Source organism: Bradyrhizobium sp. SZCCHNR1098 (genome assembly GCF_032489375.1).
Classification (GTDB): domain Bacteria; phylum Pseudomonadota; class Alphaproteobacteria; order Rhizobiales; family Xanthobacteraceae; genus Bradyrhizobium.
This window is the reverse complement of sequence record NZ_JAUEXY010000021.1, coordinates 1-57,139: the sequence shown is the minus strand read 5'-3', so window position 1 is coordinate 57,139 and position 57,139 is coordinate 1. Positions and strand designations below refer to the sequence as shown.

52 protein-coding genes, 4 pseudogenes and 1 other annotated feature (1 of these 57 cut by a window edge) are annotated in these 57,139 nt (G+C 63.6%); of the genes and pseudogenes, 38 read left to right on the top strand and 18 right to left on the bottom strand.

Features of this window, described 5'->3' with window-relative positions:
- The 3 genes from QX135_RS31450 to QX135_RS31440 form a co-directional block, all read right to left on the bottom strand.
- Positions 1–856 (bottom strand): IS630 family transposase gene (locus QX135_RS31450; protein ID WP_315744963.1). Its coding sequence is split into 2 segments (ribosomal slippage): positions 1–519 and positions 521–856, totalling 942 coding nucleotides (it extends 87 nt beyond the left edge of the window); the frame shifts between segments, so codons are not numbered across the junction.
- Positions 857–1,165: 309 nt separating this feature from the next.
- The gene (locus QX135_RS31445) at positions 1,166–1,666 is read right to left on the bottom strand and encodes a DNA starvation/stationary phase protection protein (protein WP_315744961.1); all 501 of its coding nucleotides are present in this window, start codon (positions 1,664–1,666) and stop codon (positions 1,166–1,168) included.
- 317 nt (positions 1,667–1,983) lie between these two features.
- On the bottom strand, positions 1,984–3,000 hold the full coding sequence (locus QX135_RS31440) for an aldo/keto reductase (RefSeq protein WP_315744959.1): 1,017 nt from the start codon (positions 2,998–3,000) through the stop codon (positions 1,984–1,986).
- A 310-nt stretch (positions 3,001–3,310) separates the two neighbouring features.
- Here QX135_RS31440 and QX135_RS31435 point away from each other — a divergent pair, with 310 nt between their 5' ends.
- The 7 genes from QX135_RS31435 (at position 3,311) to QX135_RS31405 (ending at position 8,972) form a co-directional block, all read left to right on the top strand.
- Positions 3,311–3,751, top strand: coding sequence for a hypothetical protein (locus QX135_RS31435; protein WP_316196506.1), 441 nt, complete (start codon positions 3,311–3,313; stop codon positions 3,749–3,751).
- Positions 3,752–3,858: 107 nt separating this feature from the next.
- Positions 3,859–4,125, top strand: a complete 267-nt coding sequence (locus QX135_RS31430; RefSeq protein WP_315744957.1) for a hypothetical protein — start codon at positions 3,859–3,861, stop codon at positions 4,123–4,125.
- A 51-nt stretch (positions 4,126–4,176) separates the two neighbouring features.
- Positions 4,177–4,476: a putative quinol monooxygenase gene (locus QX135_RS31425; protein WP_316196505.1), complete on the top strand. Its 300-nt coding sequence runs from the start codon at positions 4,177–4,179 to the stop codon at positions 4,474–4,476.
- Between the two features lie 63 nt (positions 4,477–4,539).
- Positions 4,540–5,004: a (2Fe-2S)-binding protein gene (locus QX135_RS31420; protein ID WP_315744954.1), complete on the top strand. Its 465-nt coding sequence runs from the start codon at positions 4,540–4,542 to the stop codon at positions 5,002–5,004.
- An 8-nt stretch (positions 5,005–5,012) separates the two neighbouring features.
- Positions 5,013–7,184 (top strand): xanthine dehydrogenase family protein molybdopterin-binding subunit, encoded by a 2,172-nt coding sequence (locus QX135_RS31415; protein WP_315747834.1) that lies wholly within the window; start codon positions 5,013–5,015, stop codon positions 7,182–7,184.
- Entirely contained in the window at positions 7,175–8,521 is a 1,347-nt protein-coding gene (locus tag QX135_RS31410) for a cytochrome c (protein ID WP_315744950.1), read from the top strand. The genes QX135_RS31415 and QX135_RS31410 overlap by 10 nt, the downstream gene beginning before the upstream one ends.
- Before the next feature lie 73 nt (positions 8,522–8,594).
- The gene (locus QX135_RS31405; protein ID WP_409997830.1) at positions 8,595–8,972 is read left to right on the top strand and encodes a GlcG/HbpS family heme-binding protein; all 378 of its coding nucleotides are present in this window, start codon (positions 8,595–8,597) and stop codon (positions 8,970–8,972) included.
- A gap of 373 nt (positions 8,973–9,345) precedes the next feature.
- Here QX135_RS31405 and QX135_RS31400 read toward each other — a convergent pair whose 3' ends face one another.
- Positions 9,346–9,984, bottom strand: a complete 639-nt coding sequence (locus QX135_RS31400) for a hypothetical protein (protein ID WP_409997828.1) — start codon at positions 9,982–9,984, stop codon at positions 9,346–9,348.
- Between QX135_RS31400 and QX135_RS31395 the strand changes: the two genes are divergently transcribed.
- Positions 9,952–10,587, top strand: coding sequence for a LysR substrate-binding domain-containing protein (locus QX135_RS31395; protein WP_315744949.1), 636 nt, complete (start codon positions 9,952–9,954; stop codon positions 10,585–10,587). The two genes, QX135_RS31400 and QX135_RS31395, sit on opposite strands and share 33 nt — an antisense overlap.
- Positions 10,588–10,904: 317 nt before the next feature.
- Here the strand turns inward: QX135_RS31395 and QX135_RS31390 are convergent, their stop codons facing one another.
- The 9 genes from QX135_RS31390 to QX135_RS31350 all read right to left on the bottom strand — a co-directional run bounded on the left by QX135_RS31390 (position 10,905) and on the right by QX135_RS31350 (position 22,113).
- On the bottom strand, positions 10,905–11,381 hold the full coding sequence (locus QX135_RS31390; RefSeq protein WP_315739191.1) for a DUF488 domain-containing protein: 477 nt from the start codon (positions 11,379–11,381) through the stop codon (positions 10,905–10,907).
- Entirely contained in the window at positions 11,338–11,979 is a 642-nt protein-coding gene (locus tag QX135_RS31385; protein ID WP_315739192.1) for a DUF488 domain-containing protein, read from the bottom strand. The genes QX135_RS31390 and QX135_RS31385 overlap by 44 nt, the downstream gene beginning before the upstream one ends.
- 100 nt (positions 11,980–12,079) lie before the next feature.
- On the bottom strand, positions 12,080–12,787 hold the full coding sequence (locus QX135_RS31380) for a dual OB domain-containing protein (RefSeq protein ID WP_315739193.1): 708 nt from the start codon (positions 12,785–12,787) through the stop codon (positions 12,080–12,082).
- 152 nt (positions 12,788–12,939) lie between these two features.
- On the bottom strand, positions 12,940–13,074 hold the full coding sequence (locus QX135_RS31375) for a DUF4174 domain-containing protein (RefSeq protein ID WP_315739194.1): 135 nt from the start codon (positions 13,072–13,074) through the stop codon (positions 12,940–12,942).
- A 401-nt stretch (positions 13,075–13,475) separates the two neighbouring features.
- A complete protein-coding gene (locus QX135_RS31370) occupies positions 13,476–15,476 on the bottom strand; it encodes a DEAD/DEAH box helicase (RefSeq protein WP_315739196.1) in 2,001 nt (666 codons plus the stop codon).
- A 956-nt stretch (positions 15,477–16,432) separates the two neighbouring features.
- Positions 16,433–17,632, bottom strand: a complete 1,200-nt coding sequence (locus QX135_RS31365) for a 2Fe-2S iron-sulfur cluster-binding protein (protein WP_409999180.1) — start codon at positions 17,630–17,632, stop codon at positions 16,433–16,435.
- Positions 17,629–18,459: an FAD binding domain-containing protein gene (locus tag QX135_RS31360; RefSeq protein ID WP_316180457.1), complete on the bottom strand. Its 831-nt coding sequence runs from the start codon at positions 18,457–18,459 to the stop codon at positions 17,629–17,631. The genes QX135_RS31365 and QX135_RS31360 overlap by 4 nt, the downstream gene beginning before the upstream one ends.
- Positions 18,456–20,834 carry a xanthine dehydrogenase family protein molybdopterin-binding subunit gene (locus QX135_RS31355; protein ID WP_316180455.1) on the bottom strand — a complete coding sequence of 793 codons (2,379 nt, stop codon included), beginning with the start codon at positions 20,832–20,834 and terminating at the stop codon, positions 18,456–18,458. The genes QX135_RS31360 and QX135_RS31355 overlap by 4 nt, the downstream gene beginning before the upstream one ends.
- A 1-nt stretch (position 20,835) precedes the next feature.
- Positions 20,836–22,113 (bottom strand): amidohydrolase/deacetylase family metallohydrolase, encoded by a 1,278-nt coding sequence (locus QX135_RS31350; RefSeq protein ID WP_316180453.1) that lies wholly within the window; start codon positions 22,111–22,113, stop codon positions 20,836–20,838.
- A gap of 174 nt (positions 22,114–22,287) precedes the next feature.
- Here QX135_RS31350 and QX135_RS31345 point away from each other — a divergent pair, with 174 nt between their 5' ends.
- The 10 genes from QX135_RS31345 to QX135_RS31300 all read left to right on the top strand — a co-directional run bounded on the left by QX135_RS31345 (position 22,288) and on the right by QX135_RS31300 (position 29,610).
- On the top strand, positions 22,288–22,773 hold the full coding sequence (locus QX135_RS31345; protein ID WP_315776820.1) for a MarR family winged helix-turn-helix transcriptional regulator: 486 nt from the start codon (positions 22,288–22,290) through the stop codon (positions 22,771–22,773).
- Positions 22,774–23,199: 426 nt separating this feature from the next.
- A complete protein-coding gene (locus QX135_RS31340; protein ID WP_316234471.1) occupies positions 23,200–24,033 on the top strand; it encodes a nitroreductase family protein in 834 nt (277 codons plus the stop codon).
- Positions 24,034–24,057: 24 nt separating this feature from the next.
- A complete protein-coding gene (locus QX135_RS31335) occupies positions 24,058–24,912 on the top strand; it encodes a transporter substrate-binding domain-containing protein (protein ID WP_316234470.1) in 855 nt (284 codons plus the stop codon).
- A gap of 138 nt (positions 24,913–25,050) precedes the next feature.
- On the top strand, positions 25,051–25,695 hold the full coding sequence (locus QX135_RS31330) for an amino acid ABC transporter permease (RefSeq protein WP_316234469.1): 645 nt from the start codon (positions 25,051–25,053) through the stop codon (positions 25,693–25,695).
- A complete protein-coding gene (locus tag QX135_RS31325) occupies positions 25,692–26,348 on the top strand; it encodes an amino acid ABC transporter permease (RefSeq protein WP_316234468.1) in 657 nt (218 codons plus the stop codon). The genes QX135_RS31330 and QX135_RS31325 overlap by 4 nt, the downstream gene beginning before the upstream one ends.
- Positions 26,349–26,361: 13 nt before the next feature.
- Complete coding sequence (locus QX135_RS31320; protein ID WP_316234467.1) at positions 26,362–27,129, top strand: amino acid ABC transporter ATP-binding protein; 768 nt, start codon at positions 26,362–26,364, stop codon at positions 27,127–27,129.
- Positions 27,130–27,156: 27 nt separating this feature from the next.
- Positions 27,157–27,549 (top strand): RidA family protein, encoded by a 393-nt coding sequence (locus tag QX135_RS31315; protein WP_315744929.1) that lies wholly within the window; start codon positions 27,157–27,159, stop codon positions 27,547–27,549.
- Positions 27,550–27,560: 11 nt separating this feature from the next.
- Complete coding sequence (locus QX135_RS31310) at positions 27,561–28,163, top strand: urea carboxylase-associated family protein (protein WP_316234466.1); 603 nt, start codon at positions 27,561–27,563, stop codon at positions 28,161–28,163.
- Positions 28,160–28,969, top strand: coding sequence for an urea amidolyase associated protein UAAP1 (locus QX135_RS31305; RefSeq protein WP_316234465.1), 810 nt, complete (start codon positions 28,160–28,162; stop codon positions 28,967–28,969). The genes QX135_RS31310 and QX135_RS31305 overlap by 4 nt, the downstream gene beginning before the upstream one ends.
- An 11-nt stretch (positions 28,970–28,980) precedes the next feature.
- Entirely contained in the window at positions 28,981–29,610 is a 630-nt protein-coding gene (locus QX135_RS31300; protein ID WP_315786467.1) for an urea amidolyase associated protein UAAP2, read from the top strand.
- Between the two features lie 54 nt (positions 29,611–29,664).
- Here the strand turns inward: QX135_RS31300 and QX135_RS31295 are convergent.
- Positions 29,665–30,300 (bottom strand): annotated as a pseudogene (locus tag QX135_RS31295) (NAD(P)/FAD-dependent oxidoreductase); the annotation flags it as partial.
- A 223-nt stretch (positions 30,301–30,523) separates the two neighbouring features.
- Positions 30,524–31,459, bottom strand: coding sequence for a LysR family transcriptional regulator (locus tag QX135_RS31290; protein ID WP_316234464.1), 936 nt, complete (start codon positions 31,457–31,459; stop codon positions 30,524–30,526).
- 121 nt (positions 31,460–31,580) lie between these two features.
- Between QX135_RS31290 and QX135_RS31285 the strand changes: the two genes are divergently transcribed.
- The 9 genes and pseudogenes from QX135_RS31285 (at position 31,581) to QX135_RS31245 (ending at position 41,261) form a co-directional block, all read left to right on the top strand.
- Positions 31,581–32,891 carry a cation:dicarboxylate symporter family transporter gene (locus QX135_RS31285; RefSeq protein WP_316234463.1) on the top strand — a complete coding sequence of 437 codons (1,311 nt, stop codon included), beginning with the start codon at positions 31,581–31,583 and terminating at the stop codon, positions 32,889–32,891.
- Between the two features lie 5 nt (positions 32,892–32,896).
- Positions 32,897–33,928 (top strand): PdxA family protein, encoded by a 1,032-nt coding sequence (locus QX135_RS31280; protein WP_316234462.1) that lies wholly within the window; start codon positions 32,897–32,899, stop codon positions 33,926–33,928.
- Positions 33,918–35,375, top strand: a complete 1,458-nt coding sequence (locus QX135_RS31275; protein ID WP_316234461.1) for an MmgE/PrpD family protein — start codon at positions 33,918–33,920, stop codon at positions 35,373–35,375. The genes QX135_RS31280 and QX135_RS31275 overlap by 11 nt, the downstream gene beginning before the upstream one ends.
- Positions 35,376–35,392: 17 nt before the next feature.
- Entirely contained in the window at positions 35,393–36,829 is a 1,437-nt protein-coding gene (locus QX135_RS31270) for an MmgE/PrpD family protein (RefSeq protein WP_410053237.1), read from the top strand.
- 9 nt (positions 36,830–36,838) lie between these two features.
- The gene (locus tag QX135_RS31265) at positions 36,839–37,000 is read left to right on the top strand and encodes a hypothetical protein (protein ID WP_315776807.1); all 162 of its coding nucleotides are present in this window, start codon (positions 36,839–36,841) and stop codon (positions 36,998–37,000) included.
- A gap of 159 nt (positions 37,001–37,159) precedes the next feature.
- A pseudogene (locus QX135_RS31260) lies at positions 37,160–38,157 on the top strand (MBL fold metallo-hydrolase).
- 56 nt (positions 38,158–38,213) lie between these two features.
- Positions 38,214–39,023, top strand: a complete 810-nt coding sequence (locus tag QX135_RS31255; RefSeq protein WP_316180425.1) for a transporter substrate-binding domain-containing protein — start codon at positions 38,214–38,216, stop codon at positions 39,021–39,023.
- Positions 39,024–39,288: 265 nt separating this feature from the next.
- Positions 39,289–40,587 (top strand): MFS transporter, encoded by a 1,299-nt coding sequence (locus QX135_RS31250; protein ID WP_316180423.1) that lies wholly within the window; start codon positions 39,289–39,291, stop codon positions 40,585–40,587.
- Positions 40,584–41,261 carry a GlcG/HbpS family heme-binding protein gene (locus QX135_RS31245; protein ID WP_316180421.1) on the top strand — a complete coding sequence of 226 codons (678 nt, stop codon included), beginning with the start codon at positions 40,584–40,586 and terminating at the stop codon, positions 41,259–41,261. The genes QX135_RS31250 and QX135_RS31245 overlap by 4 nt, the downstream gene beginning before the upstream one ends.
- Before the next feature lie 67 nt (positions 41,262–41,328).
- Here QX135_RS31245 and QX135_RS31240 read toward each other — a convergent pair whose 3' ends face one another.
- Positions 41,329–42,300: a LysR substrate-binding domain-containing protein gene (locus tag QX135_RS31240; RefSeq protein WP_315799231.1), complete on the bottom strand. Its 972-nt coding sequence runs from the start codon at positions 42,298–42,300 to the stop codon at positions 41,329–41,331.
- Between the two features lie 156 nt (positions 42,301–42,456).
- On the opposite strand from QX135_RS31240, the gene QX135_RS31235 reads away from it, so the two are divergent.
- The 9 genes from QX135_RS31235 to QX135_RS31195 all read left to right on the top strand — a co-directional run bounded on the left by QX135_RS31235 (position 42,457) and on the right by QX135_RS31195 (position 54,408).
- The gene (locus QX135_RS31235) at positions 42,457–43,911 is read left to right on the top strand and encodes an aldehyde dehydrogenase family protein (protein ID WP_316180419.1); all 1,455 of its coding nucleotides are present in this window, start codon (positions 42,457–42,459) and stop codon (positions 43,909–43,911) included.
- A gap of 30 nt (positions 43,912–43,941) precedes the next feature.
- Positions 43,942–45,732: a thiamine pyrophosphate-binding protein gene (locus tag QX135_RS31230; protein WP_316231279.1), complete on the top strand. Its 1,791-nt coding sequence runs from the start codon at positions 43,942–43,944 to the stop codon at positions 45,730–45,732.
- A gap of 42 nt (positions 45,733–45,774) precedes the next feature.
- Positions 45,775–47,013 carry an ABC transporter substrate-binding protein gene (locus QX135_RS31225; RefSeq protein ID WP_316234459.1) on the top strand — a complete coding sequence of 413 codons (1,239 nt, stop codon included), beginning with the start codon at positions 45,775–45,777 and terminating at the stop codon, positions 47,011–47,013.
- A 46-nt stretch (positions 47,014–47,059) separates the two neighbouring features.
- Entirely contained in the window at positions 47,060–47,929 is an 870-nt protein-coding gene (locus QX135_RS31220) for a branched-chain amino acid ABC transporter permease (protein ID WP_315739227.1), read from the top strand.
- The gene (locus tag QX135_RS31215; protein WP_316234458.1) at positions 47,926–50,505 is read left to right on the top strand and encodes a branched-chain amino acid ABC transporter ATP-binding protein/permease; all 2,580 of its coding nucleotides are present in this window, start codon (positions 47,926–47,928) and stop codon (positions 50,503–50,505) included. Before QX135_RS31220 ends, QX135_RS31215 begins: the two co-directional genes overlap by 4 nt.
- A 70-nt stretch (positions 50,506–50,575) precedes the next feature.
- Positions 50,576–50,998 (top strand): cupin domain-containing protein, encoded by a 423-nt coding sequence (locus QX135_RS31210; protein WP_315744910.1) that lies wholly within the window; start codon positions 50,576–50,578, stop codon positions 50,996–50,998.
- 10 nt (positions 50,999–51,008) lie between these two features.
- A complete protein-coding gene (locus tag QX135_RS31205; RefSeq protein ID WP_316180409.1) occupies positions 51,009–51,998 on the top strand; it encodes an NAD(P)-dependent oxidoreductase in 990 nt (329 codons plus the stop codon).
- Positions 51,995–52,708, top strand: coding sequence for an SDR family oxidoreductase (locus QX135_RS31200; protein ID WP_315776797.1), 714 nt, complete (start codon positions 51,995–51,997; stop codon positions 52,706–52,708). The genes QX135_RS31205 and QX135_RS31200 overlap by 4 nt, the downstream gene beginning before the upstream one ends.
- A gap of 2 nt (positions 52,709–52,710) precedes the next feature.
- Positions 52,711–54,408 carry an FAD-dependent oxidoreductase gene (locus tag QX135_RS31195; RefSeq protein WP_316180597.1) on the top strand — a complete coding sequence of 566 codons (1,698 nt, stop codon included), beginning with the start codon at positions 52,711–52,713 and terminating at the stop codon, positions 54,406–54,408.
- A 731-nt stretch (positions 54,409–55,139) separates the two neighbouring features.
- On the opposite strand, the gene QX135_RS31190 is transcribed toward QX135_RS31195, so the two are convergent.
- Positions 55,140–55,520, bottom strand: a complete 381-nt coding sequence (locus tag QX135_RS31190; protein ID WP_315739233.1) for an avidin/streptavidin family protein — start codon at positions 55,518–55,520, stop codon at positions 55,140–55,142.
- 101 nt (positions 55,521–55,621) lie between these two features.
- Here QX135_RS31190 and QX135_RS31185 point away from each other — a divergent pair.
- Positions 55,622–55,787, top strand: a pseudogene (locus QX135_RS31185) (GMP synthase (glutamine-hydrolyzing)); the annotation flags it as partial.
- Between the two features lie 248 nt (positions 55,788–56,035).
- Here the strand turns inward: QX135_RS31185 and QX135_RS31180 are convergent.
- Positions 56,036–56,331: pseudogene (locus QX135_RS31180) on the bottom strand (IS3 family transposase); the annotation flags it as partial.
- Positions 56,132–56,248: a sequence feature (AL1L pseudoknot), on the bottom strand. (Overlaps the previous pseudogene by 117 nt.)
- Before the next feature lie 235 nt (positions 56,332–56,566).
- Here QX135_RS31180 and QX135_RS31175 point away from each other — a divergent pair.
- Positions 56,567–56,935 carry a hypothetical protein gene (locus tag QX135_RS31175; RefSeq protein WP_315739234.1) on the top strand — a complete coding sequence of 123 codons (369 nt, stop codon included), beginning with the start codon at positions 56,567–56,569 and terminating at the stop codon, positions 56,933–56,935.
- Positions 56,936–57,139 lie beyond the last annotated feature (204 nt).

Here is a 57,139-nt window from a genome sequence, read left to right as displayed (position 1 = left end):
AGTTTCCTCGATAGTGCGCGGTTCTGCAGCTCGCATGAGGTGCTTGAGCTTGGCGAAGACCTGCTCGATCGGATTGAGGTCGGGGCTATAGGGCGGCAGGAAGAGCAGATGCGCTCCTCTGGCGCGGATGATTTCGCGAGCTCGCTTTCCTTTGTGACTTCCGAGATTGTCGAGAATCACGATGTCTCCCTTGGCTAAGGTCGGAGCCAATTCATTCTCAACATAGAGTGTGAAGAGTTCGCCATTGATGGGACAGTCAATGACCCACGGCGCCGTGATCCGATCATGGCGCAGGGCCGCGATGAAGGTCATGGTCTTCCAGTGGCCGAAGGGAACGGACGCCTCCAGACGTTGTCCGCGTGGCCCCCAGCCGCGGAGCGGCGCCATGTTGGTCTTGATCCAAGTCTCGTCGATAAAGACCAATCGGGAGACGTCAATCTTGTCCTGGTGAGCTTTCCGGCGCGTCCGCTTACGAGCGACGTCTGGACGATCCTGTTCGGCTGCGCGGGTCGTTTTTTTTAAAGCTCAGCCCTTCAGCATGTACGAAGGTCCACACCGCGCGAACATCTGTTTTTATCCCGCGGGCCGCCAGCTCCTTTGTCAATTGACGCAGCGTGAAAGGCCCCGAGCGGATGCGTTGACGCAACCAATCGGCGTTGTCTCCAGATAGAACTGGCTTCTTGTGACCGCCGATCTTGCCAGGTGTGATATCGCCGGTCTCCTGCCTCAGCTTCTTCCATTTCGGGATGCAGGACGGGCTGATCTGGAGACTGGCTGCAATCGAGCGCACGCTCTCGCCGGCATCTGCCCGCGCCAGAGCAACCTCACGGATATCCTCCGAATACGGTCGCGTCATCCATGCTGGCCTCCGCACCCCAGCATGAAGCTTGAATCAGAGATTGCCTCCCTTGGGAATCCGATTCTGGAGAGAAACAACGCGCTCTAGACCGAGACGTGTCGGTCGGCGAGCCGCGGGACCAAATCAAGCCGCCTTCAGGCGGCTTTTCGTTTGGGTTCTCCGAGATTGACTACGAATATCCGTGTGCACGGAGATGTCGTGTGGCGGCACAAATCAACCTGCCGATTTGACCATCAAAGCCGCGCAATAACGGCGCGTGCTTTTCGGGGTGTGCCTAATCAATCTACACCCCGATTGCTGCCAGCATCAGGCAGTTCTTGAGGCTTCGAAGAGAAACCACGCTCGCCGCTCTGCCTGGTCAGTCCAGCCGTCCAGCAGTCCCGAAGTACCGTTGTCCCTGGCTTCATCGACGAGCACTTTCGCCTCCCGAAACGCACGAACCAGCGCGAAATTGTCTTCGCGGAGTTCGGCGAGCATGTCGGCTGCCGGTACGAATTCGGCGTCATTGTCCTTGATCGTCTGCCGGCGAGCGATGTCTCCAATCGACCGCAGGGTGGTATTTCCCGTCTTGCGAAGCCGCTCGGCGATGTCGTCGACGACCGAGAAGATTTCCGTCGCCTGCTCGTCAAGCAGCAGATGATAGTCGCGAAAGTGCGGGCCGGCCATGTGCCAATGAAAATTCTTGGTTTTGAAGTAGAGCGCGAGCATGTCCGCCAGGATTGTGTTGAGCGCGTCGGCGGCTGAGGTAGTATTTCGCAGTGCCAGGGCTGATGCGGAATCGGATGTTGGTATGCGGGCTGGAATCATTGTCGTCTCCAAACGTTCACGCGGCGAGCCGCGACGGAATGTGAGAAAAATGACGATCGGGGCGCCCCAAGGGGAGGAGCTCGGGCGGCTTGCGCCCCGACCTACGCATGGCGCGCCGCCATCCGCAGAGCATTTGGCTTTGAAAGGACGCGCGCTTGGGGGGCCGGACTTTCTGAAAGCCAAAGTCGTCAAGATTTCTGAACTGATAGCGAGGGTAGAACCACAAATCCTCAGCATCAATTAAATCGGTGTGACATCGTGTAAAACTTGCATCCGCCGGATTTACAGGTGTGGAGCGCGGCCGCCGACGTCGAGGCTTATCGATCGATCGGCAGAGGCGCCTCCGCAGAAACCAGGCCTCTCTTTCGAAGTTCACGCCAGAATTCGGCAGGGACTCTGGTCTTCAGCGCCGCGTGGTCTTCGAAGATACGCCCGGGCTTGCTGGCCCCGGGGATGACCGCGGCCGACGCCGGGTGCGCCAAAGAGAAGTGGAGCGCCGCCGCTTTGATGGGTATGTCGTATTCCGCGCAGAGCGCGGAGACTTTCTCGACCTTGTTCGCGATCGCAGGCGGCACCGCACCGTATTCGAAGTGACGGCCGCCAGCGAGCACGCCGGAGCTGTAGGGACCACCGATCACGATGTCGACCTTCCTGCGCTGCGCCGTGGGCATCAGCCGCTGCAGCGCCAGCTCGTGGTCGAGAAGAGTGTAGCGGCCGGCCAGCAGGGTGGCATCCGGCTCAGCCTCGGCGAGCCCGAGCAGGAGCTCCACAGGCTCCACTTTGTTCACGCCAAGACCCCAGCCCTTGATAACGCCTTCGTCGCGCAGCCTGGAAAGAGCCCGGAAGGCGCCCGTTCGGGCGGTTTCAAACATCGCAAGCCATCCGTCGCCGTAGAAATCCTGGGCGATATCGTGAACCCAGACGAAATCCATATGACCGATATTCATGCGCCCGAGGCTGTCCTCGATTGACCTCATCGTGCCGTCGTACGAGTAATCGGGAACGACCTTGTTGAGACGGCCGTGTTTAAAAATGTCGCCCTTTTCGCCGTAATCCCGCTCGCTCGGATCTTCGACCCCGTCGAGGATCAGCCGCCCGACCTTCGAGCTGAGAACGTAGTCGCTGCGGGGTCGTTTGGAGAGCGCTTTGCCGAGGCGGATCTCCGCCAGTCCCGCTCCGTAGAATGGTGCGGTATCGAAGAAGCGGGTGCCTGCGTCCCAGGCTGCATCCACCGTCGCGAGCGCCTCATCCTCCGGAATGGCCCGATACATGTTGCCGAGCGGAGCGGTGCCGAATCCTAGCGGCCCCGCCTGAAGTGCTTCCCTGATTCGCATATGAACCTCCGGTGTTGATGGTGCCGGCGCGACACCGTCTTGGCGCCTCGCCAATTTGCAAACGCGGTTCATCGACTGTATGTCGCCGAGCCCCCACGGGCGAATAGCGATTTGTAAATCGAGAAAAATCGATCGCCGAAAAATACGGGCTCCGAGTCGGAAGGCGAATTGTCTGCGCGGCGCCTTCGCTGCCGACGTTTTACATCTCTTTACGGGCGCCTGTTGCCGCTTCCGATTATGTGTGACCACGGCAATGGTGCTCGACTTGGGCCGCTGCGGCAAATTCAAGAACGAACGGAAGGGCGGTACCATGAGCAAGACGAAGGTGCTTGTCGTCGGATCCAATGCGACCCAGATCGAAGTCCAGGGCGGCAAATGGGGGCCGACCGGAAACTATCTGAACGAGACCGTCGTTCCGAGCATGGCCCTGCAGGGCGCCGGTTATGATATTCAGCTCGCCACACCGGACGGCACCAAACCTCACATGGACAAGGCCTCGGACTCCGGCGCGCATTTGGGCGGCGATGCTGCCGCTTATGCCCGCGCCAGGGCGTTCTGGATGAATGATCCTGCGATGAACCAGATCCAGCCCCCTGGGTGCCGTGATCGAGAAGGGACGGGACGGCTATGCGGGCGTCTTCGTGCCGGGCGACCAGGCGCCGGTGGTCGACCTGATGCAGGACTCCCAGATGGGCGAGGTACTTCGACATTTCCACGATTGTTCGAAACCGACGGCGCTTCTCTGCCATGATCCGATTGCGCTCGTCTCGGCGATGTCGCGTCCGGTAGAACTTCGCGCAGCCCTGATGGAAGGTGACAATATAGACGCGCAGGAGCTGGCCCTACGCCGGATACCTGATGACGATCTTTTCCGCTTCCGAGGAGACATGGGTGGAAAGGGAAATCCTGCACGGCAAGATGTATTTCACGATGCCCCAGGCGCCAAGCGCAGCGGGAGGTGACGTGATTATGACGAACGTCGATTTCGAGCCGCACGTGATCGTCGATCGTGAACTCATCACCGGCCAGAATCTGCGCTCCGATCATGGGGTCGGTGAGATGCTGGTCAAGGCGCTCGACAAGGCAACGGCCCGGCACAGGTCCGGCGTAGCCGCATCCGCCTGACTGAACGGCGGATTGCCGCCGCGAGACAAGGCCAGCCGACAGGAGGGATCAGTGGCCTCTCACATGAAAACGACGGCGCTATTGAAGGCTAAGCCTGGCAGGGCGAGCGAACTGATCGCTCTGCTGCGGGGGCTGGCGAACCATAGCCGGTCGGAGCCGGGCAATCTTCGATGGGATCTCTGGCAGGATCAGAGCGACAAGACCAATTTCATCATCGACGAGCTCTACAAGGATGCTGCTTCGGTAGAGGCCCATCGGGCAACTCCCCACTTTCGGGAGTATGCATCAAGAATCGACGAGCTCGCGACGAGAACCGCCGTCACGTCGCATCCTTTGGACGTGGTCTCATAAAGCGACAAAGCCCGGCGCGTCTTTATCGCGCCAAACTCGCCTCAGAAAACGGCAGGAGCTCACATGGCAACCACGCTGAACATCAACGGTGAGGACAGGTCCTTCGAAGCGCCACCCGAAATGCCCCTGCTGTGGGTGTTGCGCGACATACTCGGCATCACGGGTACTAAATTCGGATGCGGCATGGCGCAATGCGGCGCCTGCACGGTGCATGTCGACGGAAAGCCGGTGCGCTCTTGCGTGCTGCCCGTCGGCAATGTTCAAGGCCGAACGATAACCACCATCGAGGGCATCGGCTCAACGCTTATAGGTGCCAGGGTCCAGAAGGCCTGGCTCGACCTTGAGGTGGTGCAGTGCGGCTACTGCCAGTCCGGCCAGATCATGTCGGCGGCGGCGCTCCTGCTGTCGACGCCGGATCCGGACGATTCCGATATCGACGCTGCCATGGCCGGCAACATCTGTCGCTGCGGCACTTATGTGCGCATCCGTGCCGCCATCAAGCAGGCGGCGGCCGCTCAGAAGGCTTAGGTGACCTCATGACCGGATCCATCGAACTGTCTGACATCTCGCGTCGTCACGTTCTTGGTGGCGCATTGGCTTCGGCCTTCGTCTTCGCCTTCCATCTCCCGGTCCGGGCCGCCGGGCCCGTGCAGAAGGGACCGGACGGCGCAGCGTTCGCCCCGAACGCCTATATCCGGATCGACGGGACCGGCCAGGTGACGCTGATGATGCCGCAAGTCGAAATGGGTCAAGGCATATACACGGCCGTTGCCACAATCCTTGCGGAGGAACTCGATGCGAACCTGTCCCAGGTCGCATTGGAGCATGCTCCTCCGGACGAGAAGCTCTATACCAATCCATTGCTCGGGCTCCAAGCGACAGGCGGATCGACCTCGGTCCGCGCGTTCTGGACGCCTCTCCGGAAAGCCGGCGCCGCCACACGGGCCATTCTTGTCAGGGCAGCCGCCGACCAGTGGCACGTCGCAGCGGAGAGCTGCAGCACGATCAACGGAGCGGTCGTTCACAAGGAAAGCGGTCGACAAACGGGATATGGCGACCTCCTCGATGCCGCGAAAAAGATTGCGGTACCCGGCGACGTTGCGCTCAAGGACCCCAAGGACTTCGTCCTGATCGGCAAGCCACTGAAGCGCCTCGACACCACGGACAAGGTCAATGGCAAGACGATCTACAGCATCGACACCATGATGCCCGGCTTGAAATTCGCGACCTTGGCGCAGTGCCCGGTCTTCGGCGGCAAGGTGGTGAAGGTCGAGGACGAGGGCGCGAGGAAGATCGCTGGTGTACAGCAAATCATTGCGTTGGACGATCTCGTCGCCGTCGTCGGAGATCATATGTGGGCCGCCAAACGAGGGCTCGAAGCTCTGGACATCACATGGGACGAAGGCACGAACGCCAACGTCAGCTCCAAGGACATATGGGAGCATCTCCGTGCAGCGAGCGAGGGCGAGGGCGTCGTCGCAAAATCCGTCGGAGACGTCACCAAGGTGCTCTATTTGGGCGAGACGTACGATGCCTCGTACGAAATGCCGTTCCTTGCGCACGCGACGATGGAGCCTCTCAACTGCACGGTCCACGTCACGCCGACGTCGTGCGATATCTGGGTGGGAACGCAGATCATTGCCCGAGCCCGGTCCGTGGCGGCGAAAGCGACCGGACTTCCGGAAGAGATGGTAACGATCCACCAGCATCTGCTCGGCGGCGGATTCGGGCGCAGGCTCGAAGTTGACATGATCGCCGTCGCGGTGCGGATCGGCGGCGAGGTCGATGGACCCGTCAAGATCGTGTGGACCCGCGAAGAGGACGTGCAACACGACATCTACCGTCCCGTCTACCGCGACAGCATTTCAGCGCGAATGTCAGGCGAAAAGGTCATCGCGCTGAAGTACCGCGTCGCCGGTTCGTCGGTGATTGCGCGCTTCCTGCCGCCGGCCTTCAATCAGGGCATTGACATCGATGCCGTCGACAGCGCGGTCGATACGCCCTACGACATTCCGAATGTTCAGGTGGAGTACGTCCGCGTTGAACCAGCCGCCGTGCCGACCGGCTTTTGGCGCGGGGTGGGGCCGAACAACAACGTGTTCGCGATCGAATGCTTCATGGACGAATTGGCGCGGAAGGCGAATAAGGACCCGGTCGCGTTCCGGCGCGACATGCTAGGGAAGACGCCGCGAATCCGGCACGTGCTGGATCTCGCGGCGGAAAAGTCGCTCTGGGGCCAGCCTTTGCCGCCGCGCGTCGGCCGCGGCGTCAGCGTACAACCCACCTTCAATACGTCGATCGCGACCGTCGTCGAGGCCGAAGTGGATACCGGCGGGGACGTCTACATTCGCCGGGTGACCCTCGCAGTGGATTGCGGCCTCGCCGTCAATCCGGACACGGTCGTTGCGCAGGTCGAGGGGGGCATGATCTTCGGCCTGACCGCCGCTCTGTATGGCGAAATCACTCTGGAGAAGGGCAGGGTCCAGCAGTCGAATTTCCATGACTATCGAATGCTCCGCATCGACCAGGCCCCGAAAATCGACGTCCACCTGGTAAAAAGCGGAGAGGCGCCGGGCGGGATCGGTGAGGCCGCTGTCGTCGGAGGGCCTCCCGCGCTGCGTAACGCGATCTATGCGGCGACGGGTGTCGCATTGCGCCGTCTTCCGATCGACCGGGCTTTGATCGCGGAGAAGAAATCATGGTTGTAAAAGCCGGACTCTTGAAATGGGCAGCCGGCGTTGTCGTTGTGGGCGCCGTCGTTGCGCTCGGCGCCGTCTGGTACGTACGCGGGCCCGGTCCGCTGGCCTTCAGCGGCGGCAAGAACGTCCTAGTGGTTGACTATGAGCACGGCGATCCGACGGGCGTGCCTGCCGAGTTGAGGCAGGCCAGCCTCATAGAGCGCGGCAAATATCTCACTGAGGCAGCGGACTGCGTAGTCTGTCATACTGCGCCGGGCGGCAAGAAATATGCTGGCGGCTTCGCGTTCAAGCTTCCGTTCGGCACCATGTACTCGACCAACATCACGCCGGATCCGGAGACGGGCATCGGCAAGTACACCGATCAGGAGTTCCTCGACGCGATGCATCGCGGCGTACGCCGCGACGGCGCGCGACTTTACCCGGCCATGCCGTACACGGCTTACACTCTGGTCACGGACGCAGACGCGCTTGCGATCAAGGCCTATCTCTTCAGCCTGCCGTCGGTGCGCTCGGTGCCGCCGGAGAACACGTTGCTGTTTCCGTTCAGCCAGCGTTGGGCCATGACTTTCTGGTCGTTGGTGTTCAATCGCGACGAGCGCTTCCGGCCCGACGTGTCGCAGACCCTGAAATGGAATCGGGGCGCCTACCTGGCCGAAGCGCTGGCCCATTGCGGCGAATGCCACACGCCGCGCAACATCGGGTTTGCGCTCGATAACCGGAAGAAGTTCGCCGGGGCGCCGGTCGCAGGCTGGCAGGCCACGGATATATCTTCCGACAAGTCAACCGGCCTCGGCGGCTGGAGCGACGACGAAATCGCTTCCTATCTCGGTGTCGGACACGTCTCCGGACGCGGCACCGCATCGGGTCCGATGGGCGAGGCCGTCGATCACTCTTTCAGCAAGATGGCCAAGGCCGACATCGAGGCGGTGGTCACGTTCCTGCGGAGCGTTCCGCCGGCGACCTCGTCGAGTCCCTCGCCGAAGCCCGTACCTGCTCCGGCATCTCACAAGGATGGCGTCACCGCGAGCCTCCTCGGCAAGAAGATCTTCGAAGGCGCCTGCGCGAGCTGCCACGGTTGGAGTGGCGAGAGCGCAGTCTCGAAGTTCGCGACGTTGACCGGGAGTGCCGCCGTCAACGACCCGAACGCTACGAACGTGGCTCAGATCGTTATCAGCGGAACAAGGCGCCTGACTCCCGTCGATAGCGCGCTCTCGATGCCGTCATTCGGGCGTGCGTTCTCCGACGATGAGATCGCCGCGGTGGCCAACTACGTGACCGGCCGCTTCGGCGCGAAGGGTTCGTCGCTGACCGCAAGGGACATTGCCGAGTTGCGGGCGCAGAACTAGGGCCGCGTACCGTGGGCGGCCGGCGAAGACCGGGCGTAAGCCATCGAAGCTGCTCCAGCATGTGAGATCTGTCATGCCGTGCTCATACGACTGCCTGACGTATTCGAGACGCGAAGCAAATGCTGTCGGCTGCCGAGGCCGAGCCGAGAGCCTTGGTACTTTCTACAACATGGCCGTCGTTGATGCTGATGGCCATCTCCTGGCATTCACGCGCCAGGACGGCGCGCTGGGCGGAAGCATCGATCTTGCGATCAACAAGGCCGTCACGGCGCGGCTTTTCGACAAGCCGAAGTCCGAACGGGCGCATCTTGCCCAGCCGGGAAAGCCGCCGTTCGGCATCCAGGCGAGCAACGCCGGCAAGATCGTTATCTCCGGCGGAGGCATTCCGGCCGTCTTCGATGGTCGAATATCCGGAGAAGTGCAAAAAGGGAGCCATCTTCTCCTCAAGTAGCACGGCATCTATGTTCAGCCGATCAATTACCCGACCATCCCCCGCGGCACGGAAAGGCTCTGCATCTTGCATCGCTGATCGGGACCGGCATGTTGCCAAATAGCTCGGAGGGGGTGGCGCAGGTTGAGTGCCGTCGCGGGTGAGCGAGTCGATCATCGCCTGCACATCCTCGCTGACGAGGCTGATCACGGTGTCGACGTTGAATCGTCCGGACATGTGACCGACGAAGTAGATCAGACTGGCGACGAGAGAAACGCGAGCACGATGCTGATGGTGCTCGCGGTCACGTACCGCCTTACTCGGCCGGAGCTGACGCCTCCGGGCATTCACGGGCGAATGGCTTCACGTCTCTCGGCTGGCCCATCAGCACGGGCTAAAACAACACCGCGGCCATCATGGTACACAGGAGCGAGAGAGCCATCAGCTTACCCATGCTCGACATTCCCGGATATTCGGAGGCCCACATGCTGCCGAAGGCAACCGCATTTGTCAGCGCGCTGAACACGACGGCCTGGGCCAACGCCGATTGGAGCAGGTGCGTATTTCCCGCCCGCCAGGCCATGATGTAGTAGATCTTGAAGGCAACGCCGACTCCGAGAAGAAGCGGCAGCGCTACAATGTTTGCAAAGTTGGTTGGAAGCCCCCAGATCACCACGATTTCGAGTGCAAGCAGACCGGCGACGAGCAGCGGAATGAGCGTGAGCAGCACGTCGCCGATCCGCCGCAAGGCGATATAGAGCAGAGCTGCGATCGCAAGCAGTGCCAGGGTTCCGGTTTCGGCGAAGGCGCCGGTGACGATGCGGCTGGATTCATAGTAGTTGATCGCGGCGCCGCTGGCCGCAGGAGCAGCGGCCAGCACGGCGCGAGCGAAGCCGCGCAGCACGTCGGGGTCATTGGCATTGCCTCTAGGCGAAATCTGCACCCGAGTGAGCGGCGAGCGGCGAGTGGCGAGTATCGCGAACCGCGCGGCGAGTTGCTGGTGACGGCGCCGAACAAGTTCGGCAAGCTTCATGTCGCGCCGCTCGTCCATGCGTTCCTCGCCGCCTATCCGTCGGTCAGCGTGCGGCTGATCCTGTCGGACCACGTCATCGACATCGTCGACGCGCATGTCGACGTCGCGGTCCGCATCGGCCGCATGCCCGACAGCCAACTGATCAGCCGTCAGGTCGGGCATGTGCGCTGGATACTCATCGCCAGCCCGGACTACCTCGTCCGCCGCGGCGAGCCCGAAGACCTCGAGGCTCTGCGTGATCATGACTGCATCGCCTTCGAAGGCCTGCAGACCTATATGCGCTGGACGTTCGGCGTTGGCGCCGACGAGCGCACGTTGCCGATCAAGCCACGCTTTTCGGTCAACACGGCCGACGCCGTGGTGGAGGCAGCAGCAGCCGGCCTCGGCGTCGCGTGTCTGATGTCCTACCAGGTCGCTCCGGCGATCGCCGACGGCCGGCTGGTGCAGATCCTGTACCGTCAAGACGATCGTCCGACGCCAGTCAATCTCGTGCACCAGCCGCAGCCGGTCCAACTGCTCCTGCGCCGCGCCTTTCTGGATTATGTTGCTCCAAGGCTGAGCTGTGCGCTGGAGAAGATCGAAGAATCTCTTGGGAAGGCATGAGCAGAACAAGGCGCTGAGATGCGCGGGTCTGTATGGAACTAACAAACGACTTGTTGCTGTGCCGGCAAAAGCAGCCGATAGTTGACGAAGAGAAGCTCGGCATGATCCCGCAAAATATTCCTGTGGAATCAAGACCAAAGGAATTCGTCGGTCTCGCCATCGGCACCCCGATGTGGCATGTCGGTAAAAGCATTACAGATCAATGCTTTAGTGCCACGCAAGATAATCGAGTGGGAGTGAGGGGAAGCTAGCGGATCTACGGTGTCGGAACGTGCCATGAGCTATAGATTTGGCAGATATCTACATCCGTAGCCGAGCTAAAGGTGCTTCACTTTAAGTGCACTGTCCCACTTCGCGTTCAGGTAATCGCACACTAGGCGTCGGTGACAATGATGTGGCTTGTCTTCCGAGCAAAGTAGGCAGGCTCTTCGGAACATTTCGGGCTTAAGTTTATGCTCGATTCGTCTGTTCTCCATAAGCTTCATGAATGAAGCTTCGTAAATGGCCCAATCGCCTTTATCCCGCTTATATGCCTTAAGGATATCGTCAGTTGGTGCAAGAAGTGGCTGGTGAACGTAGTCCGCGGAGCAAATTGTCTTCAAGAAATACGCCAGGTCTTCCGCCTTCGCAAAGCCCGCGAGCTGAGACGTATTGTGTAGTCGTACATCGATCACTCGGGTCACGCCCGCCTTCTTCAATCTCTCGAAGAAGTCTGAGGCAGTGGTCTTCGTGAATCCTATAGTTGCAATATCAACCGGTTCCAACTGAACGGCTCCGCATGGCTTTTCGCTCATCGTGTCGTTGGTGCTCAGTAAATGCCACTTTCCTCGCGCGATTGCGGTAGGCTGCCGCAAGTCGTTTTTCTGGTACGTCGAACAAGTCCGCTCCACCCAATTGCGACATTTCAATCAACTGTGCTTCGATTTTTTCGTGGTCAGCAATCAGGCCGCTGCCAAGGATATGTCTAACGTTCATACCTTTTTCGTGCAGCGCCCGCCCGACTAGCAGGCAGCGATGACAATCGAGAGGGTCGTGCTCCGAGCACATCATAGCGATTCGGTACTTCCTGGAGCCTTCGACAATGCGAGCAAGCCCTTGAGCGAACTCTGCGGTTGCCGCCATCTTTTCATAGTCGGCTATTCCATCGCAAAAGAACCGCTTATCGGTCGGACGACCGCCCAGTTGTCCTCCAAGAAATACGTACGCAATCCCGTCCATACGCAGTTCTCCGCACAGTGTATCTTTGTTGAAGTGGGCGAAATGCCTTGAATACGGCACCGTCCTCACATCGGCGACCGCTGTGATTGACGCTTGGCGCAACAGGGCGACAAAGCTCTCGTAAGATAGCGTCGAATGCCCTATCGTCAGGATTTCGAGAGACTGTTCTGACAATACTGGCCTCCTTGCCTGGACATTAGCGCTGACTTATCAGGTATTCAGGGGCCCAATATAGCGTTCATTTTATCGGCCCTCTCCCGCCTAATCATTTATATCACAAGAAAAGGAGGCCGTTTACCTGTGCATAGCAGGAATCTGGCATTTGGGCGAATGGCCGACTCAGCCCCAGCCGGACATGGATAATTGTGCTAGCTTGGGCGGCTGCCGCTAGCGCTTCTACTCCCCCTGCAAGGAACTGAGCGGCAGCTGCATCGGCTGGGACCGATAAATCGTACTCTATTCCGTCCTGAACAATCTCAGCTCGCAGCTTGCGCTTGCCGTTGGAACTGTCCTCGTAAAATGAAATTGCGTTTGGCTGAATCTGTACGGCGTCGAGTGAAACAGTTCGTTCGCCAGCCCGAACGTAAGCCTTCCCCGAATACGCTCGTTGAAGGGCTCCGCTGAATGCACGATCAATCGATGGAGACATTCCGGGCGCTACGCTACTTGCAATTTCTGCAGGTGTGATTTTTTTCAGAACGGCAGTCTCTTTCCCATCCACGAATATCCGATCTTCTGTAGCGTGAGGATATGGCGAATTGGCTGGAGCCGGCGCGGTTTCAAAGCGAACAACATTGCCAATGTCAAAGAATTTTCCAGGACCGGCGTTCTGATCGCCCCAAAATCGAGACGCTTCGACGGCCGGATTCATCGTCGGCGGTTCTGGACGCACCATTCTGCCTTCCTGCAAATCCCATCCCGCAACGCAAAAGAGTGTGCCGTATCGAGTAACATCGGTTACTATTAGATTGTGCATTGACATCGTCTCCCTCCCAAATTGCGTAAATCTGGGATTGAGCGAGTTGATTTGCAAGCGTCTATGGTAGTGAGATCGCCGACAAAACTATGGAGAGCATTCAACCGCTGTATGCCTTATGCCGAACCTATCATCCGGCGCCGCCCTGGACTGCACAATCAGTCTTGGCTAACCGACCCCATCCGTCGCATCTCGTCCTGCCGCATCGGCATTGCATCGACGCGTCTGAACAGGCCCTCGGCCGAGATCGGCTTTTCCGGGGCCAGCGTATTGTTGCCGTCCTCGCCGATCATAACGCGGCGGCCGTCGGTGCCAAGTGTCGCGCGGAGCTGGCGGTGTCGTCGCCGGCCTGGAGCAGGATGATAGCGCGCTTGGACATGACGGGGACTATGGTGACGGTGCACGGGGCGGATTCCAATTTGAAGTGCAGCGTCACCGAATTTCCGTGGCCAGTCACGGCTGAGCCTGCAGGACGACCTCGATCGCCAATAGGTCACTTTTCGTCTTTTCCACGATCTCCTTTGTGCAAGCGACGCAGAAGATCGGGTGGGCGGTAAAGCCGCTCTTCTGCTTGGGAATCTGAAAACACGTCGCCGCTGTCGCAATTCGCTCTTTGCAGCGGTCGCAATTCGTGGCCTTGCCACAGGTGTGCAAGACTGGCGATCCTGTCGACATTGAGAGAAGCGAAGGTGTTTTACCCTTTGGCTTTGGCACCTAAAATCCCCTTATATCTTTTAGTCAGCAGGTTCAGAATTTCCTCAAGGCTCTTAATCGAACCTTCGAACTCCTCAGTTGACCAGTCCTTGCGTTCTTTAGGATTGTTTTTCTTCAGCTCTTTGTTGATGAGCGTGACGCAGGCAACGAAATTGTTTGTTGCCGGAATGCCGCTATTGATGATCTCACGGCCGGCGCGGTTAACACCCAGCCTGTTTACAAGCAGGTTCGCGGCGCGGTTGACCTCGTCATTGAGGCCCTTCCGGCGCATCTCCCATTCCCGAATGGGTAGCTTCTGATATGGCTGTGCGGCCCTCGAGGTTGTCTGCGCGGTCGAACGCGCCAGCACAATCGCTTCGGCCTGATCTGGATCCAGCCCCAACCGCTCCAGGTTTTCGCGCAGTTCCCCGATGATGTCCTCCTGTTCGGCGGAGGTGAACTGCTCTTCGATCAATGAGTCGACGATCTCGTAGTTGACCACGACCGGTTCGGACAATTTCATTCGAGCCTCACCCGACCTCACTTCCGCAGGCGGCTCAGGCTCCTTACCTCCGATGACATCTTCCCAGAACTTTTGATCATCGCTTTCGAACAGCTTGAATTCACGCAGTCGCTCATCAAGGTTCATACCAGCGTGAGTTACGACGTGGCCGTAGTTGTCGGGGTGGCCCGGGCTGTTTTGCACGATCACCCGCAGAATTCGTCCGACGAATTGAATATATGGCGCCAAAGTACGGAACGGGCGAAAGATTGCCGCAACACTCAGCTTGGGATGGTCAAAACCTTCACCAAGCATCTGCACTTGGACGATGCAGTCAAGTTCCCCGCTCGTCAACCTCCGTTTGACCTCGCCCTTCTTTTCTTCGTCCATCTCACTGTAGATCAAGTCCGCCTTAAAGCCGCGCGCTTCATACATTGCAGTGATTCTGCGGGCATGGTTGACGCTGCAGGCGACAGCGATCAGTTGGTGCGCCGTGCCTGTCTCCCTCAGCATCTCAAGCTTTTCGAGGCTATTCTCGACAATGGTCTGGTTGCAAGGGTCGGAAAGCGCAATTCCTCGGCTGAACCAGTCCTTATCCTTCATCGCCAGCACGTCATCCAACGTGAAGACTTTGGTCTCCCCCTTGGCGGTGAACTCCAGTTCGGTCGGGGCGGCGTAGCTTGCAGTAATGCGCTTGATATAGCCTTTGAACGTGGCTTTCTTGAACGGGTAGCGATAGACGAGGTCTCCGTCGATTTCTTGACCGTCGCCGCGGAAGGGCGTTGCGGTCATGTTTATCACGCGCGCCCGGTCGAAGTGCTCAAGGATCTTCTTCCAGCTTTCGGCTGGCGAGTGGTGAGCCTCATCAACGATGATGAGGTCGATGAAGTCCTTGGGGAACTTGTGGAGCCACTTCTCAGTGTTGGTGGCAAGCTGCTGGACATTGGATACGATGAAGTGGGATTTTTCGCAGACTGAGAGATTCCCCGTGTCCAAGGTCGTGGCAAACGGGCCACCGATCATGGCTTCGTCAGTGAGGATGTTCCGTTTCCGCCAGAAGCACTTCTGCCGGTTGGTGACGTCCAGGGCTTCGAACAGGCCTTCTTTGATGGTCAGGTTCGGCGCGACAACCAGCACACGCCCTTTCGCGATGCCGAACGGCGCGATAGCCGCGATGCCCGATTTCCCGCAGCCGACGGGTATCTGGATGATCGCCGTTTTCCCGCCCGCCTTGAAGTATTCGTACAGGGCTTGGTAGGCCTCAATTTGAGGCTCACGCAGCTGAAGGTTTTCTTCGATATGGGCGGACGTCTTTAGGAAATACTGTTCCAGTGGGATGTTGGAGCGGACCCAGGCGTCCAGATCGCTCTTGCTGAACAGCCATTTGCTGCCGACCTTGTTCGACGGCAGCGTTCCTTCTCGCGCCAGATCGTATAGGGCGGTCTTGCCGAGCTGCAGGTAACGCGACGCGTCCTCAATCGTCATCCATTCGTCGGTCATGGCCAAAGCTCCCTTTTATCATTTCTTATCAAACGATATCGTCTGATGCAATAGGTCGTTCTGCCTTTGTTTCGCGCTGGTGGATTAAGTCGGGCAGATTTGCGCAAAACGCGCCGGGCTTACGGTCGGTGTTACGGTGACTGTGCATGAAATTCGCGAACGTAGCCTGCGATCGAGGCTCCCCTAGCTCCCTTGTTTGGCGCGGGCCTTCGCCGCGCCTAGGCGGCTTCGGCCGGCAGGGGGAATAAGCCCGGCCCTGACGATGGGAGAGAGGCGAGGCGACTCACGGACATCCCGTAGTCGTCCAACTGACCATCCGCCCGACGGGCAATCCGCGCATGCCGTGAATGCGCCAACTGCCCGTCGTGCCAGTTTGTCGCAAACTACCCCCTTGCCTCGTCGGGCAAATCACCTCCACATTTCCGGGCATACCGGCTCGCTGAAGAGGGACGTTTCGCGATCGTCACGAGCGTCGAGCTGGGGAGGCGATGGGCGCGTTGCTCCGCAGCCGGGTGTCACAGCCCGTGCCGACGAACGGAGCGAGGCGACGGCGAAGTGGTGTGGTCCTGGCATCGCGGTGCTGATGCCAAGCCGGCGGTGATGATGATCCGCTGGCGACGGGGGCAAGACAGCCGATCCCCGGGGAGAGCGCCTATAACCCGTCAAACCGTCGCGCAGGGAAGGCCGGATATTGGGCTGAACCTGTGGTTCTGCCGCGTGCTTTTTGCTGCACGCGGACCGCGGGTATCAGTCGATACCCGGTCTTCCCTGCGCCTCTTCGTTGAGAGGCGGTTGAATGAAGACAACAACTCGGGCTCAGGCGGCCGCGAGATCGCGTCGTCACGCCTGCTGTTTGAAACGTGGAGACAGGTGCCGGGACGATGTTCCGCGCTGGTGTTCGGCGCTCATTCAAAGCTGACCGTGGACGAGAACCAGTCCGCCGGTGAGAGGCGGCTTCATTGCCCGCGCATGCGCTGCGCGAAGGCCGTAAGACGTGTCCGTGCGATGTCCATCAGGAGGGCAAGTGCGTTGAGGCGCTGCGGCTCGGCAGTCTCCGCCGGATTCAACGTGCCGTTGAGATGCCGCTCGCAGTTTTGCGCGAACGTCGTCGTGAGGCGCGCCGCCAGATCGCGCACCAACCCGTCGCGCGCGATCTGCGCTAGTGGACCGGAGAGGCTGTAGCGTATGGCGAGCTCGACGCGGGTGGCCCGTCCTTCGTCGATCGGAAGCATGCGCCAGCTGATCTGCCCGGAGGTCGAGCTGCGGCTCCGCTGGTCACGTCCGGTGCCGATCAGCCGGCCGGACAGACTTGCGTCGTCGCGCTCGATCCGCGCGGCGCCGCGGAACACGGCCGCAAGCGGGCCAAGCGCGACCCTGATCTCGCCTTCGATGCGATCGGGGGCCGGCATGGCCGTGATCATCGCGCCGGGAAAGCATGCGGCCAGGGTCGTGAGGTTTCCGAACAGCGCGAAAACCTGCGCAGGCGCGGCGTTCACAGTGAAGGATGCGTCGAAGCTCTTGGCGGGTACGGCCTCGGGAATATCGCGTGTGCTGATGGCAGCGCCCCGGTCAACCGCCGTCTCCGCTATTGCTGGCCGCGCTGACGACGCAGCGGTCGCGACCGCGCCCGACTGCGATCCCACGGGTCCGAGCGTCGTGCGTCCGGCGCCGATCACGGCCGCGATGCCACGTTGCCGCCGCGCCTCGATCACCGCGCGGACAGCGCGGACGATCCCGACATAGCCTGTGCAACGGCAGAGATTGCCGCTCAACCCGACACGGATGGCCTGCTCGTCCGCGTGATCGAGGCGCAGCACGAGGTCGCGCGCCGACATGATCATGCCGGGTGTGCAGTAGCCGCATTGCAGCGCATGCTCGCGCGCAAAGGCCGTGCGCAGCTCGGCTGCGATCTCATCCTCATCCAGGCCTTCGATGGTCGTGACCGCAGCACCATCGCAGGCCACCGCGAGCGTGATGCAGGAGCGGGCCGGAGCGCCGTCGAGCAGCAGTGTGCAGGCGCCGCAGACGCCATGCTCGCAGCCGAGATGCGTCCCGGTCAGGTCGAGCCGATCACGCAGGACGTCGGCAAGATGGGTCCGCGGTTCGACCGTGGCCTCGGTCGCGCTGCCGTTGACGGTGAGCTGGAGCTTCATCACGCCGCGGCCTCCGCGATCGCCCGCGCGAGCACGCTCAGGTGGATGTGCCGGGCGGCCGGATCGGTCACGCCGGCCTGCATCAGCAGGCGGTCGGCGAGGTCGCGATCGAACTGCTGCCCGAGCCTGGTGTTCGCTCCGCCAAACAGCGATGAATCGTCGACGACGATCGGCGTCCTGTCGATGGCGCCGATCACAACCCGGCTGCAGGCCTTGTCCGGCTCGATCAGGACGGCGGCCATCGCATGCGCGAATTCGCCGGGCTTGCGGCAGGCCTTGGCGTAGCCGAAGCGCGTCGTGGGCGACAGGGAGGGAAGGCGGATCGCGGCGACGAACTCGCCGGGACGCAGCGCGGTCTGCAGCGCGCCCTGGATGAACTCCGTCACGGCGAGGTCGCGTCGGCCGGCGGAGCTCGCCAGCCGTACGCCGGCGCCGAGGGCTGCGAGCGTCGTCACCCAGTCGGCGGCCGGATCGGCGTGACTGAGCGAGCCTCCGATCGTGCCGCGGTTGCGTACGGCGCGGTAGGCAATGCCGCGCGCGATCCGCCGCAGCACGCCATGAGTCACGTCAGGAAGCCGGCCGTCCTCGATGTCGGCATGGGTGACGCAGGCGCCGATGACAAGTTCATCGCCGTCACGCTCGGCCGTACGAAGCTCGGCGAGCCCCGCGATGTCGACGATCAGCGGCGGCTGCACCAGGCGCAGATTGAGCATCGGCCCGAGCGACTGGCCACCGGCCATGATCCTTGCGCCGCCATTGGCGTCCGCGAGCAGGGCGAGCGCGGCGCCGACGCTGTTGGGACGCTCATAGGCGAAGGATGCAGCCTTCACGTCGAGCTCGCTTGCGCCTGTTTCGCCGCCAGCACTGCCGCGACGATGCGGCGTGGCGACAGCGGTGACTGCATCAGCTCCGCACCAAGCGGACGGAGAGCGTCGTTGACGGCATTGGCGATCGCCGCCGGTGGCGCGATCGCACCGCCTTCGCCGATGCCCTTGACGCCGAACATCGTGTAGGGCGACGGCGTCTCCATGTGAAACAGGCGCGGTTCGGGGACTTCGGTCGGACCCGGCAGCAGGTAATCGGCCAGCGTCGTCGCCAGCGGCTGCGCGGCGTCGTCGAACGGCATCTCCTCGTACAACGCGGTGCCGATGCCCTGCGCCAGGCCACCGAGAATCTGGCCGTCGACGATCATCGGATTGACGAGGACACCGCCATCCTCGACGATGACGTAGTCGAGCAGCTCGACCTCGCCGAGATCCGGATCGACCGCGACCGTGACGGCATGGGCCGCGTAGGAGAAGGTGCCGCTGTCGCGCACCGGCTTGTAGCCGCTGGTGACCTCGAGGCCGGCCGGGTCGACGTCGTTGGGGAGATCCTGCGGCCGGCGGTACCAGGTGTGGGCGATCTCGGCGAGGCTGACGCTGCCGTTCGGTCCGCAGGCGCGTCCCTCGCGCCACACGATCGCCTCCGGCGCGAGCTGCAGCAGCTTGGCGCCGATGCGCGTGGCGCGCGCGACGAGCTGCGCGCAGGCGGTGCCTACGGCTCCGCCGGCCATCACCATCGAGCGCGAGCCCCAGGTGCCGGTGGAATAGGGCGTCATCGCGGTGTCGCCGAGCACGACGCGGATCTTGCCGGGATCGACGCCGAGCACTTCGGACGCGACCTGAGCCAGCGTAGTCTCGAGTCCCTGGCCGTGCGAATGAACGCCGACGCGCAGCTCCAGCCCGCCGTCGGGCGTCAGGCGCGCCGTCGCCTGCTCGTGGCCGGGTACCATCGGGATGCCCCAGCCGGCATAGACCGAGGTGCCATGCGCGGCCTGCTCGCAATAGATCGAGACGCCGGTCCCGATCAGCCGGCCGTCCGCCTCGCCGCGCTGTTGCCGGGCGCGGATCGCGGGGACGTCGATCGACGCCAGCGCCCGCTGCAACGCGCCGGGATAGTCGCCGCTATCGAAATGCTTGTTGGTGATGTTGTCGAACGGCATGTCCTGCGGTTGCACCAGATTGCGCAGCCGCACCTCGCCGGGCTCGAGCCCGGCTTCAGCCGCGACAGCATCGAGCAACAGCTCAAGCGCGAAGCAGACGCCGGTGCGCGCCACGCCGCGATAGGGCAGGATCGGGCATTTGTTGGTTGCGACCGAGTAGGTGCGGCAGCGATAGGCCGGCATCCGATACGGCCCCGGCAGGATGCTCGCGATCTGCGCCGCTTCGAGGCAGGCCGAGAACGGATAGGACGAGTAGGCGCCGGAATCGACGATCGCCTCGCAATCGATACCGCGCAGGCGGCCGTCGCGATCGGCATAGACCGTGATGTGATAGGCGTGCTCGCGGCAATTCGCGCTTGCGCTCAAATGCTCGCGCCGGTCCTCGAGCCAGCGCACCGTCCAGCCCTTTTCCATGGCGAGCCAGCTCAGGCACACTTCCTCGGGCAGCAGGATGCCCTTGTGGCCGAAGCCGCCGCCGATGTCGGGTGCGATGATGCGGATGCGGCCCTGGTCCATGCCGAGACAGTCGGACAGGCCGTTGCGCACGATGTGCGGCATCTGTGAGCCCGTGTGCAGCGTGAGCTGATCGAGCCGGTGATCGAAGGTCGCGACGACGCCGCGGCCCTCCAGCGGCGCCATGCACTGGCGCGCCGTCGAGATCTCGCGCGTCACCTTGATCGGCGCGTCATGCGCCGCAGTGATGTCGACCTCGAAATTCGTTTCCAGGAAGACGTTGTCGCCCCAATGCTCGTGCACGAGCGCGCCGCCGGCCGCGCGCGCCAGCCGCATGTCGTGCACCGCCGGCAGCGGCTCCAGGTCGAGCTCGACGGAAGCGGCGATGTCCTCGGCCTCGGCGCGGCTGCGCGCGACGCACATCGCCACGAGTTCGCCGACATGGCGCACCTTGCCTGTCGCCAGCACCGGCTGCTCGGAAATCTTGAACCCGGGCAGGCCTGAGACGGCGCGGATCGGCTTGATGCCGGCGAGGTCGTCGGCCGTGAAGACGACGTCGCGGTACACCGTGGGAATATGGATCGTCTTGATGCTGGCGTGCGCCATCGGGCTGCGCACGAAGGCGACGTCCTTCATCCCCGGCAGCCTGATGTCGGCGACATACTGGCCGCGGCCGCGCAGGAAGCGATCGTCCTCCTTGCGCTGCAGCCGCGCGCCGACGCCACGCGGCGCGCGCTCATCCGAGACGGTCGGCGCCGCGCCGGCCACGTCAGGCCGCGACCGCTGCAGGCAGGATCGGCGCCGTTGCGTCGTGCCTGACGCCGGCGCGCAGGCAGAACACCGGCTGCAGCAGCCGATCGGCAATCACCTCGGTCTTCTCGTTGTCGCGCAGCACGAAGCGCCCTTGCTTCTCCTGGAGCACGCTGACGTCGGCGTCCATGCCCGGACGCAGTGCGCCGATCTGATCGGACAGGCCGAGCATGCTAGCTGGGTTCGACGTCACCATCGGCACGACCTGCTCCAGCGTCAGCCCGAGCGCGACCAGCGAGCTCATCGCCTGCACGAGGCTGAACTTGGCTTGGCCGGCGAAGGGGTGGTTCTCGTCGTCGGCAGGTTCGTCCGGCGTGCCGGCGGGCGCCGGCACATGCGTGTTGTAGCCGTGGATGTCGGCGCCGAGCGTATGCGGCACGATGCCGGCGTCGATCGCCTTGCGCGCTAGCCGGTAGGAGAAATGGCTGCCATGGCCGACGTCGACCTTGAGCCCGCGGTCGAGCGCGGCCTGGATCACCGGATGTACATCGCCCCTGGTGTTGACGAAGCCGCCGGGATGCCGCGTGAACGGGTGCGCCAGCACGTCGCCCGGACGCAGCAGCGGGATCACGCGCTCCAGGATGGTGTCGACATCCTCGCCGTTGGTGCCGCTCGCCGGCAGGCCCCACAGCTGGCCGAAATGGACATAGACCGGGAGTTCGGCGCGGCGGCCGATCTCCGCGGCCATCTCGATCACGCGGATGCCCCAGCGCGCGAAGCCGCCGATCTCGGCATGCGCCTTGATGCCGCGGACGAGGTCGCGGTTGGCGACCGCGGATTTCACCGTCGCGTCGATGTCGACACAGTCGGGCCGGTAGAGATCGGGGTAGTAGTGGCCCTCGAGGCCGCCGACCAGATAGGCCGACAGGAACGCATAGACACGCGACTGCGCCTGCTCGGCGACGAAGTGCCGGAAGCCGGGCAGAGTCATGCAGGACGGACCGCCCTGGTCGATCAGGCTGGTGACGCCCGACTGTACGCCGACCATGTCCGCATTCATGCCGAAGCGGCCGGTGACGTACTGATAGACATGGGCGTGGGTGTCGATCAGTCCGGGAAGCACGAGCTGGCCGGTGACGTCGACGACATCCCTGGCGCTGGTCGGCAGGATATCGGACTGGATAGCGGCGATGCGGCCATTGCGGATGGCGACATCCTTCAGTCCATCGATGCCGGAGGCGGGGTCAATGACGCGACCGCCGCGCAGGAGCAGGTCGAACGAGGCGCTCACGGACATGCAAGGTCTCCTTTCCGGGCGGTGTGTTTGTCCCGGTCAAAGCCTTCCTCGACGAGCCGGCGCGGACGATACGCCGACCAATTTACGAAGCATACTTCGCATTACATCAAGATCCGTGCCATAGACAGCTTCAAATTGATGCAGCGTGATCAGCGCTTATGCGGGAGCCGTTCGATGGCCGGAAAGACTAAGCCGAAAGCAGATCCGTCGTGGCCGCTCGAGGAGCGTCCGGGCTATCTGATCAGGCGGCTGCATCAGATCCACGTCGCGCTGTTCCAGGAGAAATGTGCCGCTTACGAGATCACGCCGTTGCAGTACAGCCTGTTGACGGCGCTGGCAAAACGGGGGACGGCGGATCAGACGGCGCTGGCCCAGGACATCGCGCTCGACCGGACCACGACGACCGGCGCATTGAAGCGGCTGCAGGCGCGCGGCTTCGTCGATCGCAGCGTCGGACCGCACGACCGGCGGTCGCGGACCTGCCGCCTGACCCGTTCCGGCGCGGCCTTGCTGCGCAAGATCGAGCGGCCGGCACGGGCGGCGCATCTCGCGACGGTCGCGGATCTCACCAAGGCCGATCAGAAACGCTTCATTGCCATGATGCAGGCGATCGTCAAGGCGCAGGGCGAACGGCTCGATGCGACACGATCGCCAGACTGAGCGCGCCCGACCGCGATGAGCTCCGATTAGATAATGGGCATGGTGCTGCCCGAAAAGCAGCGCGTCGCCGGAGTGCAGCATCCGGTCGGGGCGCCGTCGCCGTAAATACGAAGCATGCTCCGCATTCAGGTGCTGCGGCGTTTTGTCCGCAACCGGCGCATTTGGCTGCTCATTTTCGGTGAAGATCGTTGTAGCAGCGGTCGCGCTGCGCTAGGCCCCGCGACGTCTGGCATGTCCCTTGCTCACATCTCGAACAATAGCTGCGCGGAAGCCGCGGCGAAATCGATCCGGGGCGGCGACACCGATGTCGCAGCGCGTGGGGTGAGCAATGCGACGTCTGCCGCTGCGGGATCCGCCGATCATGGCTCAGGCCAATGGCGTCCGTTCGACCTGGCGCGTCGCGCGTGATGCGATAGGGGCGCTGTGATGTTCGAGCATGCCGATACCCTCGCCACACGCTTCGGAGACGGCGGACCCGATGGCGGCGGCGTCGAGGCCAATGCGTTCCAGCGCGGCGTGCTGTCGCGCAAGACGGTGCGCCGCTATAGCGACCGGATGCCGGAGGAGGGGCTGCTCGACCTGCTCGTCGCCTGCGCCCTGAGCGCCTCGGCCAAGTCGGATTTCCAGCAGGCCTCGGTCATGCGTGTGCGCGATGCCGACAAGCGGGCGGCGATCGGCCGGCTGTTTCCGAGCATGCCCTGGATCGCTGCGTCGCCGGTGTTCTTCGTTTTCCTCGGCGATGCGCGGCGGCTGCAGCGGATCGGCGAGCTGCGCGGCAAGCCGGTCAGGAACGGCACCCTGGAAGGCTTCTTCAACGCCTCGGTCGATGCGGCGCTGGTGCTGCAGACGATGATCCTGTGTGCGGAGTCCGCTGGCCTCGGCACCTGTCCGATCAGCGTCATCCGCAACGAGATCGACACGGTCGCCAAGGTGCTGGAACTGCCCGACATGGTGTTTCCCGTCGCTGGGCTGTGTCTCGGCTATCCCGCGGCAGAAGGCCATGTCAGCCTGCGGCTGCCGCGCAGCATCACCACCCATGTGGACTGCTACGGCGACGATGCACTGCCTGCGGCGCTCGACGATTACGACCGGCGGCGCCATGCGCGGCACGCGATTCCGAAGGAGCAGCAGCGCGGCAATGCCGAGTTCGGCGAGGCCGATTTCTACGGCTGGTCGGAGGACAAGGCGCGTCAGGCCGCCAAGGCCGAAGGGGCTGCCTTCCCACCTTATCTGCGCGCGCACGGCTTCAGCTTCGACTGATCAGTTCATGTAAGGAGATCCGAGATGACCAAGCCTTCGTTTCCCCGCCTGTCGGTACCGTCGCGGCGAGCAGCGCTTGCGCTGCTGGCCGCCGCGCTGACCTTGCCGGCCGCGTTCGGCGCCAAGGCCGGCAGCCTCGACGAGATCAAGAAGCGCGGTCTCATCGTCGCGACCGAGGACGACTTCCGTCCCTTCGAGTTCGTCAAGGACGGCAAGCCGACCGGTTTCGACAACGAACTGATCGAGGACCTGCGCAAATATGCGCCGTTCGAGATCAAGCAGCAGATCCTGCCCTGGACGGGCATCCTGGCCGGCGTTTCCACCGGCAAGTACGATGTCGCCATCACCGCGGCGATCATCACCAAGGAGCGCAAGAAATCGCTCGACTTCACCAGCCCGATCGCCGACGCGACGCACTATTACGTCAAGCGCAAGGACGACAAGAGCATTTCCGCCATCAAGGATCTCAGCGGCAAGACCGTCGGCGTGCAGGCCGGCAGCGCGCTGCTGGGGCGGTTGCCCGAGCTCCAGGCGATGCTTGAGAAGGAAGGCGGCAAGCTTGGCAAGGTGGTCGAATACACCTCCTATCCCGAAGCCTATCAGGATCTCGCGCTCGGCCGTGTCGACTACGTCGTCAACACCATCATCAACATCAAGGCGCTGGTCGCCGAGAAGCCGAACGTGTTCGCGGTCGGTCAGCCCGTCTCCGGCAAATCCTATCCGGCCTGGGCGGTCGCCAAGGGCAACACCGAGCTGGTCGAATTCCTGAACGGCTTCATCGCCAAGGAGAAGGAAACCGGCCGGTTCGCCGAGTTGCAGAAGAAGTGGTTCGGCGAGGCCTTTCCGGATCTGCCGGTCACGTTCGAGCCGGAATTCTGACGCCGCGGAAGAGGTGCAGCTGATGTGCGGGTGGCGATCGCTGCGCGCCGGTCCGCTCGACGGCCAAGTGCCCCTGCATCGGACGAGGTTGGCCGATGCAGGGCGCCGGCCGTCCGGCATCGCCACGGATGGCCGGCGATGAGCGCGGCCGACGTGCTGGCCATCCTGCAGGGCGCCGTGGTCACGGTGACGCTGTCCTTCGTCGGCATCCTGATCGGCCTGCCGATCGGCCTTGGCCTGGCGCTGCTGCGCTGGGCCAACGTTCCAATCGTCGCCCGCGTGGTCGCTGTCTATGTCTCGGTGCTGCGCGCGACGCCGCTGGTGACGTTGCTGCTGCTGCTGTTCTTCGCGCTGCCCAATGTCGGGATCGCAATCGGGCCGGTGTCGGCGGCGATCCTGGCGCTGGTGATGAACACCTCGGCGTTCAATTGCGAGGTCTGGCGCGCCGCGCTGATGAACTTCCCGAAGGAGCAGTACGAGGCCGCGCAGTCGGTCGGCATGCATGCGAGCCTGCGCTTCCGCCGCATCGTCCTGCCGCAGATCGTACGCGTCAGTCTGCCCGGCCTCGTCAACGAGATGTCGCTGCTGATCAAGGTCACGCCGGTGCTGGCGGTCGTTGGCGTCGTCGACATCACCCGCGCCGCGGTGCGCATCGGCGCCGAGACCTATGAGCCGCTGCCGCCGTTCCTGGTCGCCATCGCGATGTATGCGCCGATCGTGTTCGCGCTGGTCTCGCTGCAGCGATTCATCGAGCGGCGCCAGCTCGCAGTCGAGGCCGCATGATCCGGGATTTCGCCATCGTCTGGAGCGAGCGGGGTCTGCTGCTGAGCGGGCTCGGCAACACCACGATCCTCTCGGTGCTGTCGGCCATCGCCGGGCTCGTGATCGCCTTCGTGCTGACGCCGGCCCTGATGTCGAAGCGGCGCTGGCTGGCGCTCACCGTGCGCGTGTTCGTCGACGGCATGCGCTGCGTGCCGTTCCTGCTGTTCGCCTACATCGTCTACTACGGTTTGCCCTCGTTTGGCATTAGGCTCGACAATTGGAGCTCGGGGCTGGTGGCGCTGACCGTCTATCACGCCGCCTATCTCGCCGAGATCCTGCGCGGCGCCTGGGCGACGCAGCCGCGCGAGCCGATCGAAGCCGGCGTCGCCTTCGGCTTCTCCGGGGCGCGATTGTTCCGCCGCATCATCCTGCCGCCGCTGCTGCTCGCCGCAGGTCCTGTCATCGGCAATCAGATGATCCAGATCGTCAAGGACAGCGCTTTTCTAACTATCATCGCACTGCCCGAGCTGACGCATGCCGCGAGCTCGATCCAGTCGCGCCACTACGTGCCGTTCGCCGCCTTCATCACCGCCGTGATCCTCTATTGGGGGCTCTGCCTCGTGATCGAGGCGGGTGTCAGCGGCATCGACCGGCTGGCCGCGGCGCGGCGCTGAGAGGGAGCCCGGGATGACCGACGACATGGCCGTGCTCGACGTCGCCGGCATTTCCAAGCGGTTCGGCGAGCTCGAGGTGCTCTCCGATATCAGCTTCACGGTGACGCGCGGCGAGACGGTCTGCGTGCTCGGCCCGTCCGGCTCCGGCAAGTCGACCCTCCTTCGCTGCATCAACTGGCTGGAGCGGCCGGATGCCGGTCAGATCTATCTCAACGGCGACCGCATCGGCATCAACAATGGTGGCGTCGTTATGTCCGACCGTGAGCTGTCGCGGGTCCGCACGCGGATCGGCATGGTGTTCCAGCATTTCGCGCTGTGGCCACATCTGACGGTCATTCAGAATCTCATGGAGGCGCCGGTGCAAGTGCAGAAGCGTCCCGTGGCCGAGGTGCGCGAGGAGGCGATGGCGCTCCTCGCCAAGGTCGGGCTCTCCGACAAATGCGATGTGTTCCCGGCGCGGCTGTCCGGTGGGCAGAAGCAGCGCGTCGGCATTGCGCGTGCGCTGGCGATGAAGCCGGACGTCCTCTTGTTCGACGAGCCGACCAGCGCGCTCGATCCGGAGCTGGTCGGCGAGGTGCTGGTGGTGATGCGCGAGCTTGCACGCGAGGGCCGCACGATGGTGATCGTGACCCATGAGATGGGCTTTGCGCGCGACGCCGCCACCCGCATCCTGTTTCTCGATCGCGGCCGCGTCGTCGAGACCGGGCCTCCGGAGCGCTTCTTCGTCAACCCGGAAACCGAACGCGCGCGCCAGTTCATCCAGCGCTACGCCGCCGGATGAGCCAGAAACAACGCGAGGAGACACGCCATGGATCCGATCTATCATCTGCTCCCGGATGCGCCGAAGCCGGTCACTCCCTATAGCCATGCGGTGCAGGCCGGTCCGTTCCTGTTCGTCACCGGCCAGCTCGCGACCGATCCCGATGACGACGCGCTGCCGCTCCCGGACGGTATCGACGCGCAGACCCGCAAGGTCATGGATAACCTCGCGCGTGTGCTGAAGGGCTGCGGCATGAGCTTCGCGAACGTCGTGTTCGCCCGCATCTACCTGACCGATTTCAAGCGCGACTACGCCGCGATGAATACGATCTTCTCCAATCATTTCGACGATGCGTACCGGCCTGGCCGGACCACGATCGGCGTCTGCGATCTGGCGCGCGGCGGCATCGTCGAGATCGACATGGTCGCCTACAAGCCCTGAAGGAGAGAGCGATGGATCCGATCGAGATTCCGGCGCGGCGCGGCAAGGCGGCGCTCGTCACGGCCGGCCAGGTGGTCACCGTGATCAATACCCATGGCGAGCAGGTGGTCGACACCTGGGCGTTCAATCGCGCCGACTTGTCGGAGTTCATGTCGAACGAGCACACGCGGGCGCATTCGCTGCATCTGGTGCCGCGGCCGGGAGACGTGCTGCGGACCAACAAGCGCCGGCCGATCCTGACCTTGATCGAGGATACTTCGGGCGGCATTCACGACACTCTGATCGCCGCCTGCGACCGCTATCGCTACGCGTTTCTCGGGCACGAGGGCCACCACGACAATTGCACCGACAATCTGTTCGCCGGCATGGCCGAGCTCGGCCTGACGCCGCCGGAGGTGCCGAGCCCGCTCAATCTGTTCATGAACATTCCCTGGGAGGCCGACGGCACGCTCGGCTTTGCCGCGCCGCCGCGCCCCGTTGCCGGCGGCCAAGTGCGCTTGCGCGCGGAGATGGATCTGGTGATCGCGTTCTCCGCCTGTCCGCAGGATATCCTGCCGATCAACGGCAAGGCCGGACGGCCGGTCGAGGCGCATTTCACGGTGACATCAGCATGAGCGGAGAGACCAAGGCGGAGCGGGCCGCCGCCAACCGCCGCCGCTACGAGGAGCTGCGCGCGGCGGGGCAGGAGCTGAAGCAGCTGCCGCCGCCGACCGCGCGCGACGGTGCGCCGGTCGCAGCGAACGCGATCATCCAAACCGAGCAGGTGCCGCCCGGCTGGCACGCGACGATGCGGCTGTCGCGCGGCGAGGCGCTGCGCATCAGCGATGATCTTGGCCGCTCCAGCGTCTCGCTGCTGGCGTGGCGCAGCGAGGATCCGTGCGAGCGGATCAACTGCGCCGACACCGTGAAGGTGCAATGGAGCGCGGCGCTGTCGAAGAGCCGGATGATCCTGTCGGACATGGGACGGGTGCTGCTCTCGGTGATCGAGGATACGTCCGGCGCGCATGACCTTCTGGTCGGCGGCTCGACCCCTGACTCGACGTTGGCGGCCTATGGCGAGGTGACGCGCAACACGCAGGCGAACTTCATCTCGGCCGCCGCCAAGATCGGACTGGGCTTGCGCGACATCCCGCCCTGCGTGACGTTCTTTGCGCCCGTCACGACAGATGCGGCCGGGCGGTTCGTCTGGCACGCGGAGCGCAAACTCTCCGGCGATTTCGTCGATCTGCGCGCCGAGATGAACCTGATCGTCGCCGTCTCCAACTGCGCCCATCCGCTCGACCCGGCGCGACCCGCAGCGACCGCGCCGATCACGCTGATCCGGCACCGGCTGCCGCCGCCCGCGGCCGACGACGTCTGCCGCACGGCGTCGCCGGAAGCGTTGCGTGCCTACGCATTCACCGATCGGCTGTTCGCCTGAGGAGCGTGGTCATGTCATCGATTGATCTGGGCCGCATCGTCTATGCCTTCGACATTCCTGCCGAGCAACCCTGGTCACGGGTGCTGAAGAGGGGCCAGACGCTGCGCATCATCGACAGCGAAGGCGAGCAGGCGGTGGACGCGCTGATCTATGTCGCGGAGGACACCGCCGAGCGCTACAGCGCGCAGGACACCTTGCGCGTCCAGGGCTCGGCCTATCTCGAGCTCGGCACGCGGCTGATCTCCAACCGCGGACGGGTGATGGCGCGGATCACCGCCGACACCTGCGGCCGCCACGACACCTCTGCGGGCTGCTGCTCCTGCGAGAGCAATGCCGTGCGCTTCGGTGAGGCGACGCGCTACCTGCATGCCTGCCGCGAAAACTTCATCCTGGAGCTGTCGCGGCACGGCCTGACCAAGCGCGACATCGTCTCCAACCTGAACTTCTTCATGAACGTGCCGATCGAGCCCTCCGGCAATTTCACCGTGCTCGACGGCCCGTCCGCGCCGGGCAACTACGTCGACGTGACCGCGGAGATGGACGTGCTGTTCGTGATCTCGAACTGTCCGCAGGTGAACAATCCATGCAACGGTTTCGATCCGACTCCGATCCGTGTGGAGATCAGGGAAGCGACGGCATGAACCCCTGCTGCTGCAGGCGCACGCTCGTCGGACCGACCTGCGGCGAGAGGCGCCTCAACTCGCCTCGTCGCGCAAGTGATACCAGCGATAGAGCAGGCGCTGGCCGATGCGGCGGAACGACGCGAAGGGATGCGTCGGCAGCGCCGAGGTGAAGATCGGCAGATCCTGCCCCTTGAAGGCTTGGCCCGCGAGCATCTGCGCCATCCGGCGGCCGGCCTGCGCCGAATAGGAGACGCCGTTGCCGCCATAGCCGAGCGCATAGACCAGCTTCGCCTGGGCATCGGGACGCACGATGCGCGGCATCATGTCGTGGCTGACATCGACCCAGCCCCACCACGAATAATCGATCTCGATGCCTGTGAGCGCGGGAAACTTGCGATGCAGGCCGTCGATCAGGAGCTGGAGGTGCCGGTCATGCGTAGCGTCGGCGCCGGTGGTGGCGCTCCGGCTGTCGATCTGGACGCGGTCGTCCGGCAGCAGCCGGTAGTCGAAGCGCAAGGTGCGCGTGTCGGAGATCACCTGCCGGGTCTTGAAGCCGTTCGCCGCGAGCTCGGCCGCAGTGAGCGGGCGCGTCACCAGCGAGTTCGACAGGATCGGCATGCAGCGGCCGGACAATTCCGGCGTCAGCCCCAGCGAGGTGTAGGCGCCGGTGGCGATGCCGACGCCGTTCGCGGTCACATTGCCGCCGGGGGGACTGTAGACCCGATATTTGTGATCAAGCTATGCGATCTTGGGACAAGTGAGGTCGAGGCAGAGGCGATTGCCGGCAGACATCTCGTTATGCCTGCCCAGAGACATGAATCGAGCCGTAGCGGGTCGAAGAGGCGCAGGAAATGCGGAAATGGAGCGCGAGGCCGAAGCCCTGCCTGGGCTGACCTCAACGCTGGCGGTGCAACCAATTCTCGCCAATTGGCTAAGTGGCTGCCAGCTTCCTTGCCGTGCTCCAAAGGCTCTCAGCGGCGTGGATCATCCGCGCCCGCGCGCGGATGAGGCATATGTTGATCTTGATGTCCCAGTCCTTCGGGCCGGCTCTCACCAATCGGCCGCTCTGGAGATCGAGCTCGACCAGGCTGCGTGGAGCCCAGGTGATCCCGCGGCCTTCCCGGGCCATGTTGATGAGCAGCATCACCGGTGCTGAGAAGCTGGGGAGCAGCATGGCGCTCGGCTGCTTCGTCGCGAGGAAGGCGGTCACGATGCGGCCCACGCCGGAACCTGGATGATAGGCGAGATAGGGCAGCGGCTTGTCCGCAGAGCCAGGCAGCGCAAACCGCGGCATCGATTGCCGCCGGCGACCGCTGCGCGTGACGGCCTTGTAACCGGTCGCGCTGATCGGGACCAGGACATCGTCGGCGAGATCGATGCGCTGAAAGCGATCGTTGTCCAGGCGGCTGGCGAGCGATGGGTGGTAATGCGCCAGCATGAAATGCGCATGGGCCTCAAGCAGGAGCTTCTCACACCCGGCGAAGTTCGACGCCACGAGTTGAACAGCGGAACCGGATCGCGCACGATCGACCCGGCGGATCCAGTCCGGAAAGAACGTCTGCGACAGTGCGTGGGTGGCGACGAATTGAACGGTCTCGGCCTTGAGGCGAGCCGCTTCCAGGGCCTCCTCGCGGCCGTTCGACAGCCTGCGAATGACGTCCTCCGCCACCGGACGAAAACTCTCCCCTGCCGGCGTCAGCTTCACGACATGGGTGCTGCGCTCGAACAGAGGCGCTCCAAGCCACGCTTCCAGCGACTTGATCCGCCGGCTCAAGGCCGGCTGCGTCACGTGCCGGCGCAGCGCTGCGCGGGAGAAGCCGCCGTCCTCCGCAATAGCGAGGAAATCCTCGATCCAGCTCAGGTCCATGATGCCAATTCGTTATTGAATTATTCCAATCTGGCATTAGCACCGCGGCACCGGCTGGTCCAAAAGGGCCGCGGAGACGCTGTTTGCAGCGCCGAAGAGCACGAGGCGGGAGGACACGGAATTGACGATCACAACGACTCCTTTGTCGGAGGCGCTCCCGACGCAGGCTGCTGCGCCTCGTGCCGGCTCGCTTTGGCGGGAGCCTTATGTCCTGATCGTGGCGGGCGCCGTGCTCGGTGCACTCGTCGGCGCGCTGTTTCCGGCTGCAGCACTCGAATTCAAGCCGCTCGCCGACGGCTTCATCTCGCTCATCAAGGTCACGATCGCGCCGCTGGTGTTCCTGGTTGTGGTGACGGGCATCGCGCAGGTCGGCGACATGAAGGCGGTCGGACGCATCGGACTCAAGGCCTTCCTGTATTTCGAAATCGTCACGACGCTCTGCCTGCTGTTCAGCTTCGTCGTGGTGCGATGGGTCCAGCCCGGCGCGGGGGTGGCGCACGCCACCCCGCAACAGGCCGAAGCCGTGGCCCACTATGCGCAGACACATGTCGGCTCGTTGTCGGCGTATATCCAGCACATGATCCCCGAAAGCTTCTTCGGCGCGTTTGCCAGCGGCGACGTGCTTCAGGTTCTCGTGCTCGCGCTGCTGTGCGGCATCGGTCTCTTGATGCTCGGCGAAAAGGCGCTGTCGCTGCGCTCGGGCATGGAGCGGTTGACCGCGCTCGTGTTCAGCGTGGTCCATGTCGTCGTCATGCTGGCACCGATCGGGGCCTTCGGCGCCATGGCTTTCACGGTCGGCAAGTTCGGCGCCGCCACATTGTACGCCCTCGCGCTCCTGGTCGGGACGGCCTGGGCGATGATGGCGTTCTTCATCTTCGTCGTCCTGGGAATGATCTGCCGTCTGGTCGGCATCCGGCTGATGGACCTGCTCCGGCTGTTGCGCCCCGAGCTTCTCGTCGTGCTCGGAACGTCGTCGTCGGAGACCGCGATTCCCGGAATGATGGAGAAGCTGCCAAGGGCGGGGGTGGGACGCGCCGTGACCGGTCTCGTCATTCCGTCCGGCTACTCCTTCAATCTCGACGGCGTGGCGCTGACATTGCCGCTGAGCACGATCTTCGTGGCGCAGGTCTACGGCATCGAGCTGAGCACGGCGCAGCAGTTGAGCCTGTTTGTCGTGATGCTGTTCACCAGCAAGGGCGCAGCCGGTGTCACGGGCGGGGCGTTCGCCGCGCTGGCGGCGACCGTCGTCGCAGCCGGGCTGCCTGTCGAAGGCCTCGCGCTATTGCTCGGAATCGATCGCTTCATGTCGCTGGCGCGCGCCATCACCAACACCATCGGCAACGCAGTGGCCGCGATCGTGGTGGCGAAATGGGATGGTGAATTCGACCGCGACGATTGGAGGCGGGTCGTCCAGATGAAAGCAGCAAAGTAGGATCCATGGTTCTCTGTGAAGACTTGCCGATCGTGGCGCTGGTTCCCGGTGATTGCACCGGTATCGGTCCTGAGCAGACGGCGCGAATCCTCTCCGATCACCGGCTGGCCGATGCGGCGCGCCTCGTCGTGGTGGGCGATGCCCGCGTGCTGGAGATGGGAATGGCGCATGCCGGCGTGAGCTTCGATATCGAGCGGATCGGCTCCCCCAGCGAGGCTTCCTGGGTTTCCGGCAAGATCCAGCTGATCGATCTCGGCAACACCGATCCGTCGAGGCACCCGATCGGAAAGGCCAGCGCCGAGTCCGGGCGACTCACCGGAGAGACGCTGTCGCGGGCGATCGATCTTGCCAAGGACGGCGCGATCGATGCCATCACCTTCGCGCCCTTGAACAAGCGGGCGATGTTCGACGGCGGCTGGAGGTACCCGGACGAGCACAAGATGTTCGCGGACCTGCTCGGGCACCGTACCTATTTTTCTGAAATGAATGTGCTGGATGGTCAATGGATGTCGCGCGTCACCGGGCACCAGTCCCTGCGCGAGGCGCTGAACGACATCAGCCCGGCGCGGATCGCCGATGCGGTGGTCCTCGTCGACAGGATGATGCGGAGATCCGGAGTCGCCGCGCCGCGGATCGCCGTGGCCGCACTGAATCCGCATGCCGGCGAGGGCGGCTTGTTCGGTCGCGACGAGATCGAGATGATCAAGCCGACGGTCGAGGCGATTGCGAAAAAGGGCATTGTCTGCAGCGGTCCGTATCCAGCGGATACGGTTTACATTCGCGCCTTTGCCGGCGAGTTCGACAGCGTCGTCGCGATGTATCATGACCAGGGGCAGATCGCGACGAAGCTGCGCGGCTTCAATCGCGGAGTGACCGTCACCGCCGGCCTCGAGACCGTCTTCACCACGCCCTCGCACGGCACGGCGTTCGACATCGTCGGCAAGGGCGTCGCAAACACCGGCGCGCTCGAAAGCGCGGTCCGGCTCGCCGCGCAATTGGCCTCGTTCAAAGCCCGGGAGACGTCACATGCACACTGATCGCAGGACCCTGCTTCAGGCCGCCGCCGCTCTTCCCTTGTCCGCGGTCGGCGCGAATGCGGCTTTTGCACAGGCTGAGGCACCGGCGGCGCCCGCCGCGGCGCCGCCCAAGGAGGTCACGCGTACGCTTGCGCGGTACATCGTCTCGGCGGGATACGATGATCTGCCGGTCAAGGTCCGCAAGGAAGGCGTGAGGACGCTGCTGAACTGGGTCGGCGTCGCGATCGGCGGGTCGCGACATGAAACGGTTGATATTGCAGTTGCCGCGCTGGCACCGTTCTCAGGCCCGCAGCAGGCGTCGCTGTTCGGCCGGCGCGAGCGGTTCGACATCATGAACGCCGCCTTCATCAACGGCGTGTCCAGCCACATCTTCGATTTCGACGACACCCATCTAAAGACGATCATCCATCCGGCCGGCCCGGTGGTTTCGGCGATCATTGCGCTCTCGGAAATGCAGCCGGTCTCCGGAAAGGAGTTCTTGAATGCGCTCGTCCTCGGTGTCGAGACCGAGTGCAGGATCGGCAACGCCGTCTATCCGAACCACTACGACGTCGGCTGGCACATCACCGGGACTGCCGGGGTGTTCGGTGCGGCTGCGGCTGCCGGCAAGCTGTTGAAGCTCAACGAGCAGCAGATGACCTGGGCGCTGGGCCTCGCCGCGTCGCAGCCGGTCGGCCTGCGCGAATCGTTCGGGTCCATGAACAAGAGCTTCAACCCCGGCCGCGCGGCATCGAACGGCATATTCGCCGCCATTCTGGCGTCGAAGAATTTCACGTCGTCGGACGGGATGATCGAGGCGAAGCGCGGCTGGGCCAACACGATCAGCACGAAGCAGGACTATGGCGAGATCGTCGGCGATCTCGGCAAGCGTTACGAAGCCGCGCTCAACACCTACAAGCCGTTCGCCTGCGGCATCGTGCTGCATCCGGCAATCGACGCCGCGATCCAGCTGCGCAACGAGAACAGGCTGACGGCCGACCAGATCGACCATGTTGATCTCAAGGTCAACCCGCTCGTGCTCGAGCTGACGGGCAAGAAGACGCCGCAGCAGGGGCTCGAGGGCAAGTTCAGCATCTATCACGCGGTGGCCGTGGCGATCGTGGAAGGCGCGGGCGGAGAGAAGCAGTTCAGCGATCGCGCGGTAACCGATCCGACGGTGCTGTCGCTGCGTAGCAAGGTCATTCCGGTCATCACGCCCGAGATCAAGCCGGAGCAGGTCGAGATCACGATCGTGCTGAAGGATGGGCGGAAGCTCAGCCGCCGCATCGAGCACGCCGTCGGCAGCGTTGAAGTGCCGATGACCGACCAGCAGCTCGAGGCGAAGTTCGTGGACCTCGCCGACGGCATCGTTCCGGCGGCGTCGATCCGGCGGATCATGGACGCCTGCTGGAATGTCGAGGGCCTGTCGAGCGCAGCCGACATCGCGAAGATGTCGGCGTCGGCCTGACGATGGCGAGGAGGGCCATGTCGTCGCGCCGCCGTCTGCTGCAATCGGCGGGGGCGTTTGCTGCAATCTCGGCGATGCCGATCCGTTTCTCCCGGGCCGCCGGCCCGGGCGTGACCGAGCGCCTGGCGCGCTACATGGTCGCGGCGCGTGACCAGGAGCTGCCGGAGCAGGTGATGCTCGCATGCAAGCACCGCATTCTGGATACGCTCGGCGCCATGGTGTCCGGCGCGCGCATGCATCCGGGCGAGATGGCGCTGAGATACGTGCGCAGCCTCGGCGGCGAGCCGCAGGCGTCCGTCGTCGGCTCCGACGTCCGGACGACGGCCGTCAATGCGGCGATGACCAACGCCATGTGCGCCCACGCCGACGAGACCGACGATTTCGAACCGGTCACCAAGGCGCATCCGGGGTGCGCGGTCATCCCTGCCGCGCTCGCTATGGCTGAACGGGAGCATCGCAATGGGCGCGACGTGATCCGCGCCGTTGTGCTCGGCTATGACCTGACCTGCCGGCTTCTGATGGCGCTCGGACCGGACCTGGTGCGCGGCTCGCATCGCAGTGCCGAGGGCACGTCGTCGACATTCGGCGCGCTCGGCGCTGCGGCCCCGCTGGCGCGGCTCGATGAGAGGGGCATGCGTCACGCCATTTCCTATTCGGCGCAGCAGGTCTCGGGGCTGTGGAGCTGGGTCAAGGATACGGACCACATCGAGAAGGCATTCGATTTCGCCGGAATGGGCGCGCGCAACGGCGTCATGGCCGTCGACATGGTGATGGCCGGGCTCACCGGCGTCGATGACGTGCTCGATGGCACCCACAATTTGTTCATCGCGCTGTCGAGCGATCCGAAGCCGGAGGAGATGGTCAAGGATCTCGGCAGCCGCTTCTACGTCACGGAGACCGCCATCAAGACCTTTTCGGTCGGCTATCCGATCCAGTCGCCGTTGGATGCGCTGCTGACGTTGCGCCGGCAGCACGCGCTGACCCCTGACAAGGTCCGCAGCATCCTGGTCAAGCTTCCGACCGACGCGATGGGCATCGTCGGCGACAGCGCCATGCCCGACGTGAACTGTCAGCATCTCGTCGCACTCGCCTTGGTCAAGGGGGCCGTCTCATTCGCCGACAGCCATGATGTCGCGCTGATGCGCGACCCGATGATCCTGGAGCAGCGTGGGAAGGTGACGCTTGTAGGCGACAAGAGTCTGATGGATCCGGCCGCGCCACGCGGTGCGATCGTCGAGGTGACTCTGGTCGATGGCCGCAAGGTCGATCATTTCACTAGGCGTCCGCCGGGCACCAGGGAGAATCCGCTGAGCACGGAGGCCGTCAACGCCAAGACCAGGGATCTGATGACGCCCGTTCTGGGGCGTGAGAAGACGGAGAAGCTGATCGACATGGTCGGGCGGCTCGAAGAAATCGACGACATCGGCCGGTTGCGCGCACTATTCGCGGCGTGATCGGCTGTCATGGCGATGAGAAGCGATATCGACGATCCCGACACTGGCTGGAAGGGACGAGGTCTGTGGACCACGACCGGCACGCGCGCGAGCTTCCACGGCGAGGGCGGCAAGGAGGCGTCGCCGAAGGTCTACAAGGTGCAGATGAGGCCTGATCCGCTGGCCCACTGAAGCAAAACGCCACGGGGAGCCTTCACGGGTCGTCCCGTTCTGGGACTGAGAGACATGAAGACGACATCACGACGCGAATTAACATGTCGATCAGGATCGTCTGAGGTCCCGCGCCGCGTTCAATTTCATCGTCGTTGGATCGACCAGAAGGAGGGGCACGTGATCAATCTCAACCGTCGTCAGTTGTTGGCCGGCGCAGCCTTGGCAGGGACTGCGGCCGCTACTCGCCTCGGCACGGCGCCCGCCGGAGCGGCTATGAATCCGGCCGGCGCGCAGGCAGCCGGCTTCTACCGCTACAAGGTGGGATCGTTCGAGTGCATGTCCATCAATGACGGTGCGCGCACGTTTCCGGTTCCGGACAAGTTCGTCACCAACGCGTCCAGGGAGGAGGCGGTCGCCGCCGCCGACGCCGCCTACATGCCGAAAGGGATGGTGACCATCCCCTTCAACCCCCAAATCATCAATACCGGCAGCAAGCTCGTGCTGATCGACACCGGGAACGGTGTGGCCAATCTCGAGCCCAGCAAGGGCGCGGTCGGCCGAACCCTGCAGAACCTTGCTGCGGCAGGCGTCGATCTGAAGGCCATCGATGTCGTGCTGCTGTCGCATCTGCACCCCGACCATACCAACGGCATCCGCGCGCCGACGGATCGATAGCGTTCCCGAATGCCGAGATCATGGTGCCTGCGAAGGACTGGGACTTCTGGACCAGCGAGGACAACGCGGCCAAGGCGCAGTCCAGCGAGATGATGAAGAACTACTTCGCCAATGTGAGGAAAACCTTCGCCGGTATCGAGTCGAAGGTGACGAAATATGACTGGGACAAGGAGGTCGCTCCGGGGATCACGTCGATCGCGACCCCCGGCCACACGCCAGGTCACACCTCGTTCGCGGTCGCGTCGGGCAACGCGAAGGTTCTGATCCAATCCGATGTCACCAACATCCCGGAATTCTTCCTGCGACATCCGGATTGGCACGTCGTCTTCGACACCGACCCCGATCTTGCGCAGCAGACCCGCCACAAGTTCTACGACATGGCGGCGGCGGAGAAGGCGGTCGTGATCGGATTCCACTTCGCGTTCCCGTCGGTCGGACACGTCGAGAAAGACGGCGCCGGCTATCGGCTGATCCCATCATCGTGGAATCCGACACTATGAAAGACCGGCACATTGTCAGCACGGCGGTACCCATGTCGGATCGCGCCAGACCACGCATGAAATCGACCGGTCCGCTTGCATCGCTTTGTTGTGCCATCGCAAGTCTTTGCCTGGGCTTCTCGGCCATGATGGCGGGAGCAGCTGCGCAGGATGCGCGCGAGATCGCTCCGACCGGCGTGTTGCGCGTCGCTGTTGCGGTCGGGCCGGCCGCCTCGGCGTTCTGGACGACACGCGATCCGGCGACAGGCAGGCCTGTCGGCGTGACAGTCGAACTGGCCAAGGCGGCCGCAGGCAAGCTCAATGTGCCGCTCGAGCTCGTAGAATATCAGAGCTCGGACGAAATCGCGGCCGCCGGCAGCAAAGGCGCGTGGGATCTGTCCTTCATGCCTGCGGATCGGAAGCGAGAGCAGTTCGTCGATCAGGGACCCGCTTATGTCGCCTATATGAGCGGGTATCTCATTCGCGCCGGCTCAGACATCACCTCCGTTGCCGAGATCGACCGTCCGGGAAACCGGGTTGGCTGCATCGAAGGCACCTCGACGTCCAGAACGGTCGAGGCGAGCATGAAAAGTGCCAGCGTTACGAAATTCGTCAAGCCTGAAGAGGCCGCTGAATTGATCGGCCGGGGTCAGCTCGACGCCCTCGCCATGGGCATGGAAGCCTTGGAGGAGCTGTCGCGGCGCCTGCCGGGCAGCCGGGTCTTGAACGAGGTCATCCAATCAACGGGCGTCGTCGTGGTCGTCCCGAAGGGCAAAGTGACGGCGCGAGAGTGGGCGGCCCGGTTTCTTGCAGATGCCAAGGCGAATGGCACAGTACGCCGAGCGCTCAATCAAAGTGGATTTGTCACCGCCAAGGTCGCCCCGTGATGCCGCGGTGAGCTCCGGCCAAGCCATATCTTTCGCTTATGAGCGCCAACGCCAAATCGTATTTTGGCTGTCCTGGAATTCCGTCTATCTCCAATCGGCGGGCGATGAAGCTGTCGGCATTCATAATGGACACGACCGGCAGGCACGCGCAGAAAGTGCGCCTGTATGGTCCATGCGGCCACCCGATTGTACTGCACTCGCGCTTGTTCTCCCGGCCAACGAAGAAGCGCATCTGGTTCGCGTCCTGGCCTGAAAGTGAACGATCATGAAACTGGGCTGGTATTCCGAACTCGACGAGGTCGAACGCCGGACGTATTGGGCTTGCTTCGCGGGCTTTGGTCTCGATTCGTTGGATTCGACGATCTATGCGCTGGTCATCCCGGCGCTGATTGCAACAATCGGACTGACGCGCCCTGAAGCCGGCTATCTCGCGACCGCAGCCCTCGTCGGTGCAGCTGTCGGTGGCTGGGGCGGAGGGATCCTTGCCGATCGCATCGGCCGCATCAAAGTCCTGCAATTGACGATCCTCTGGGTTGCCCTGTTCACGCTCGCATCGGCTTTCGCGACCGGCTTCAACTTCTTGCTGATCGTGCGTTTTCTCCAGGGCCTTGGCTACGGCGGTGAGGCGGCCGTGGGTGGCGTCCTGATCAGCGAGGTCGTCAGGCCCGCGCTGCGCGGCCGGGTGGCCGCGTCGGTGCAGAGCAGCTACGCGGTGGGTTATGCGATTTCCGTCGCGCTGCTCCCCGTGATTTCATCGCTGTTTCCTGAAGAGCTCGGCTGGCGCGTGTTCTTTGCGGTCGGCATCGCGCCGGCCTTTCTCGTGTTCTTCATCCGCCGCCTTGTGCCGGAGTCCGGGCTTTATCGTCAAAGCCGCGCGGACAAGACAGCCGGACTGCCCGCCTGGACGATCTTCACCAGGGCCCATGTGCGGCGTACCGTGGCGGCGGTCACGATGGCCACCGGCATTTTCGGCGGTGCCTATGTGATGATCACGTGGCTGCCGACCTATCTGCGCACCGTCCTCAACCTGACGGTGGGGAGCAGTGCAGGTTATCTTGCCATGAACATCCTGGGTTCGTTGGTCGGACCGTTGCTCTATGGCTGGCTTTCGGATCGCACGGGCCGACGTCCCGCGTTCATGATCTTCCTGCTATGCCAGGCCGTGAACGCGAGCATCTACCTGCTTGCTCCGATCGGCGCCAACACGACGATCTTGCTCAGCTTCTTTCTGGGCGCGTTCCAGGGTGGGTTGGCATCAGGAATGTTGCCGACCTTTGCCGAATTGTTTCCGACCGAGATTCGTGCGAGCGGGCAGGGTTTCTGCCTCGGTGGCGGGCGTGGGTTTGGCTCGGTCGTGCCTGCGACCGTGGGCGTGCTTGCTGCGTCGCATCCTCTTGGCTTGTCGATGGGCCTTTGCGCGCTCGCCGCCTATGGACTTGCTTTCATCGCCGCGATGGCTTTGCCCGAGACGAGCGGCGCTGACCTGCAGCGTATGACTCCGTTGGAGATGCAAACAGGGCAGCCCGAAGATCTCGGCAGCCTGGAAGTGCGGCGGTCGGAATGAAGCGTGGAGACGGCCGGGTACGACCGGCGCGGGGCGCGCGCAACGCCAACGGAGGCAGCGAACGACACGCCTCGTCGAGTAAAACAAGGCGGCCAGGCTGGCCGACGAGCACGAGAAGGCAACAGGGTCGGGAGGAAGACATGCACTATCGGGCCATTTTGAGCATCATCGCATGCGTCGCAGCTTTGCACTTATCGAGCAGCCTCGCCCAGACATCGAACACCGACAACCCCAACGACGCGGTCGCGGATGCACTGACTCCGCCGCCTTATGGCGAGCCGATCAGCCTGGAGATGGCCAAGAAGGTGGCTGCTGCGGCCGTTGCCGAGACGACGAAGCGCAACTGGAACGCCTTCTGCATCTCCGTGGTCAATCCGAGCGGCGATCTGGTCTATTTCGAAAAGCAGGACAATTGCCAATATGCGTCGGTCGGCCTGTCTCAGCACAAGGCGCGCACGGCGGCACGTTATCGACGCCCCACGCTGGTGTTCGAGACGCTGCTCGGCAAAGGCGCGTATTTCGCCTATCTCGCCACGCTCGATGACGTGATCGCATCGCGGGGCGGCAATCTGCTGATGGTGGACGGCAAGATCATCGGTGCCGTCGGTGTGAGTGGTGGGTCGGGCGCCCAGGACAACGTCGTATCTCTGGCCGGGCAGGCGGCGCTGAAGTAGACGAGACCGGGCCGGGGGCGGATCGCGATGCCGTCGCGATCCGCCGGTCAGACGGTCGGCGCGTGCGCTAGGCCGCCGGCGGGATCGCGGAAGACATGGAGTCGTCGACCAGGCTGACGCCGCGCCATTGTCCGGATGTGACGAGCGTTCGCGCCGTATCCTGGAGCTCCTTGGCGACGGCGAGGGCTGCAGGCGCCAGCAGGTCTGGCTTGATTGAATAGACATAGTTGCGTCGCGTGATCCGGGCGTCCGAGATGGGCAGGGCGCGCCAGTCCTCGCTGCTTCGTCCTCCTGCCTGCAGCGCCGACATCGGCTTGATGGTGACTCCGATGCCCTCACCGACGCAGCTCATCACCAGCGAGAGCGAGTCGATCTCGGCGACCACATTCGGCGTGATGTTGCGCCGCTCGAACTCTGCAGCTACACGCCGGCGCAGGCCATGAGTTCCCGTCGGCAGGATCAGGGGCAGCTTTGCAACTTCCGCAACTGTGATGCTGCAACGGTGTTGCGGCACCAGCGGGCTGTCGGCAGGGAGAAGCACGAACAGTTCCTCGTCGAGCAGCGGAATCGCGTCGAGCTTGGACGACACGTCGTTGTTGAACAGGATGGCCAGGTCGAGCTGGCCAAGCCGCATCATGTGAGCGATGTGGCCGCTCATTCCCTCGACGACATTGAGCAGGATACCGGGATATTTGGCGCGGATGCACTTGGTGAGTGGCAGCCCGATCGCGAGCACGGTCGTTGCGGGTAAGCCGACCGACACCATGCCGCTCACCTCTGCCGAATCCTGGCGGGCAATCGACAGCGCATGGTCGAGCTGCCGCAGCATGAAACGGGCGTGATGGTAGAGCGCAAGGCCGTTCTCGGTCGGGATCACGCCGCGCGAGGAGCGCTGCAGCAAGGGCCTGCCCACTTCCTCCTCGAGCTTTGCGATCTGCTGGCTCAAGGCGGGCTGCGCAACGAACAGGCAGCGCGACGCCTTCGACAAACTGCCGCTCTCGACGATCTGGGCGAAATAGCGCAACTGACGCAAATCCATGGGCGGGCACCGCACTGCCGGGGAAGAACGAGACGTTTCCGCCGAGCTATATGCTCAGCTTATAGCAACTAATCCAAAACAGTATTTTTGCTAATGTCAATTTCTCTCTAAGGACGAGGGTAACAGGCGTAAGACCCCTTTGGGAGGAACCAGACGATGGCGGACGCTGCGGTTCAGAGACAGGCGTCGGCCGAACTGCCATCGTGCCGCCTCTTGATCGCCGGGGAATGGGTGAAGGGTACGCACACCGTAGCCGTGCTCGACAAATATCGCCTACAGCCAGCCATGTCCGCGCATCTGCCGTCGCGCGAGCAGGTCCGCACCTGCATGATCGCCGCGGAGCGGGCGTTCCAAGCCAATGTGCTGACGCCCTATGATCGCGGCCTCATCCTCGATCGCGCTGCGGTCGAGCTAGAGAAGCGTGCGTCGGAGCTGGTGGAGGTGCTGCGCCAGGAGGCGGGCTTTCCACGCCGCGATGCAATGGGCGAACTCCAGCGCTGTGCGACGACGTTTCGGCTCTCCGCCGAAGAGGCGCGGCGGCTGGCCGGCGAGATGGTGCCGATGGAGGGAGCAGCTGGCCAGAAAGGCCGTATCGGTTTCACCATCCGTGTGCCGCTCGGCGTCGTGGCCGCGATTACGCCGTTCAATGCTCCGCTCAATACGGTGGCGCACAAGGTTGCGCCTGCACTGGCGGCTGGTAACGCCGTGGTGCTGAAACCGTCGCTGCATACGCCGATGACGTCCTGCATCATGGCCGAGTGCCTGATCGCAGCCGGTCTGCCATCGGGCCTGATGTCGGTAGTCCATGGCGATAGCGAGGTTGCCGATTGGATGATGAGCGAAGCTGCCGTGAAGTTCTTCGCTTTCACCGGCAGCACAGAAATTGGCCGCATCATCCAAAGCAAGGCGGGACTACGCCGAACCCAGATGGAGCTCGGCTCGATCTCGCACTGCCTGATCTGCGAGGACGCCGACCTCGATATTGCACTGCCGAAGGTCGTCAACGCCGGCTTCCGCAAGGCCGGCCAGGTCTGCACATCGATCCAGGTGTTGCTGGTGCAGCGTTCGCTGATCGGGCAGGTGGAGCAGAGACTTTCAGAGCTCGTTGCCGGGCTGCCCTACGGAGACCCCGGCGAGGACGACACCGTTGTTGGGCCGGTCGTCAGCGAGGCCGCCGCTCAGCGCATCGAGGCCTGGATCGCGCTGGCCGAGCAGAACGGCGCGCGGCGTCTGGTCGGTGGCGCGCGGGTGGGCGCCGTGGTTCCTCCAACGCTGCTCACGAATGTCGACAAGGCGACGCCGCTCGGCTGCCAAGAAGTGTTCGGACCCGTGATGTGCATCGCGCCCTTCGATGTGCTGGACGAGGCGATCGCGCGCGTCAACGACACACCCTATGGGCTTGCCACGGGCATTTTCACAAAGCGCTTGGACGAGGCTCTGCAGGCCGCGCGGCAATTGCAAGTCGGTGGCGTTCACATCAACGAGACGCCGAGCTCCCGCGTGGACCTCATGCCGTATGGCGGATCCAAGGACTCCGGGTTCGGCCGCGAAGGGCCGCATTACGCCATCCGCGAAATGAGCGAAGAGCGCATCGTGACGATCCTCGCATGACGCGGACCGCTACCTGACAAGGATCTGACCATGACCAAGATGAAGGGCGGCGAAGTCATCGCCGAATATCTCGTCAAGCAGAAGGTGCCTTTCGTGATCGGCATCTGCGGCCACGGCAACGTCGGCATCCTTGACGCGCTCTACCAGGTCCGTGATCGCGTCAAGCTGGTGTCGCCCCGCCACGAGCAATGCGCCGGTCACATGGCCGACGCCTATTTCCGCGTCAAGCACAGTCCGGTCGCGACCCTGACGTCGACCGGGCCGGGCTCGGCCAACATGGTGATGTCGCTCGCGACTGCGTTGTCGGACTCCTCGAGCTTCCTCGCGATCACCGCCAACGTTCCGACGTCGCAGGCCAATCGCGCGCCGTTCCAGGAATTGTACGCGCACAACCAGGCCGATTTCGCCCAGGTGCTGCGCCCGGTGGTGAAACGCTCGTTCCAGCCGAGCCGCGTCGACATGCTGCCGCTGGCGCTGCGCCAAGCCTTCGACACCATGGTCACGGGACGTCCCGGCCCGGTCAATCTCGATATCCCGTACAATGTTTTCCAGGAGGAGGCCGACGTCGAGCTGCCGGCGCTGTCGCATGTTCACGGCAGTCACCGGCCGAGTGCGAGCGAGGCCGACGTTACCAAGGCGCTCGATCTGATCGAAGCCGCCAGGCGGCCGGTGTTCTTCATCGGGCAGGGCACGACCCTCTCGGAAGCCGGCCCTGAGATCAGTGCGTTGCAGAGCCGCTACGGCATTCCGGTCATCACCTCGCCCAATGGCATGGGCTGCGTGCCGTCGGATGATCCACTGACGCTCGGCTTCATCGGCCGCAACGGCGCTTATCCCGCCAACCAGGCCGGCCGTCATGCCGATCTCGTGCTCTGCATCGGAACGCGTTTCGACGATCGCTCGTCGTCGAGCTGGCACCAGGGCTATTCCTGGAATTTCCCGTCGACCAGGCTGCTGCAGGTCGACATCGATCCGGCGGAGCTCGGCCGCAACTATCCGCCGACGCTCGGCATCATCGCCGACGCCAAGACCTTCGCCGGGCAACTGCTCGCGGCGCTGGAGCGTCGCCCCGCGATCCGCCGCGAAAATTTCGCGGCGTGGCGCGACCAGATCGGGACCTGGAAGGCGGAGTGGGAGGCGTTCGTGCGGCCGCACTTCAGCGCCGACACCACGCCGATCCGGCCGGAATATGTCGTCGGCGCCCTGCAGGACGTGCTGCCGGACGACGTCATCCTGTCGCTCGACTCCGGCGTGCATCACAACTGGTTCATGCAGTTCTGGCAGCCGAAGCGGCCGCAGAGCATGATGAACAGCTGGGGTTTTTCGTCGATGGGGTTCGGCGTCTGCGGCGTGCTCGGCGCGCAGCTGGCCGCGCCCGACCGTCCCTGCGTCGCGGTGGTCGGCGACGGCGGCTTCATGATGGCGCCATATGTCGTCGCCACTGCCGTCGAATATGACCTGCCGTGCGTCTGGATCGTCTGGAACAACTTCGCCTGGAGCGCGATCCGCGATTTGCAGTATGGCCTGTTCGAGGGCCGCGAGCTCGGCACCGCGTTCTATCGCGGCAATCAGGGGCCCGGCGGGGATCGCTACAACCCCGACTTTGCCGCCTGGGCGCGCGCCTGCGGCGCTGACGGCGTGACGGTGACCCGCAGCGCCGACCTGCGCGGTGCAGTCGAGACCGCGATCAAGAACCGCCGCCCCTGCGTGATCGATCTGCATGTCGACGCCGAGGTGCGCCCGCCATCGACGGGCACCTGGGAGCTGCCGCCGATCCCATTCAAGGAGCCGGTGTTCGGCAAGCCTTACAAACGCGACTGACGATACAAAACAAAGATAACAACATCGAGAGGGAGGAGCACCATGTTGAAGCGTGATCTGAACCGGCGATCTTTCATGCGCGCGTCGGCCGGCGTGGCTGCCGCATCCGTGCTCGGCGTCGGCGGTCCCGCGCGAGCCCAGTCCGATGGGCCCGTCCGCATCGGCATGATCTATGCCAAGCAGGGGCCGGGCGCCTCGATCGGTGAGTACCTGCAACGCGGCAGCGCGCTTGCGGTCGAGCAGGCCGGCAGCAAGGTGCTGGGTCGCCCGATCGAGCTGGTCTGGCTCGACGAGCCCAATCCCCAGGTGTCGCAGCAGAACATGCAGCGGCTTGTCGACGAGAGCAAGGTGGTCGCCGTGGTCGGCGGCAACTACTCGTCCTCGGCGCTCGCCATGATGAGCGTTGCCAATCGCGAGAAGGTGCCGCTGATCCTGACCGGCGCCGCGGCCAGCGAGATCACCGGCAAGAGCTGCAGCAAGTACACGTTCCGCACCCAGGCGACCGTGCCGGTTCAGATGGCCGGCCTGATGCCCTACGTCTCCAGCATCGGCAAGAAGGTCTATTTCATCACGGCGTCATATGCCTTCGGCCAGGACATCCTGCGCGCCTCGCGCGCGATGCTGAAGCAGGTCGGCGCCACCGAGGTCGGGGTCGACGAGGTGCCGATCAACACCGCGGACTACAGCTCCTACATCCTCAAGATCCGCCAGGCCAAACCGGACGTGATCGTCGGCGGCCTGGTGGGCGGCGACTTCTCCAACTTCCTGAAGCAGTGGAACGAGATGGGGATGAAGGACAAGATCCCCTATGCGGCGGTCGCCGTCACGGACACCGACTTCTGGGACGTCGGGCCGCAGGCCTCGACCGGCATCTACATCAAGCCGTGGTACTACAACAATCCGAAGAATACCGCCGCCGAGCAGAAGCTGATCGAGGATTTCAAGAAGAAGTACAATCAGCCGCCATCGGACAAGACCTGGTCGGGCTGGATCGGCATGCGGGCGCTGTTGGAATCGATCGAGGCGGCGAAATCGACCGAGGCCGCTCAGCTCGTGGCGCATATCGAGCAGTGGAAGAACACCGAAGGCGAGTTTCCGTTCTTCTTCCGCGACTGGGATCACCAGCTGGTGCGTCCGGCCGTCATCGTCCAGATCAAGAAGCAGATCACCGACAAGTTCGACTATTTCGACGTGCTGAAGAACACCTCGGCGACCGCCGAGGAGACGGCGAAGGCGTTCGGTACCAAGGAGGATATCGGCTGCAGCCTGCCGTCGCTGTGAGGCGGGGCGACCCCCGGTTCCTGCAGCGCACCGACAGGCTCGAACGATGCTCGACACTCTCGTCTCCCAGGCGGCCAATGGACTCGTGCTCGGCTTCATCTACGTGCTGATCGCCGTAGGTCTGTCGATCACCTTCGGCCTGCTCGGCGTCATCAATTTCGCGCATGGCGCCTTCTTCGCGCTGGGGGCCTACGTGGCCTGGCAGCTGTTCCAGCTATTTGGCTGGAGCGCCGTGATCCTGGCGCCTCCGGTGGTCGGGCTGATCGGCATGGCTGTGGAGGTGACGATCATCCGCCGCCTCTACGGCAAGGAGCCGTTGCTCAGCCTGATCGTGACCTTTGCGCTGGCGCTGCTGATCGAAGCGGTGATCCGCTATGCATGGGGCGCCGACGGCAAGCCGTTCAATCCGCCGCCGGCCTTTGCAGGGATCGTTGAAGTTGGTCCTCTCCTGATCACCAAATATCGCGTGGCCGTGCTCGGCGCGACAACCGCGACCTTGCTCGGCCTATGGGGCTTCCTGGCGTTCACACCCTATGGCCGGATCCTGCGTGCCGGCAGCCGGGACCCGGAGATGGTGGAGTTGCTCGGCATCAATCTGCCGCGGGTGCTCACCGCGGTGTTCGGGCTCGGCTGCATGCTGGCGGCGATCGCTGGGGTGCTGGCCGCGCCGCTGTGGACGGTGTCGCCGTCAATGGCTGCCAATGCGGTGATGCCAGCGTTTGTGATCGTGGCCATCGGAGGGCTCGGCTCCTTTCGGGGCGCAGTGGTCGCCGGACTCGCGGTTGGAATCGTCACCTCGCTGACCATTCAGTTCTGGCCAGAGGCCGCCGCCGCATCGATGTATGCCTTGATGTTCGCGATCATGCTGCTGCGGCCGCGCGGACTATTCGGCGAGCGCTGGGAGCGTTTCGAATGACGACGGCCAAGCCCGTGCTGCAGCGGCTCGCAAGTCACCCGGTGCTCGTGGCGGTCGCGATACTGGCGCTCGCCTCCGGCATCGCGCTCGCTGTGGGCATGCCGATCCATCGCGTGACCCAGATCGCGATCTACACGCTCTACGGCGCGGAGGTAAACTTTCTGATCGGCTATCTCGGCCTGGTGCCGTTCGGCGCCTCTTTTTTCTTCGGCTGTGCGAGCTATGCGCTGGCAATCGGCCTGGGCTTCATGCCGGCCGCCAATGAAATCACCGGCCTGGCGATCGCGGTGGCATTTTCGCTGCTGCTGGCGCTGATCGTCGGCGCCATCATCCTTCGCCGGCGCGGACTCTACTTTTCGCTGCTGACGCTGGCGTGCTCCCAGATCGCGTTCGAGATTGCGTTCAAATGGACCTCGGTGACCGGAGGCGAGAACGGCCTGCAGAACGTCGCGCGTCCGCTGTTTCGCTCCGCGCTTGCCTTCCACGGGTTCACGCTCGTCGTGGTGATCGGGTCGTTGTGGATGATGTGGCGGCTGGCGCATGCGCCGTTCGGCCGACTGATGCAGGCGTTGCGCGACAATGAGCAGCGGGTCGCAAGCCTGGGTTTCGACACCTACCGCACCAAGCTGATTGCGCTCGTCATTGCCGGCGGCGGCATCGGCGTCGCCGGAGGTTTGATGGCGCTGCTGCTGCAGGGCGTCTACGCCAACAATCTGAACTGGGAGCATGCCGGCGATCCGGTGCTGATGGCGGCGCTGGGCGGCGTACATCATTTCCTGGGGCCGTTGTGGGGCGCCATCGTCTTCATCGTTTTGGAGGACCGGCTCAGCGCCATCACGGAGAATTGGTGGCTGGTCTTCGCCCCCATCATCATCGCCTTCGCGCTGCTGTCAGATGAGGGCATTCACGGCATCTTCCAGCGCATCGCCGGCCGCAGCCGCTGGACCCTGACGCGCAATGTCATTCCATCGCGGCCGCGCGACATCGTTCCTTACGCGCCGGATCGTGCACGCCAGGCTGCGGCGACGGCCTCAGAGGTGCCAATTCTTGCGATCCGCAACCTGTCCAAGCATTTCGGCTCGATCGTGACCCAGAACGACGTGTCCTTCGAGATGAGCCGGACCGGACTGCACAGCCTGATCGGCCCCAACGGCGCCGGCAAGACCACGTTGTTCAATCTGCTGACCGGTGTGCTCCGGGCCAACGCCGGCACCATCCTGTTCGAGGGCATGCCCATCGATCAGCTGTCGCCGTACAAGCGCGCGCGGCTCGGCATCGCCCGCTCGTTCCAGATCCTGAGCGTCTTTCCCAACCTCACCGCGTTCGAGAACGTGCGTATCGCGGTGCAGGCTGCCAACCGGCAATGGACGGGTCTTTGGCGCGATGCCTATGACGATGCGGCTGCAAACGCGAAGGTGTGGTCGCTGCTCGATGCCGTAGGCCTCGCCGATCGAGCCGCCGAGCTTTGCTCCGCGCTGGCGCATGGTGAGAAGCGGCTCTTGGAGATCGCGGTGTCGCTCGCGATCGATGCCAAGCTCCTTCTGCTCGACGAGCCGCTGGCCGGTCTGGCGGAGTCGGACCGCAAGATCGTAGGCGAGTTGATCATGCGGCTGGCGAAGTCCCACGCCGTGCTGCTGATCGAGCATGACATCGACCGCGTGCTGGCCATGTCCGACCGCATCACGGTGTTGCATCAGGGGCGGCTGATCGCCGACGGCGAGCCGGCGGAGGTGGCGGCGCATCCCGAAGTTGTCACGGCCTATCTCGGCACAGCCCATGGCCAAGTCGCGGCGGCTCCGTCGCGGGCGACCAATGTGACGCCGCTTCCCGGCAGCGCCGCCGCCGAGCCGCTGCTCAGGCTCGAGGGCGTGCGCGCCGGCTACGGCGGTGGCACCGTGCTCGACGGGCTCGACCTGGCCGTGCGGCCTGGCGAAGTGGTGGCGTTGCTAGGGCGCAACGGCGTCGGCAAGACCACCGCGCTGCGGGCCATCACAGGCACGGTGCCGGCGAGCGGCGGTCGCATCACGTTCGACGGCAGGGAGCTCAACCGGCTACGGCCGGACGAGATCAACCGTCTTGGCATCTCGCTGGTGCCGGAAGGGCGCCGGCTGTTTCCGAACCTGACCGTACAGGAGAATCTCAAGCTCGCGACCCGCGCCGGCGGCGCGTCGCTCGACGACGTGTTCGATCTGTTCTCGAAGCTGCGCATCCTGCACAAGGCGCGTGCCGAAAATCTCTCCGGCGGCGAGCGGCAGATGGTGGCGATCGCGCGCGCGTTGATGGTGCCGAGCCGGTTGATTCTGCTCGACGAGCCGTTCGAGGGCTTGGCGCCCGCCGTGGTGCAGGAGGTCCGCGACGCCGTGTCCAAATTGAGGTCGCGCGCGAGCCTCGTCATCGTGGAGCACCATGCCGAGAGCGTGCTGGCGATGGCGGACCGCGCCTATGTGCTGGTGAATGGGCGCGTGGCCCATGTCGGCGATGCTGCCGCGCTCGCGGCCGATCACGAGCTGCAAGGGCGTTTGCTTGGCATCACTCAGACCGCTGATGCAGTGCAACGCGCGGCAAACGGGTCATGAGCAGCTGCGAGTTCGTGACCATCGGCATCTGCTGGCCGGCCAAATCTGAACCTTCCTGAGGAGATGAGACATGACCATCGTCGTTCCCGGACCGAACGCCTACGCGAATGCGGCGACAGAGAAGAAGGCGGTGACGCGCAATCTCGCCGAGATGTTCTGGACCCAGTATCCAGGCCACTACAATCAGGCGCTGTCCAAGGCGATCGTGACACCGGATACCACAGGCAGCCGCTTCTTCGACTATCGCATCTCCTCCTACGAGCCCGGCGCGCATGTCGAGAGCCATTCCCACAAGGTGCAGGAGCAGATCTATCACGTGCTGTCGGGCGAGGGCATCCTGATCCTCGATGGCGAGCGCCGGCTGGTCCGTGCCAACGACGTCACCTACATTCCGCCGGGCGTGGTGCACGAATTCCACTGCACCGGCAACGACCCGCTGCTGTTCCTCGTGATCACCAGCCCGCCGACCGACGAGGAGCCGGCGCCGCGGTGAGGGGCCGGGCATGACCACGAGCAAGACCATTCTGGTCACCGGCGCCTGCGGCTGGCTCGGCACGGCCATCGCGCAGGCGCTGCTCGCGCGCGGCGATCGCGTCGTCGCCATCGACCTGGTGGTCTCGCCGGCCATGGCCGCACTCGCCTCGCAACAACAGCTACTCGTCAACGCTGCGATCGATCTCGGCGAATGGCATGAAGTGCTGCGAGCGTTCCAGACATTCCGTCCCGATGCAGTCATTCATGCCGCCGCGGTGGTCGGTGTGGTTCAGGCCGCTGACATTCCGTTGAAGGCGCTGCGGGTCAATGTCGAGGGCGCGATCAACCTGTTCGAGGCGATGCGGCTCTCCGGCGTCAGGCGCGTCGTGCAGATCTCGACCGAGGAGACCTATGGCGACTTCCAATCCGCCGTGATCGACGAGGAGCACCCGCAGAAGCCGGCCAGCGTCTACGGCGTGACCAAGCTCGCAGCCGAGCACTATGGTCGCGTCTATTCGCGCGATCACGGTCTCGAATGCATCAATGTGCGGACCTGCTGGGTCTACGGACCGCATCTGCCGCGCCTGCGCATGCCCCGCACCTTCATCGAAGCCGCATTGCGCGGCGAGCCATTCCATCAGGAGGACGGCGGCAATCTCGCGGTTGATCAGGTTTATATCGACGATACCGTGGCTGGCGTGCTGCTCGCGCTCGACAAGCCGCATCACAGCTTCGACGCCTATAATGTTGCGACCGGTGTGGCACCGACGCTGCGCGACACGGCCGACGCTGTCAATCGCGCCGTTCCCGGTGCGAGGATCACGGTCGGCGACACCGGTCCCTATCATCATGGCGGCCGCGTGCTGAGCGCCGTCAAGGGCGCGCTCGATATCGGCCGCGCCAAAGCGGAGCTCGGCTACCAGCCGCGCTACGATCTGCAAAAAGGCATCGAGGCGACGATCGAAGCGACGCGGGCCGCGATGGCGAAGATACCATCTCCATCAAGGAATCGAAAATGACCACTTCTTCTCCGATCGTTCTCATCTTCGGCGGCTCCCGCGGCATCGGCGCCGCCTGCGCGCGGGCGTTTGCCGTCGCCGGCTGGCAGGTGGCCTCGACCTACGCCACCCATCACCCGTCGGACGGAGGGCCCGGCAGACAATACAAGGTCGACATTCGCGATGCCGCGTCGGTCGCGCAGGTCTTCGCTCAAGTTGCCGCCGACCTCGGTGCTGCGCCGCAGGCCGTCATTGCCAACGCCGGCATCAACGTGCCGGCAGGCCCGCTCGCGAGCTTCAGGCCGGAGGACTTTCGGCTGCTGATGGAGGTCAACGTCCTGGGTGCCTTCAACGTGCTGGCGGAGGCAGCGCGGCGCGTGCGCGACGGCGGCGCCATCGTCGCGATCACGACATCGCTGGTCCGCCACGCGGTGCCGGGCACCGGGCCCTATGCGGCGACCAAGGCAGCGGTCGAAAGCCTGGTGCGGTCGATGGCGAAGGAGCTCTCGGCGCGCGGTGTTCGCGTCAATGCGGTGGCGCCCGGTCCCGTCGACACCGATCTTTTCAATGCCGGCAAGACCGAGGAGGCCAAGCAGCGCATGGCGGCGTTGAGCCCGTTCAATCGCATCGGCAAGCCGGGCGAGATTGCGGAGGTGGTGCGCTTCCTGGCCTCCGGCGAGGCCTCCTGGATCCAGGGCCAGATCGTGCAGCCCAATGGCGGCATGGTGTGAGCATGACGGCGGCGCTGCACGCCGGCGAGACATTCGATGTCGTCGTCGTCGGAGCCGGCGCGGGCGGCATGACGGCGGCGACCATCGCCGCGGCTGACGGCTGCTCGGTGCTGCTGCTGGAGCAGGCCGAATTCGTCGGCGGCACCACCGCCATCTCCGGCGGCATGGTCTGGATTCCTGCCAATCACAAGGCGGCCGCGGAGGGGCGGGCGGATACGCTGGAGGCGGCGCGCACGTATTTGGACCGGACCGTGCCGGGGCAGGACCGCACGCGGCTCGAGACATTCCTTGCATTCGGCGACGAAGCCTTGCGCGATCTCGAGGTCCGCACTGCGCTGCGGCTGCAGCCGGTGCCGACCTATCCGGATTATTATCCCGACCTGCCCGGTGCCACCGCGGGAGGCAGGGTGCTGGAGCCGCTGCCATTCGATGCGCGCGGCCTCGGCGACGCCTTTGCGCTGCTGCGCGATCCGCTGCCGGAGTTCATGCTGTTCGGCGGCATGATGATCAGCCGCCAGGATATCCCGCATCTGCGCCGTGCCGGCCGATCGTTGCGCTCGGCCTTGCACGCGGCCAGGCTGCTCGCGCGCTATGGCCTGCAGCGGCTCACGGCGCGGCGCGGCACGACGCTCTATCTCGGCAATGCGCTGGCGGCGCGGCTGCTGCGCTCGGCGCTCGATCGTGGCGTTGTCATACGCACCGGCACCTCCGTCCAGCAGCTTGAGGCCGACGCGCAGGGCAGGGTCTCGAGGCTCGAAATTATCGATCGCTCCGGCCGCTCCTGGATCACCGCAAGGCGCGGCGTGGTGCTCGCGACCGGCGGGCTGTCGCATGATGCCGAGCTGCGCCGCTGCTATGTGCCTGAGGCCGCCGGCCTGCTGTCGGCCACCGTCGACCCCGGCGCCGCACCACGCGGTGCGCGGCTGGCCATGGCCCTGGGCGCGTGCCTGTCGGCGCCGACGAAAGCAGGCGCGTTCTGGGTGCCGGCTTCGACCTTCACACGGGCCGACGGCAGCCGTGGCGTCTTCCCGCACACGGTCACCGATCGCGCCAAGCCCGGCCTGATCGCGGTCGATGGCACCGGCCGCCGCTTCGTCAACGAGGCGGTGTCCTACCATGAGTTCGTGCGCGCGCAGCTCGATCACGCTGCGGCCATTCCCGCCTGGCTGATCTGCGATCGCCGCTTCCTGTGGAGATACGGCCTCGGCAAGATCAAGCCGTTCACGCGCAGTGTCGCGCGTGACGTCGCCGCGGGCTATCTCAAGCGTGCCGACAGTCTGAACGCGCTCGCGGAGACGATCGGCGTCCCGGCACAGGCATTGACTGCAACCGTCGCGGAGTTCAATGCCGATGCGGTGCGCGGCGAGGATCCCGCCTTCGGCCGCGGCGGCAACATCTATCAGCGCGCGCTCGGCGACGCCGATCAGCATCCCAATCCCTGCGTCGCGCCGATCCTGGAGCCGCCTTTCCATGCCGTCGCGGTTTATCCGGCCGATCTCGGCATGTCTGCGGGCCTCGTCACCGATGCGCGCGGGCGGGTGTTGCGCGCGGATGGCTCATCCATTCCTGGCCTGTTCGCCTGTGGCAACGACATGGCCTCGATCATGGAAGGGGCCTATCCCGGGCCCGGAATCACGTTGGGTCCGGCGCTGGTCTTCGGCTGGCTCGTGGGCAGGAACGTCGCCGGCGGGAATGTTTGAGGGCTCTCATGCTCTTGAGCTCGCTCCAGGCATGGCTCGATGTGACCTCTCGAAGCCTGGAGGCATGAGAACGACTTGGTCACACTTCGCGGCTTGTGAAAGTCGGCCACGGGTTGTTGCCTGAAGTGGGGACGCGGCAGTGGTTAGGAGGACTGTTGTCGTTGTCCAGGGTCGGGTGGCCTTCCCCACCCGCCGCCCGGCCAACGCACGTAACTGGCTCGCTAGTGGAGTCGCGCCGCTTCGGATCCCCGCCGGCTCGCTGCTATATCGCGTGCGACACGGGACCAACTTGGGAAGTTTGCAATTGACGAACGAGTCGGGGCTGCTCGCGTAGCGGACAGTGCTCGTATTTGGGCAACTCGAGATGATATGGTTGCACGTCCCCGTAACGAGGCGCCTTGAGCATCATGCGCCTCTGCGGCCTTTTCCTGATATCGCCTGGCCGACGCGCTGCTTTCGGAGTTGAATTGTCGTTCCCGCTCAGCTCTCATTCATGAGCTGCTGGCACCAAGGTTAGAAGTTGCTCATTGCCGTGTAGGCAATAGCAGCCGATAGTCGCCGAACGGGCGCTCGGCATGAGCGCACAAGATATTCCTGTGGAATCAAGATCAAACCAAACCGTCGGTCTCGCGATCAGCGTCCTGAAACGATACCTGCGCAAAAGCCTTCAAGATCAATGCCTTAATCTAGCACGAGACAATCGAGTGGGAGTAGGGGGCGGCAGCGGGTCGTTAGACCCGCCAGAATGTGTCGGCTCCGGCATTGATGGATTCCCATTCGCTGCCGTCGGGAACAGCTTTCGTCATCTGCCATAGTGTCACCAGCCGCGGCCCGTCCTGGTCTTCAATATGCTGCCCGACCCACGACGTGATCGAGTCTAGTCCGTTCCAATTCACAGAGAAGGCCACAAGCTTGCCGCTCACCCAGCCGACCAAGGGACCTTCCGCCGCAATCTGGCCGGCGTCGTTCTTATAACTCTTGTAGTGCCCCGTGAGAGTTGCCCCATTCTGATCTAGGTGCATCTCTGACCGGAGCTCATTTTTCCAGTCGCCGCCGATGTTCAGCGGTTCTGTTGCGGGCATTGAACGCGAGAGTGCTGGCTCAAGGCGCATAGAGTGTGTCCTCCTGGTTGTTTTATGCTAACTTGGCACGTCTTGGGTCACTTGGGAAGACTGATCGAGCGCTGAGCAGCAGCCGAACGTGTGACCACTGCGTTGGCCCACGCGCAGCGACCCCCGACCGATAGCACGACCGTGGACTTCTATCCGTTCGACATGACGTTTCTGGGTAGCGTCGCGACGCGCATCATCAATGAGGTGAAGGGCATGGACCGGGTGGTTTATGACGTGACGAGCAAGCCGCCGGGAACGATCGGGTAGGAGTGAGGGCGTAGGCAGCCTTGAGATCATGGGTCTCGAGAAGCGCAAGTATTTCGCGCCCTCACTGAAGTTGGCTGCGGCCTGATCAAAGCTGGCGCCAATCTAGACCTGCACTCAAACAAAATGGGAATAGCTCCGCGCTAAAGACAGCAGAACGACCAGACGTATCGTCAGCATAGGCTCTACTTCAGCCCAAATAACGCGGATAGGCCGCAATCAGACGATTGGTGTCGTCTCCGTCGATGATTTCGTACCAGATCAATCTTCAGCCCGGCGTCCTGCTTAGCGCGCGCCGACAGCTTGGTCGGATCGCGCCGCTTGGCCTCATGGGCGTAGTAGGTCGAAGGGGCGATCGGCAAGACCTTGCAGATCGGCTCGACCCCATATGTCCCACGGTGATCGTCGATGAAGGCGATCATGGCTTGGACCGGCGGTCGAGCTCCGCCGTCGCAAAATAGGCGCTTGCCTTGCGCAGGATCTCATTGACCTGCCGAAGCTCACGGTTCTCCCGTTCCAGGGCCTTCAGCCTCTCGGCCATGTCGGTCGGAACGGTTCAGTGGCGCGATCAGGGTGCAGGTTCTCAATGAAATTGCCAATGCCGCGTCAAAAAATGGGCACGGGACTTCGGTCGATGTCGCACGCCGAGATTTGGACGAGCTCTTGCGTTGTCTGCCTGACTTGCGCCCAGTTTCTCGGCTGTCAAAGCAGGCATTCCTCATCGTCCCAAGTGGTTAGGGTGAGGCGATCAATCGTTCAGTCCGGCCCGGAGAGCCGTCGTCATGAAGAAGTTCATAATGTTCATCTGTCTCGCTCTGCCGAGTGTGTCCGCCGCCGCTGAAGTCGGATCGAAGGATCTGATCGTCGCAAGCATCAACGACTGCCTGAAAGAAGCCGTGAGCGCCGGGGGCCTGGAAGACGGCGGTGACGCCATCATTCTTGCTTGCAAAGGCGATAAGGCACACGTCCTGTTCAACATGCTGGGCGGGAAGATCCGAGCCGAGATCGTGCAGGACAAGAATGGTAAATTTGAGAACAGGCCGTTCGGCAACAACACCTGCTACCACCGGATTGAAGATGCAGGCGGCAAGACCTCTGACGAGTTCCGATGTGATCTGGTCCTCGTCACAGGAGATGTCTTCAAGAATTAGCGAGATCAGCCGAGCGATCTGGGCTTGATCAACCCGGACGAGAGGTGGATTACGGTGACCGTGGAATTACGGTGACAGTGCTGGACTGCACTGGACTGCACCCCTTGAGTGAGACACGATAATTTCAGTGACAGTGGGGTTGCCACGACGACTATCGTGCCTTGTTTTGCGCGAACGCGGCTTCGAACTCAATAGGCGATCGAT

Coding starts and splice junctions, on each gene's coding strand:
- QX135_RS31445 (WP_315744961.1), bottom strand. CDS start 1,666: ATGATTCCAGCCCGCATACCAACATCCGATTCCGCATCAGCCCTGGCA.
- QX135_RS31440 (WP_315744959.1), bottom strand. CDS start 3,000: ATGCGAATCAGGGAAGCACTTCAGGCGGGGCCGCTAGGATTCGGCACC.
- QX135_RS31435 (WP_316196506.1), top strand. CDS start 3,311: ATGAGCAAGACGAAGGTGCTTGTCGTCGGATCCAATGCGACCCAGATC.
- QX135_RS31430 (WP_315744957.1), top strand. CDS start 3,859: ATGACGATCTTTTCCGCTTCCGAGGAGACATGGGTGGAAAGGGAAATC.
- QX135_RS31420 (WP_315744954.1), top strand. CDS start 4,540: ATGGCAACCACGCTGAACATCAACGGTGAGGACAGGTCCTTCGAAGCG.
- QX135_RS31415 (WP_315747834.1), top strand. CDS start 5,013: ATGACCGGATCCATCGAACTGTCTGACATCTCGCGTCGTCACGTTCTT.
- QX135_RS31410 (WP_315744950.1), top strand. CDS start 7,175: ATGGTTGTAAAAGCCGGACTCTTGAAATGGGCAGCCGGCGTTGTCGTT.
- QX135_RS31405 (WP_409997830.1), top strand. CDS start 8,595: ATGCCGTGCTCATACGACTGCCTGACGTATTCGAGACGCGAAGCAAAT.
- QX135_RS31400 (WP_409997828.1), bottom strand. CDS start 9,984: ATGAAGCTTGCCGAACTTGTTCGGCGCCGTCACCAGCAACTCGCCGCG.
- QX135_RS31390 (WP_315739191.1), bottom strand. CDS start 11,381: ATGAGCGAAAAGCCATGCGGAGCCGTTCAGTTGGAACCGGTTGATATT.
- QX135_RS31380 (WP_315739193.1), bottom strand. CDS start 12,787: ATGTCAATGCACAATCTAATAGTAACCGATGTTACTCGATACGGCACA.
- QX135_RS31375 (WP_315739194.1), bottom strand. CDS start 13,074: ATGATCGGCGAGGACGGCAACAATACGCTGGCCCCGGAAAAGCCGATC.
- QX135_RS31370 (WP_315739196.1), bottom strand. CDS start 15,476: ATGACCGACGAATGGATGACGATTGAGGACGCGTCGCGTTACCTGCAG.
- QX135_RS31350 (WP_316180453.1), bottom strand. CDS start 22,113: ATGTCCGTGAGCGCCTCGTTCGACCTGCTCCTGCGCGGCGGTCGCGTC.
- QX135_RS31345 (WP_315776820.1), top strand. CDS start 22,288: ATGGCCGGAAAGACTAAGCCGAAAGCAGATCCGTCGTGGCCGCTCGAG.
- QX135_RS31340 (WP_316234471.1), top strand. CDS start 23,200: ATGTTCGAGCATGCCGATACCCTCGCCACACGCTTCGGAGACGGCGGA.
- QX135_RS31335 (WP_316234470.1), top strand. CDS start 24,058: ATGACCAAGCCTTCGTTTCCCCGCCTGTCGGTACCGTCGCGGCGAGCA.
- QX135_RS31330 (WP_316234469.1), top strand. CDS start 25,051: ATGAGCGCGGCCGACGTGCTGGCCATCCTGCAGGGCGCCGTGGTCACG.
- QX135_RS31325 (WP_316234468.1), top strand. CDS start 25,692: ATGATCCGGGATTTCGCCATCGTCTGGAGCGAGCGGGGTCTGCTGCTG.
- QX135_RS31320 (WP_316234467.1), top strand. CDS start 26,362: ATGACCGACGACATGGCCGTGCTCGACGTCGCCGGCATTTCCAAGCGG.
- QX135_RS31315 (WP_315744929.1), top strand. CDS start 27,157: ATGGATCCGATCTATCATCTGCTCCCGGATGCGCCGAAGCCGGTCACT.
- QX135_RS31310 (WP_316234466.1), top strand. CDS start 27,561: ATGGATCCGATCGAGATTCCGGCGCGGCGCGGCAAGGCGGCGCTCGTC.
- QX135_RS31305 (WP_316234465.1), top strand. CDS start 28,160: ATGAGCGGAGAGACCAAGGCGGAGCGGGCCGCCGCCAACCGCCGCCGC.
- QX135_RS31300 (WP_315786467.1), top strand. CDS start 28,981: ATGTCATCGATTGATCTGGGCCGCATCGTCTATGCCTTCGACATTCCT.
- QX135_RS31290 (WP_316234464.1), bottom strand. CDS start 31,459: ATGGACCTGAGCTGGATCGAGGATTTCCTCGCTATTGCGGAGGACGGC.
- QX135_RS31280 (WP_316234462.1), top strand. CDS start 32,897: ATGGTTCTCTGTGAAGACTTGCCGATCGTGGCGCTGGTTCCCGGTGAT.
- QX135_RS31275 (WP_316234461.1), top strand. CDS start 33,918: ATGCACACTGATCGCAGGACCCTGCTTCAGGCCGCCGCCGCTCTTCCC.
- QX135_RS31270 (WP_410053237.1), top strand. CDS start 35,393: ATGTCGTCGCGCCGCCGTCTGCTGCAATCGGCGGGGGCGTTTGCTGCA.
- QX135_RS31265 (WP_315776807.1), top strand. CDS start 36,839: ATGGCGATGAGAAGCGATATCGACGATCCCGACACTGGCTGGAAGGGA.
- QX135_RS31255 (WP_316180425.1), top strand. CDS start 38,214: ATGAAATCGACCGGTCCGCTTGCATCGCTTTGTTGTGCCATCGCAAGT.
- QX135_RS31250 (WP_316180423.1), top strand. CDS start 39,289: ATGAAACTGGGCTGGTATTCCGAACTCGACGAGGTCGAACGCCGGACG.
- QX135_RS31245 (WP_316180421.1), top strand. CDS start 40,584: ATGAAGCGTGGAGACGGCCGGGTACGACCGGCGCGGGGCGCGCGCAAC.
- QX135_RS31240 (WP_315799231.1), bottom strand. CDS start 42,300: ATGGATTTGCGTCAGTTGCGCTATTTCGCCCAGATCGTCGAGAGCGGC.
- QX135_RS31235 (WP_316180419.1), top strand. CDS start 42,457: ATGGCGGACGCTGCGGTTCAGAGACAGGCGTCGGCCGAACTGCCATCG.
- QX135_RS31230 (WP_316231279.1), top strand. CDS start 43,942: ATGACCAAGATGAAGGGCGGCGAAGTCATCGCCGAATATCTCGTCAAG.
- QX135_RS31225 (WP_316234459.1), top strand. CDS start 45,775: ATGTTGAAGCGTGATCTGAACCGGCGATCTTTCATGCGCGCGTCGGCC.
- QX135_RS31220 (WP_315739227.1), top strand. CDS start 47,060: ATGCTCGACACTCTCGTCTCCCAGGCGGCCAATGGACTCGTGCTCGGC.
- QX135_RS31215 (WP_316234458.1), top strand. CDS start 47,926: ATGACGACGGCCAAGCCCGTGCTGCAGCGGCTCGCAAGTCACCCGGTG.
- QX135_RS31210 (WP_315744910.1), top strand. CDS start 50,576: ATGACCATCGTCGTTCCCGGACCGAACGCCTACGCGAATGCGGCGACA.
- QX135_RS31205 (WP_316180409.1), top strand. CDS start 51,009: ATGACCACGAGCAAGACCATTCTGGTCACCGGCGCCTGCGGCTGGCTC.
- QX135_RS31200 (WP_315776797.1), top strand. CDS start 51,995: ATGACCACTTCTTCTCCGATCGTTCTCATCTTCGGCGGCTCCCGCGGC.
- QX135_RS31195 (WP_316180597.1), top strand. CDS start 52,711: ATGACGGCGGCGCTGCACGCCGGCGAGACATTCGATGTCGTCGTCGTC.
- QX135_RS31190 (WP_315739233.1), bottom strand. CDS start 55,520: ATGCGCCTTGAGCCAGCACTCTCGCGTTCAATGCCCGCAACAGAACCG.
- QX135_RS31175 (WP_315739234.1), top strand. CDS start 56,567: ATGAAGAAGTTCATAATGTTCATCTGTCTCGCTCTGCCGAGTGTGTCC.